Genomic DNA, 57,671 nt, shown 5'->3' on the forward strand with positions numbered 1-57,671 from the left:
ATTTTCAGAGTCAACGATGCAAAAAGACAAAAGGGATGGAAATCAACTCGATTCCCATCCCTTTTGTCTACAGTCTGAAACCGCTCCACAACAGAGAGGTTTTACACTTCCTATTTCCAAAAATCATCAAAAACCGTAATAGGAAGATGCCGCTTGTGTGCGGATCGAAGGTAGTGACGTTCAATTGTTTGGCGTGCATCGTCCGGTACCGGTTTTCCTTCTAGATAGTCGTCGATTTGTGTGTATGTAACACCGAGTGCGACTTCATCAGGTAATGCCGGTTTGTCTTCCTCTAAATCTGCAGTCGGTACTTTGTTATACAAATGCTCCGGGCAGCCAAGGAATCGGAGCATTTCCTTCCCTTGTCGTTTGTTCAAACGGGCTAAAGGCGTCACGTCCGCTGCCCCATCGCCAAACTTTGTAAAGAATCCTGTGATGGCTTCTGCCGCATGGTCAGTACCAATCACTACACAATGATGGAACGCAGCCATTGAAAACTGGACTTTCATACGTTCTCTAGCTTTTTCATTGCCTTTTTCAAAATCAGACAAGGAAATCCCTGCCGCTTCAAGTGCGCGGCGGCTAGCATCGACTGCTTCTTTAATATTCACGGTATACGTACTAGTAGGTTTTATGAAGCGCAATGCATCCTGACAATCATCTTCGTCAAATTGCGTGCCATACGGCAACCGGACTGCGACGAACTTATAGCGATCCGTACCAACTTCTGAATTCAATTCATCTACTGCCACCTGTGCGAGCTTTCCAGCAAGAGTCGAGTCTTGACCTCCGGAAATCCCAAGTACGTAGCCTTCTAAAAACGTGTTTTTCTTCAAATACGACTTTAGGAAATCCACTGAGACCCGTACTTCTTTTTGAGGATCGATTTCTGGTAACACACGTAATTCTTGAATAATTTGCTGTTGTAAGTTATTCATACCTGATCCCTCCTATTCATTTATGAAGTCGCTTACCATCTCCTGGACTTCTTGAATATTCCTCATTTTATTATCCCAACATTTCTGACTTAAATCGACAGGATACTCTTCCGGATTCAGGGATCGTTTGTATTCATCCCATAACAAATTCAAGTTGTCTTTGGCATATTGTTGAATTTCTTGAGTTGAAGGCACTTCATAAATCACTTGTCCATTGTCGATGACTTTTTCATGAAGGTCTCTGGCTTCAAAATTCGTTACAAACTTAGAGATGAATGTATGAACGGGATGGAACATTTTAATACGCTTTTCTGCATTAGGATCCTCATCATACATCGTGATGTAATCTCCCTCAGCTTTTCCATTTTCTTTATCAATAATCCGATATAACTTCTTTCGTCCAGGCGTTGTCACTTTTTCAGCATTGGATGATATCTTGATGGTATCCACCATCTCACCATTTTCGCCTTCGATCGCAACGAGCTTGTAGACAGCACCTAGCGCTGGTTGGTCATATGCGGTAATGAGTTTTGTTCCGATTCCCCAAATATCCACTTGTGCCCCTTGAGCTTTCAAGTTGAGAATCGTGTATTCATCCAAATCATTCGACACAACGATTTTCGCATCCTTAAATCCTGCCTCATCCAACATACGTCGCGCTTCTTTTGACAAAAATGCGATGTCTCCACTATCTAGACGAATGCCTATGAAGTTAATGGTATCTCCGAGTTCTTTCGCCACTTTAATAGCAGTCGGCACGCCAATTTTTAACGTGTTATACGTATCAACAAGGAAGACACAGTCACGATGACGTTTGGCGTATGAGTGAAACGCTTTGTATTCACTTTTGTAAGCTTGCACGAGGGAATGGGCATGCGTGCCGCTCGCCTGGATACCGAATAGCTTGCCAGCGCGCACATTACTGGTTGCTTCTACGCCTCCAATTACTGCAGCACGAGCTCCCCAAACAGCCGCATCCATTTCTTGTGCACGACGACTACCGAACTCCATCACCACTTCGTCTTTCACGACTTGCTTTATACGACTTGCCTTTGTAGCAATCAACGTTTGGTAATTGACGATATTTAAGAGTGCCGTCTCAATAAGCTGCGCCTCTGCTAAGGTTGTTTCAACTCGCAGAATTGGTTCGTTTCCAAATACGGTTTCTCCTTCTTTCATGGAATAGAGATTCCCCGTAAAACGGACGTCCTTTAAATAATCGAGAAAATCTTCTTTATAGTGCAATTCGTTTTTTAAATATGCGATATCACTATCAGTGAATTTCAGATCTCTTAAATAATTGAGTACACGCTCTAGTCCGGCAAAAATTGCATAACCGTTTCCAAACGGCAATTTTCTGAAATACAGCTCAAAAATCGCTTTTTTGTTATGGATGCCTTCAGCCCAGTACGTTTCCATCATATTGATTTGATATAAATCTGTATGTAATGCAAAGCTATCATCTGTATAGTTTGAGCTCACACTAATTCGCCTCTTCCAATAGGTTATGTAGACCACTTATAACGTTACTTACCCTTTCTCGTCTTCCTTATAACTCATTCAGTTGACCATTCGTTAAATACTTCTGGTCCAACAGCTCCTCCAATAACACGTCTTAGCAAAACAAATCCCGCCCTTTAAGGATGCCCACTGAACTATTTCCAAACTATATGTAAGTATATCAAATTCCCCAGAGAAAGAAATCATCTGGTCCCTATTGCTTTCAATAAGAAGGCATGGTACTATCAGAATAATCATTTTTCAAACAATTCAATAAACATTTCTTATCAAGAGAGACGGAGGGACTGGCCCTACGATGTCTCAGCAACCAGCCATTAAGGCCGAGGTGCTAATTCCAGGAGGTGCAGATGCATCTCGAGATGAGAGCTGACTTCATGCAGTATGCGCAGAAGGCCCTCTATTAGTCATAAGAGGGTCTTCTTTTTGTATAAAATAGCCGGTTTTCGGCACTAAAGAAAAGGCGGGAATGAGATGACAACACAAACACAAACGGATTTGTTAACTGCACTCACTACGTTAAAGGCAAAAGAATGGGTGGACCTCACTCATACATTCGGTCCAACATCTCCACACTTCTTCATGTTTGAAGATGCTGAGTTCAAAACGCTTTTTAACCACGATGACGGTTTCTTTGCACAGCAATTCAGCTTTGCAGGTCAATACGGAACCCATATCGATGCACCCATCCACTTTGTCCGGGACACTCGCTACTTAGAAGAACTCGAGTTAAAAGAGCTCGTCCTTCCATTAATCGTTGTCGACAAATCGAAAGATGCGGAAGCTGATCATGATTTTACTTGTTCGAAAAACGATTTATTAGACTTCGAAAAAGAACACGGGACGATCGAAGCAGGCTCATTCGTAGCACTCCGTACTGACTGGAGCAAACGCTGGCCAGATTCGCAAAGTTTCTGCAATAAAGATGCAGATGGAAATAACAGAATTCCAGGCTGGGGATTGGATGCGTTGAAATTCCTTTTTGAGGACCGGGGAGTAAAAGCCGTTGGACACGAAACATTTGACACCGATTCTGCTGCAGACTTCCGAAAAAATGGAGCGCTCCATGGAGAATACTACGTACTTGAACAAGATACGTACCAAGTCGAACTCTTGACGAATTTAGACAAACTCCCGACAAAAGGGGCTATCATCTTTAATATCGTTCCAAAACCTGAAAAGGCATCGGGATTCCCTGTGCGCTCTTTCGCAATTCTCCCCTAACAAAAAACAAGCATTCTGCAGTTTTACACAGAATGCTTGTTTTTATTATGCTTTTTTCGATGCATGCATTTCTGTCATGCGCTCGTAGAAGTCCACGAAGTTGTCAACTACAGAATCCAAGAAGGCAACTGTCGATTCGTCTGTTAACTCATCTTGATCATTCAACTTCTGGTGAATAGACCCAATGTACACTTCATTGTTTGGCAAAATCAGTGGAGAAAGACCTGGGTTGGACAAAATCTCGCGTAAATGGATTTGCGCTCGCACACTACCGAACACGCCCATTGATGAACCTACGATGAATGCAGGCTTATCACGTAATGTCGCTTCTCCTCCACGGGATAACCAGTCTAACGCATTTTTCATAGCGCCAGGGATGGAGAAGTTATATTCAGGAACTGCAAATAACACAGCATCCGAATCTTTTACATTCTCTTTAAATGCACGAACATTTGTAGGCGGTTCACTTTCATGATCGACCGAAAACATTTCCACATCATTAATCGAAACTAACGTAATGTCCAAACGATCAGCATAACGTTTTTTCATGAAGTTCACCAATCTTTTATTGTAGGAAGTCGAGCTTGTACTTCCGATAATCGCTTTTACTCGTATTGTCATCTTAAGTAACTCCTTCTGATAATGAATTTCAATTACCATGTAAGGATAGCATATACTCATTTAACTCTTAACTATTTTGCTCATAACACTTGGACCATACAAAAACTGTCCCTTTCAGACTCTTATGAGCTTAAAGGGACAGTTTAAATTTGTTATATTACAACTTAAATCGACGAACCGTCTCCTGCAAACCTTGTGCCATTTCGGCCAATGTTTCTGAAGCAGCTGCGATTTCTTCCATGGAAGCAGTTTGCTGTTCGGCTGTCGCTGCAATATTCTCCGTATGATTTGCTGAATCCATCGCAATGGTAGCGGTCTGTTCAATGACTGCTGCAATACGTCCAGACTCCATCCGGTTTCTCTCGGTACTATTCGTTACATCTTCAATTTGAGCAGAAATGCTAGTAATCGCTTCGGAAATTTGTTGGAAGGTCTGTCCTGTCTCTTGAACGAGATTCGCTCCTTCTTTCACTGCTTGATTTCCTTTTCCAATAGCTGTGACGGAATACCCGATGTCTTCCTGAATCGCCGCAATGAGTGTACCTACTTGAGTAGCGGCGTTCGAGGATTGCTCTGCGAGTTTTCGAACCTCATCAGCAACCACTGCAAATCCTCTTCCGTTCTCTCCGGCACGCGCAGCTTCAATTGCTGCATTTAGAGCAAGTAGATTCGTTTGTTCTGCGACATCCGTAATCATTCCAGCAATTTTTCCGATTTCTGCAGATTTACTACCAAGCTGGTTGACATAATTGAAAGCAGAATCTGTTTCATGCTGAATGGATTCCATATGATTCACGACACGTGTCACTGATCCGGATCCTTCATGGGCAAGTTGAACAGTGGATTGCACCGTCTTCCCTGCTTGCTCCATCTCTTTTGTGACATGCTCCATGTCTGAAGACAAGGTAGCGGCTGCTTGATTGGCTGTTTCAGTTTGTTCCAGTTGTCCGTCAACCCCGCTTGCTAACTCCTGGATAGCCTCTGAAACGTGTTCAACTGAACGACTCGTTTCCTCGCTGCTCGCGGACAACTCCTCTGAAGTCGCTGCCACTTGCATAGATGCATTCGAGACTTGTTCAATCATATCCTTAAGATTGTTCGACATCCGATTCACATACAATGCGAGTTCTCCGATCTCATCACGATTTCGGACCTGCCCAACTTCTCCTGACAGATCGCCGTCCGCCACTTGAGCAACATGATCTGTAATCCGTATAAGCGGTTTCGATAAATGACCTGAAAACCAAATGATGACAACAGCTCCCGCAAGAAGGGAAATTCCAAGAACCACTCCCAGAACCATTAACAAAGTTTTGGATTCACTATTGAAATCCATTAAATAGGAACCCGCGACAACGTTCCATCCCCATTGCGGGAACACTTGAGTATAGACAATTTTAGGCGCAACGGTATCTGTTCCTGGCACCGCGAAATCGAAAGTTAGAAACCCTCCGCCATTTTGCGCGGTTTTAATTGTTTCCATTGTAGTCATCATACCGTCTTTTGTCTTCGAGCCACTTAAGTCTTCTCCCTCTTTAACAGGGTGTGCAAGAGCGACTCCATCATCTCCTAAGACAAAGAAATAACCATGTTCGCCCATATCCACTTCTGATTCGATTGCACGTGTTCCATCTTCCTGAAGCGGACCGATCAGTTTGTCTTTAGCAATATCTTGAGCTTCTTTAAGCGATAAATTGCCTTTATCAACTTGTTCTTGTAACGATTCTAGTACATCGATCGCTAGCATTACATCATTTTTCAATCCTTGTGAGCCAATATCATTCAAACTGTTTTTGGCTAATGTGTAGCCACTTAACCCGATAACCAAACTTGGAATTACTAGTAAAATTGCTGAAATCAATATAAGTTTTGTACGGATTCTCATTTTCATGTTGATCCCCTCCATAGTTGATATCGGTTAAGATTGGCTGTTTGTGACTAATTTAATGTTTTTGCAACACTAAAATATATAGTACTAAAGGGTAAGTCACTCACTTCCTGATGTTTCCTGGATTAGTGAATTCAAACAATTTGTAGCAAGGTATTCTGACCACCTTAATTATTATATATCTGGCTATTTTAAAGTGGTCAATCCCCTGTATACTGAACATATCAAAAGGGGGAATAATTATGAATCTTTCATACGGTGGCGTCATCATGGATGTGATTAACGCTGAGCAAGCGAAAGTGGCAGAAGCTGCTGGGGCAGTGGCAATAATGGCATTGGAACGAGTCCCTTCGGATATCCGTGCAGAGGGTGGCGTAGCAAGAATGGCAGATCCACGGATTGTCGAAGAAGTTCAACGAGCGGTTTCGATTCCAGTCATGGCGAAGGCACGCATTGGACATATTTCCGAGGCGCGGATATTAGAATCACTTAATGTGGACTGCATCGATGAGAGCGAAGTGCTAACACCCGCTGATGAAGAATTCCATCTGTTAAAAAGTGAATTCCGGGTACCCTTCGTTTGCGGTGCGCGCAACTTAGGGGAAGCTGCTCGCCGTTTAGGCGAGGGGGCAAAGATGCTTCGTACGAAGGGTGAGCCAGGTACAGGTAATATAGTAGAAGCTGTGCGCCATCTTAGAATGATCAATGCTCAAGTAACGAAGGTTGTGCATATGAACAATGAAGAACTCATGACAGAAGCACGCGAACTTGGTGCTCCTTATGAACTGCTACAAGCCATTAAAAAAGCAGGAAGGCTACCTGTCCTTAACTACTCAGCAGGTGGCGTAGCAACACCCGCAGATGCAGCATTGATGATGGAATTAGGAGCTGACGGTGTATTCGTTGGGTCAGGCATTTTCAAGTCAGACAATCCCGAGGCATTCGCCCGCGCAATCGTACAAGCAACAGCAGACTATAAAAATTATGACTTGATTGCAAAGCTTTCGACGGGACTCGGTACCCCAATGAAAGGCTTGGAAATTTCAAAACTTGCCACTCACGAACTAATGGCAGCTCGGAGTTTGTAAGACTTTATATAGGTACACGCCCTATATCCAGTACGCATTTTTTAGTGGAATAATCCATTAAACAGCAGAATAGATGTACTGGTAAACTTTCCAAAATCATTTCATGTTAAAAACCCCATCGAATCCGAATGCCGGAGTCGGTGGGGTTTTATCAATTTAATAAGCGCGTGCAAACCAAACAGTATGCTTCGCTTCTTTACCACAGTTAATGCACGTATGCTTTTCAACTGGTGGATTGAATGGAATGTTACGTGTCGTGAACTTTGTTTCTTCCTTTACATGCTCTTCACACGCATCATCTCCACACCATCCAGCAAGAATCCAACCAGGGATTTCATTGTTTTCTTGAGATGTAGCAATATGAGTAGTGAGCTCAACCAAGGTTTCAATGTTCGTATGAGAGTTCTCATCACGGAACGTCCGCGCCTTTTCCAACAAGCGGCTTTGCATCGTTGTCAGTTGGTTTTCGATTTCTGATACCAAACCTTCTAATGCAAATGCGTCTTTACCTTCTACATCACGCATTTTCAACATTGCTTGTGCATTTTCTAAATCACGTGGTCCAAGTTCAACGCGAACTGGTACACCTTTTAGTTCCCACTCATTAAATTTATATCCTGGGGACTGATCCGAATCGTCCAAACGTACGCGGATTCCTTTAGACTTCAACTCCGCATAGATTTCATCAAGTTTTTCCATAATCGCAGGATTCTTTTTCCAAGGACCTACTGGGATTAGCACAACTTGTGTTGGTGCAACGCGTGGTGGTAACACAAGACCTTGCTCATCGCCGTGCACCATAATGACAGACCCGATCAGGCGAGTTGACGTCCCCCATGAAGTTGTATGAACGAATTCATGCTTATTTTCTTTTGTCAGGTATTTAATATCAAATGCTTCTGCGAACTTTGAACCAAGATAATGGGATGTTCCTGCTTGAACTGCTTTTCCATCCTTCATCATCGCTTCGATTGAAAACGTATCTACCGCTCCTGCAAATCGTTCGGAAGGAGTTTTTTGTCCATCGTATACTGGGATTGCTAGAAGCTCTTCAACGACTTCTTTGTAAATGTTCAACATTTGCATCGTTTCATGACGTGCTTCTTCTTCATTAGCATGAGCCGTGTGGCCTTCTTGCCATAGGAATTCAGATGTACGGATGAACGGCAATGTTTTCTTTTCCCAACGGAACACGTTCGCCCATTGGTTGATAAGGACTGGAAGATCACGATAGCTCTTGATCCAGTCGGAATATAGGTGACCAATCATCGTTTCTGATGTTGGACGAAGTGCAAGTTTTTCTTCAAGTGGCTCCCCAGCAGCTTCTGTTACCCATGGCAATTCAGGAGCGAAACCTTCGATATGATCCTTTTCTTTTTGGAAGAAGGATTCAGGAATTAACATCGGGAAATACGCATTGCGGTGCCCTGTTTCTTTGAATCGGCGGTTCATCTCATCCTGAATGTGCTCCCAAATTTCAAAGCCATCCGGTTTGAACGCGATACACCCACGTACTGGTGTATAATCCATCAAATCCGCTTTTTGAATCGTATCAATATACCACTTCGAAAAATCATTCTGTTGCGTGTTTGACATGTCAATTCCTCCTGTTCAATGATTGGTTGTGAAGTCTTTGTCCACAAAAAAACACAAAGACATCCTTGTAAAAGGACGTCTTTGTGTTTAGGACGCGGTACCACCTTAGTTCGACTAATAAGCGAAAATCGCACATTAGTCCTCTATCGTTTCGTAACGGGACGAACCGGTCGTGTTTACACGACATCTCGGTGGTAGGGTTCGAACAAGAAGAGGTGATAGAGCTTTCAGCAACGCGCTCTATTTTCTGTTTCACAATTCTTATCTACTTAGCCACTTCATCGATCATTATTTCCTATACTATACCAAACAATCGTTTCCTAAACAATGGTGAAAAGCATTCCGTCCCCCACCAGAGGAAAAAGAGATATACACCTAAATCGTCTTAAACAAAATCGATCCCCCCATACAGTTGGTGGGTTCACAAAATTGTATCCATTCTCCTAGTGAAAAGAGTGATCGTTTTCGAGTTTCATTACGTATGCTTACTAAGAGCCGGAGTCCTAGAATACAGGTCCTACGACTTATGGTATTCTATGAGAAAAGCTTTTATAAAGGAGACTCGGATGAAACATACAGACGACGGAACCTTATACGCTCTAGCGGCCGCCAAGGATCGATCAGCATTTGAACTCCTTTACGATCGATACGAGAAACTAATTTACTCCTTTGCTTACCGATTGACCCAAGATCGTGAAATTGCAGAGGAAGTTGTGCAAGATGTATTCGTTAAATTATGGAATGGTACGACTACCTATAAAGAGGATAAAGGCTCCTTTTCATCATGGTTGTTAACCGTCACTCGGAACAAAGCAATCGACGAAATCCGACGTTTAAAACGACATGATCACGAACCTATAATTGAAAAGGATTCCCTCATTGAACAACCTGGAAGCATAGAAAATACAGTTGAATGGGGCGAACAGAGGGAGGCTATACGGAATGCCGTTCTTGAACTCAAACAGGATCAGCAAGAAATTATCGAACTCTTTTACTTCAAAGGGCTTAGTCAACAAAAAATCGCAAATCAGTGTGAGCTACCACTCGGGACTGTAAAAGGTCGAATTCGATTAGCACTTAAACATTTAAAAGGGTTCATCGCCCAGGAAGGAGGATTCTCGAATGACTGAACAATGTGTGCATCTACTTGATTATTTCAATCGTTCTTTGACTGAGGAGGAAGCACTTGCCTTCGAACAACATCTCGAAGAATGCCCTTCCTGCAGCGCTGAACTTGAGGAACTCAATTTGTTAACCGAAGACCTTCCCTACTTGGCGGAAGAAATTGAAGTTCCATTAAATTTAAAAGCAAAAGTTTTCGCAGCAATTGAGGAGCAACCTTCTTCAGTTAATAATGATAGTAAACCGTTCAGCAACAATGTAGAAGAATTCCCTCAACAAAAAAAAGAAGTACAACCCAGAAAACGAAAAAGTAAACTGGTCCCTGTACTCGCAGCTGCACTCTTCGCTTCATTAATGACAAATGCTTATCTAGCTACCTTGGATGATTCTGCACCAACGGAAGTCGCAGAAAGTAATCTTCAACTAATCGGTAAGGCATTGTTGGATCCACAACCCGGAGCAGATAATGCGTCAGCCGTCGCAATGATGATTAAAGATAATAATGAAACGGTGTTGTTGGTCGATGCCAGTAACTTGCCGGAGTTGAAAGACAACGAATTGTACCAAGTTTGGGTAATTGATAAGGAAACACCTCAACCTGCGGGCTCTTTTAAGCCGACAGATAACGGAAACGGATCCGTTACACATATGATGGATCAGCTAAAAGGAGATTGGGACACTGTTGCAATTACGATTGAAACCGAGCCTGACCTCCCTTCTCCCAAAGGAGCTATTGTTCTCGCAGGCAATATTTAAACAACTAGAAACTAAGTAGGACCGCCGATTGTGGCGGTTCTTTTTTGTTGGATTATAAACTTCCGAAAGTTTTTCCGACAAAAAGTGATCCATTCTATTTTTCTCTCCGTTAGCTTATTACAAAACCGAAAAGGAGAGATTCATGATGAACTACAAAAAACTCGCAGCAATTCCACTGAGCGTATCACTTTTATTTCCAATGGGGGCAATCGCGAACGCAGCCGATCACTCAGGTCATGAAACAACCTCAATGGCAGTTTCCAACCCAGCTACAGATTTGAGAGCGACTCTGGATTCCATCCTTTCCGAGCACGCATACTTAGCAATCATTACAATGCAAAAAGGAATTGACGGTTCAAAAGACTTTGACGCAGCTGCAGCACAATTAGGAGAAAATACGGACGAATTATCCGCTGCAATCGGTTCCGTATATGGTGATGAAGCCGGCATGCAATTCAAAGAAATTTGGAGTAGCCACATCGGATTCTTCGTCGACTATGTGAAAGCTACTGCAGCAAATGATGAAGAAGGTAGGAAAGCCGCAGTAAAATCCTTGGACGGATACCGTGTACAAAATGCAGAGTTCCTTTCTAAAGCAACTGAAAACCGACTAAAAGCAAGCGATCTGGAAGAGGGTCTGAAAATGCACGTGGATCAGCTCATCTGGGCTTTTGATAACTACAATGCAGGAGAGTATGAGAAAACCTATGAAGGCATCACTGAATCAATGATGCACATGTTTGAACCAGGAAAAGGCATCTCTTGGGCAATTACAGATCAGCTTCCTGAGAAATTCGATAACCAATCAGTCGATACACCCGCTGCTGACTTACGCGAACAGTTGAATAACCAATTCTCCACACACGCAGCACTCGCAGTTCTAGCGATGCAAAAAGGAATTGACGGAGCCAAAGACTTTGATGTCTCTGCTGCTGAATTGAATGGCAATACGGAAGACTTAACGAAATCGATTGAGTCTGTTTACGGGGCAGAGGGTGCGAAACAGTTCAATGAAATTTGGAGCAGTCACATCGGCTACTTCGTGGATTACGTAAAAGCCACTGCAGCAAATGATGAAGAAGGAAGAAAAGCAGCAATGGTCAACTTGGATGATTATCGTGCAAAACAAGCAGCTATGTTAGAATCAGCAACCGAAGGACGTTTGAAAGCTGTTGACCTCGAAGAAGGCTTGAAAGTACACGTGGATCAGCTACTCGCTGCATTCAACAAGTACAATGATGGCGATTACGATGGAGCATATGATGACATTCACGAAGCATACAGTCACATGTTTGGTGTCGGTACAATGATGGCAGGAGCTATTGTTGACCAGTATCCCGACAAGTTTGCAGGTTCCATGCCTGCAGATATGCCGAAAACTGGACTTGGTGGTATGAGCCAAGAGTCCAATGATTCAACGGTTATGTGGATTTTGACTAGTTTGATACTTGCAATGGCTGCTGGAGCAGTTGTCATTCGCAAGACACGTTCAGACAACAACTAATTAGAAGGGGGGTGACTCCCCTTCTTTTTCTTTACAATAGAATTCATGGAGGTGTTCAATATGAAATTTCCTAAATTACTTACTGCAAGCCTTCTCGCGTTTGCGCTAGCAGGGTGTAGTAGTTCACAAAATTCTTCAACACAACCGGAAGCGGCACCGGAACCACATTCCTCCCCACAAATGAAAAAAGAAGCTTCTGTAGAGAAACCTTCATCAGAAGGACTTCTACTGGAATCAGAACAAAAAGGCATTATCCCTGTTACACTCGAAATCCCTGCAATCGGGGTGAAATCCGATATTGAAAATGTCGGAGAGTTAGAAAACGGTCAGATGGGAGTTCCTGAAGGTGTGGATAATGTTGGTTGGTTCGAACCAGGCACATTACCAGGAAATAGTGGGAGCTCAGTAATGGCGGGACATATCGACTCCCTTACTGGCCCTGCCGTTTTTTATAAACTCGACAAATTAAAAAAAGGGGATGAAGTAGTCGTTCGAGATGCAGATGGGAAATCATTAACGTTCATTGTTACAAAAACTGAAAAGTATCCCCGCAAAAATGCACCTATCGAAGAGATTTTCGGTTTCTCCTATGGTAGCCGTTTAAACCTAATTACATGTACAGGAGAATTTAACAGAAAAGCAAAAACGCATGAAGAACGTTTAGTCGTCTATACAGAACTTGAAGTTCAAGACGAGCAAGGTTGACTTCACTGAGTACGGGTATACTGCTAAAAAGGAGTGAGATCTATGAACTCGTCACAACAGAACAAGGCAATTTCTCCTATTGAAGCCGTTGATGTGATTGAACAAGTTGCTGGGACCCACAAGGGTTATCGAAGGGCCCACGCAAAAGGTATTGGATTCGATGCTATATTCACACCAAATGACAACGCGAAACCTTTTTCTCAAGCGTCATTTTTACAAGGAGAGGCTCAAAACGTCATCGTTCGTTTTTCTCATAGTTCTCCAATACCCGATACTTCCGAGCAATTGATCCCTATCAAAGGCATGGCGGTACAGTTTCCAATGCCCTCCGGTAAGCCGATCTCGCTCGTTATGGCCAATGCACCGGTGTTTCCAACTAAAACGCCAGAAGCATTTGTACGCCTTATTCAAGCAGTTGGTGGAAAGAATCTATCGTTAAAAGAAAAACTCGCCACACTTAGTAATGACACGGAATTCAAAACTATTCCTGCATTACTGAAGCAACTGAAGACTCCTGCGAGCTTTGCAACCACTCGCTTCTGGGCACTCCATGCCTATATTCTTGATACAGCTTCAGGTGAACATCAGGCTGTACGCTTTTCTTTCGTACCTGTAGCTAAGGAAGATAAGCTTCCCTTCACTACAAAAGATATGGAGTTGGAGCTACTGGAACGTATGGTGGTTTCCCCTGTAAGTTTCAGACTGATGATGACTCTTGCAGCACCAGAAGACCCTATAGATGACCCTTCCATTTCATGGCCAAACGATCGCCTTGTAATCGATGTTGGCAATTTAGTACTTACTGAAAAACGGATAGACCTTGCAGAGAAGCATTTATTCGACCCTACAAACGAAACTCTTGGATTCAGTTGCTCAGACGACCCAGTGCTCCATTACAGATCTAAGGTGTATGAAGAATCCTACCGCAGACGTTCATCTGAAATTTAGGAACCCTTCGACCAGACATCGATTAGCATACAATACCTCTCGTGCTTATTAGGTTTTGACATAGTTTAATAGGGGTAATTTAAAGTTAATTGAATTGGAATAAGGAGGGATTTCCTTGATTGCTTTAGAGAGTAAGATTGAAGGTAAGATGGTCATCTACGGAAATGCACTGAAGCTATTTAAAGAAGCAGGCATGGATATAGGTGGCGGCTGGAAATACGATCATGGTATGTTTGACACGATTTTGTATCAGCGAGAAGAAACAACAATTTATTTAAGGGTTCCTTTTACAGTTCTGCAAGGTGAACTCGATTCACCCAATACGATTATTCGATTCCAAACACCATTTGTCATTAAACACGTTATGAATATCGGTTTGGACGATGAAGATAGTCCATCTATGACCGTTGCTGGATTGGAACAATTCCAGGCTCCACAGGACCCAGATGCCCCTATCGATAGACAACATGAGTTCGCGATTGACGCGCAGACGAAGCTCGATGAGATTGCTGAAGACGTCATGTTTGCTTCTATTTAAGAACGAGCCTACATACATTATTACTTCCATATGAAAACTGCCTCTCTTGCTAAATTGGCAGTTTTTTCATGGAGTTAACGCTTGCTTTGAGTTAGTTCATGAAACCTCTCTAATGCTTCCTGTTCATCAAATGTACTGAACCAGACATAGTCTTCCATATCCAATATTCTAAAATGTTGGCTTATCAGATTTTGCTGGATTCTAAAGTCTCTTTTAGTTTCTACTTCTTTCCACCAAACTTTCCCTCCAAGTGTCTTACCTTTCGGACGATCCAATCCATTGTGGGCAATTGTACGGATGACTTCTAATGGTGCATCTCCCAAAAGCGATTGGATGATTTCACTATCGGAAAATAATGCAACGATCGCTACAACTACTGTCCAACTAGCAGTTGTACGATTTTTTTCTATTTGAACAAGCGTTTTCTTGGATATGCCTAAAATAGATGCCATGGTTTCTTGTGAATAGCCAGCTTCTGTTCGGATGAGGATGGCACGGTGCGAGATTTGTTCTATAAGTTGTTCTGGATTCATGGGAACTCCCCCTATATATAATAGTGTAATACTACACTTATCGCGACAACTTTACAAAACAACTGTTTATCTAGGCAACTTGTTTGTCCCATTTCCGTCTTGTTACCAACGAACGAATGAGAAAATTGGGTACTTGGAAATGGAGCGATTCAGATGAAAAAGGGGAAACGTCTATTGTTTGTGATGATTATTGGTTTTTTCATGATTTTCGCATGGTGGTTCGCAACTGGCCATGCGATGAAAGAAGCACAAAATAAGCGAGCTGATGGGAATTATTCGATTGCAGTCGTCCTCGGTGCAAAAGTAAATGGAACGACACCTTCACTTGCACTCAGATATCGGTTAGAGGCTGCTCTTTCATATGCAGAAAGCCATCCGAATGTAACGCTCGTTCTTTCCGGAGGAGAAGGGGCCGATGAAGGCATTAGCGAAGCACAAGCCATGGTGAATTATTTATCAGCACAGGGGTTTCCTGAAAACCGCATGATTGTTGAAGACCAATCCACTTCCACATATGAAAACCTAGTCAACACTAAGAAACTACTTCCTCAAGATGTGACAGGTATCACGATAATCACTAGTGATTACCACTTAGCACGTGCCGGGTATCTTGCTGAAAAAGTAGGATATGACTGGGATGCCATCCCCGCCAAAACGCCAAAAGTAGTGGAAGCCAAAGTTCGATTCCGTGAGCGGCTTGCCCTATTGAAAACTTGGATTGTTGGGAAATAAATAAGGGAATCACCTTCTGTAAGATCGTTACACTTTCTCCTCCAGTAGATACTTCCTCACATTTATTTTTGCAAACGAGTAACGCCACTATAATTAAAACTTTCGAAAAACATATTCTCCTCTGAATTTTACTATGATAGTCTTAGGAAGTGTCACTAGTAAAAAGGGGAGGTATGGGCAATGCGCGTACTTACAAGATGGTCAAATACCATCATGGAAAGATATTTACCAGATCCGTACATATTTGTAGCAATACTCACACTCGTTGTATTTGGATTAGGTCTTGGGTTAACAGATTCAGGACCACTCGATATGGTCGTCTATTGGGGAGACGGTTTCTGGGGGCTACTTTCATTTACGATGCAAATGGTAATTGTGCTCGTGGCTGGACATGTTTTAGCAAGCAGTCCGCTATTTAAAAAGGGATTGAGCAGCTTAGCGAGTCTGGCGAAGTCACCGGGTTCTGCAATCATTTTAGTTACAGTTGTTTCTTTAATTGCCTGCTGGATTAACTGGGGATTCGGCTTAGTCATAGGTGCCCTGTTTGCAAAAGAAATTGCAAAGAAAGTTAAGACAGTCGATTATCGTTTACTGATTGCTAGTGCTTACTCAGGTTTCATAGTCTGGCATGGCGGGCTTGGTGGTTCAATCCCACTTTCCATTGCAACAGCTGACCATCCATTTGCAGACGTAATGGGAGTTGTTCCAACATCTGAGACTATCTTTTCTACGTATAACCTCATCATTGTTGGAATTCTTTTTTTAACACTGCCCATTTTGAATCGGTTCATGATGCCGAAACCGGAAGAAACGGTTGCTGTTGACCCGGCACTCTTAGAAGACGAACTTATTGTAGATGAAGTAACTGAACAAACACCTGCTTCACGCTTGGAAAACAGCTGGATTCTCTCCATGGTCATTGGTGCTATGGGGCTTGTCTATTTAGTTCATCACTTCGCAGTGAATGGTTTCGACTTGAATTTGAATATCGTAAACTTGATATTCTTCATATTAGGAATCATCTTCCACGGCACACCTAAACTTTTCCTAGCAGCAGTTGCAAATGCTGTAAAAACAGCTGGCGGCATTATTATTCAGTTTCCATTCTATGCTGGGATTATGGGCATGATGGTCACTTCTGGATTAGCTGGAGTTATTTCTGAAGGATTCGTTAATATCTCGACTACAGCTACATTCCCACTATTCTCATTCTATGCAGCTGGAATCGTTAACTTCTTTGTCCCCTCTGGCGGCGGACAATGGGCTGTTCAGGCGCCAATTATGTTGGATGCGGCTCAGCAGTTAGGTGTCAGCTATTCTAAAACTGCAATGGCAATCGCTTGGGGAGACGCTTGGACGAATATGATTCAACCGTTTTGGGCACTTCCTGCACTGGCAATTGCAGGACTTCGTGCTAAAGACATTATGGGCTACTGTGTATTCGTTCTTGTGCTCAGTGGCATCGTTATTAGTGTCGGTCTATACTTCTTCTGATTAGTTTCTGACATGAACAAAAAAGAGGCACCACTTCGTTCATAATCGAACGAAATGGTGCCTCTTCCTTTAGTCATCCTTTTAAGGATGACCCCCAATGATTGGAGTAGAACTACTCCGAAGGGATTAGCATGGAGGTCAACATTTGCGAACAAAAAGCGAAGTGTTGAGTGTACATCTTTGTACTGTTCAACACTCTCTTTAAAAACAGATTATTTTAAAAATTGTTCTTCAAAATATTTCAGTTGGTAATCTAAAGTTAGAGAATCGTTAAACATAAACGCGTTTCCATCCACTTCAATTACATGACCACTCTTCACAGCTGGCATTTCTTTATATAGTTCTGTCTCTTGATAGGAATTATCTTGGTCATTATATTTACTTACCACCAAGTAGTCCCCAACATAGTCAGATAATACTTCAGAAGAAATCATGTAGTATCCTTCTTTACTTGTCATTTCCTTTACTTTTTCAGGCATTTTCATACCCATTGCTTGATAAAGAACCTCCGTGCCTCTTCCCCAACTATTGCCGAGAATACCTATATCTTTATCGTAACTTTCCATTACAGTCACCGTTGAATTTTCACCAACTATTGCTTTAATTTCATTTCCTACAGTAGTTGCACGTTTTTTAAAGTCATTAATCCAGTCTTGAGCTTCTTTTTCTTTGTTTACCAATTTACCAATTTCTAAATGCTGTGTTAAATAATCGACTTTATTATACGTATAGGTTACAGTTGGGGCAATTTTTTTCATTCTATCTAGGTTATTATTATCACTGCCTCCAATAATTAAATCTGGTTTTAATTCAATAATTTTTTCTAGATCCTCATCTGAAACAGTTGTAACGTCTTTTAACTGATCTTTAAATAACGGACTTCCCTTAGACCATTCGTCCACCCCTACGATATTGATGCCAAGTGCGATTAAGTCACCTGCATTACCAGTTAAAACAACTACTCTTTTCGGATGAGCGGGTACTTCAATAGGTCCGCTTTCAGATTGATATGTATTTGTTTCACTTTCATTCTCTTTATTTGCATCCCCTGCCGCCTGATTCTTTGTGCTATTGCCACAGGCACTAATAATAAGAACGCACATTAACATGAATGGTATTATTAATTTTTTCAATTTATGATTCTCCTTTATATTTGTTATCATCTCTATCATCTTCCACATGATAATGATAATCATTCCCATTTAAAATAATAGTCTCCTTTTAATTTCTTGTCAATAGCTTCTTAAACTAAATTCCCCATTTCTACGGGCGTTTGCTCACAATATCCTGGACAGAGAATATTTTGGAGAACTATCAATCGTTCTATACGCGTGAAAATTAGATACAAAAATAGCCTTGTCAAAAACAATTTAACAAGGCTACTTAAACTATCTTCTTTTACAATGCTAATTTGTTGAAGTAGAAAATGGGCTCAACGCCAAAATCTGTTCTTGCAAATTTTCTAGACATTCACCATGCAGGATTGTAGCGGAAAGCGTCCGCCTGAAGCGAAAATCCTATAGAGATTATCTTGCAGTCAAGCACATGTTTTTGTGGAGAATCAGAAAATATCGTTAAAAAACTTCTTGATTGATTTCTTGTTTCCACAACAGAATTTCATTAGCAACTTTTTCAGGACAGTCCCAATGAAGGTGGTGTTGAGTGTTTTCTATACCTATTACTTTTAAAACTTTAATGCCTTTTTTAATTTCCTGTACTCCCGTTTTCCGGGCTGAATCTGTTGGTTCAATTGTGGCATGAAGTAATAAAACAGGACACTGAATACGGTCAAAAGTGGTTGAACAAGGTTCTTTATAGAATGCCTTAATGATTGCTAAAATACTGAAAACATCCGCCTTAAATACATAGTTATCTTTAACCTTTTTAAAACTAGTAGCTATTAACGAATCAAGATTTGTATCCCATTGCTTTGTTGTGTAACTTTGGTATTCTTTGGCCACTTCGTCCCAAGAACCATATATACTGGATTCAACATATTGCTTCCAATCTATCAAGGCTTTTTCCTCTGTCAGTCCATCAACATGTTCAGGAAAAGCAAATCCACCATCTAATAAAATAACGCCATTTACCTTGGCCTGCGACACTTTTGCTACGTGTAGGCAAATGTCTGCCCCCCACGAATGTCCCAACATGTAAAAAGGTTTATTCGTGATCTTTTGTATTACGTGATAAATACTATTTGCTAAAGAGGAAAACAAATAGTCCTCCTCCAGTTTAAGTGAGTCAGTTTCACCATGTCCTGGGTTATCTATAAGAATAAGATGAAAATCATTTATTAGGTATTCAATAAGCCCAGAAAAACTATTTAAATCACCAGTCATTCCGTGCAGACACACAAGTGAAGGAAGGCTGTTATCACCAATTTCACATCCGTGAAAAGTATTGCCATCTACAGCTATTTGAAACTTCTTCAATTCTATTCCTCCCCCACAATTTCACCTTTTTTGTTGTATTCTTTAATTTGTTTACTTCCAGCTAATATCCCGTTTGTTGAAGGACAAGCAATATCATGGTACCACATTTGTCCATATAACAAATGTCCTCTCTTATCATTTAAGAAAGGACGATCCGAGAGTCATTTCGACTTGTTGGATCGTCCTTTTTTATATTAGCTATTCAGATATTCTTTCACTGCTTGTGATACCACTTTACCTTCAGCGCTACCTGCTGTTTCTTTCATCATCTGACCAACGACTTGGCCCATAGAACTTTCTTTGCTAATCCCAAGTTTGGCGATGAGTTCTTTTACTTCCTCTACAGAAAGTTGCTTTGGTAAATAGTGCTCAATAATCGTGATTTTTTCAGTTTCTGCTGCAACAATATCTTCACGATTCGCTTTTTGACCTTCTTCTAGAGACTGTTTGGTTTGTTTAAGCTCACGTTGAACCACTTTCAACTCTTCCTCTTCCGTCAATTCACGCTTAAGATCGAGCTCTTGGTTTTGAATACCTGCTCGTAGTAAATTAATAACACCTTTTTTAACGGTGTCCTTTTCTTTCATCGCTGTTTTCATATCAGCCATTAATGTCTTTTTCAGTTCTGACATTTCAATCCCTCATTTCAGAAATTACGTTCTCTCCTAGTATACAAAAAAACTCTCGATACCACACTCACCATGCCTTCACGGTTACATTCCGGGAAAAAGAGTGGAAACTTCACTATCAAAAACTGCACAAAGAAGCTCGGACCAGGAATAGTCCGAGCTTCTTTGTGCTATTATCGCGCAAGTCTCTTTTCAACATCATCCACAATCTCTTGAACCGAGTTTCCCTTGATACTAACAATAGGGAAATCATATTGGTCTACATTGACATCACTCAATGCACGTATTACACCGAAATCATAACCACTTACTTTTTCGTCTGATTCAAACATTTTCACTTCATGTCCTTTTTCCTCAAGTGCTTGTTTCACATCATCAAATGGTTTTTCAACTGCAATTTTAGCCATTATACGTTCCTCCTCTTAATAGTATTGTTCATATTTTGCTAATACTCGTATCATTCCCTTCAGGTGTCAAACTAAACTTGTCCATTCTAAAGAACTCCCTATCCATTCACCTATATCACTCTACTATGACCTATTGACGAGGTTCATGTTCAATCGCATCGGGTATTCTTCTTAAGACGATTCGATAAGGAAGTGAGCCATTCTTGTTTGGGATTTCAGATTTAATCGCTCTTGTTATTTCAGCTTTTATTATATTGCCTGTTGTAGTGTTCATACGTGAATTTGGGTATTTGTCTGTTACTCTGCTGTTCGGTGTGAAAAACCCTAGAATCACAGTCGGCTCTGGCCCGAGAATTTTCAAATTCTGGATTTTTGATATTCGTAAATACTACCATTTGTACAGTTGGTTTTCATTCGATGATATTAAACGAAAGAGCAACTTTTCGTATATTATGATCTACGCTGCGCCGATTCTAGCAAATGTTGTCGTTGCTCTAACGCTGAATACTTTAATAGCGAACGGATTCTTACAAGACCAACTCAGGTTTTGGAATCGATTCATATTTTATGTGTTTTTCTATGTATTGTTCGATGCTATTCCTATGCTGATTACAAATGGCAAACCGAATAATGGAATGATTATCTACGAGCTCATCCGGTATGGTAAACGAGTTGACTATAATAAGGATGAAATTATTCCCTCTACGAAACAAGTAGATGAAGAGTACGAAGAAGAAATGAAAAAGATTGAAAAAATGCACGAGGAAATTGAACACTTAAAAGCAGGTAACGACGAAAACCCCACTCCAGAACCACAAGTTGTTGGGAATGAGATTCAAGAAGATTTCAAAGAAACTGCAGAGGTCAAGGCTAAAGAAGAGTTAGCAAATGAACATGAAGAAATCGAGAAAAAGGAAGGAACCTGAATTAGCAGGCTCCTTCCTTTTTTATGGTCTCACCATAATATGTTCTCCGTTCACATCACGTTCTTCAATAAATTTAAAACCTAGCTTCTCATACAGTCGAACCGCACCCTGATTTTCAGGATAGACGCTTAGGAAAATAGGTTGCTCACCATATTCTTGTATCACGGTTTCGATAAGTTTTTTCATGAAATCTGTACCAAGGCCTCGTCCTTGAAACTGTTCATCAATGAGCAGTCGGTCAATCCACAACCTTCCTTGTGGACCTTCCCCTTTGAAAAAACCATACATAGCAAATCCAACAAGTTCCTCGTTGGCATAGAGCCCAACTGGTTTAAATTCCTGCCATTCCAAAGAATCTTCCAGACATTCGTAAGGTGTTTCTATATAATCTTTTTGTGACTGGGCAACTTTCAATCCGAGGATTTCCCGATAGTTCGTTGCCGTTACGTCATGAATTTCTAGATTCACGACTATTCAACCCTTTCTGTTGCACCGCATAAGGAAATTATGCTTATGTGCATTACATCTGACTGGACGTCACTTCTCAACGTTAGGTTTCATACGTTCGTCTTCTATCCGAATTAGCTCAAATTCATCAGCCGTTTCAAGCAACATACTTAGAATAATTTTGTTTTCTAGAATAGGCTCACTCAATAATGAGGCATGTAATTGTTCAATTAACGCTGAATAAGACGTACCTGTTGACCAGCATGCCTCAATTCGTTCTAGTATCTCTACCGATTCTAGAGAGATTTCTTCATTCATGCCGTGTACTTCTTTCCACATCAGTAGTTCGTAGAGCGTATTGCTCACCAGTCTTCTTGAAGCAAATAATTCATCCGTTACATCTGTACCTGCTGCTTGTAGGTTAACACGCGCCCGCTCCTCAACCATCGTGCTAATGATTAACAAGTTTTTCATACTATGGCTACCGACCGCGGCATTCCCATTAATAGCGTCCTTCGCTTCTTTAAGCATTTCACTCAATATGTCATTCGACATTTTACCCAAATGGACATTTGCATCTGATAGTTTATACGGGAATACGAAACGATTGATGAGTAATGCAATGCAGACACCCGCTAATACCATGAATAGACGTTCAACTGTTAAGAACTGAGTTTCCCCAGTAATGAGGACAACCGAACCAATCGCAGAGAACGTTACTAAGATTGTGCTGTAACGATAGACTTTTACATAACTCATCAAATATCCGGCAAACAACAACAACCCTGTTCGTACTGTTGTGTTCTGGAAGATGGAGAAAATAATCCATACGAGAATGCCTCCAACGATCGTCGCAAAAATACGGTCTCGCATCTTTTTGTGGGATTGTTCATAAAACGGAATGATGACCGACAACACGGTGAACATCATCCATCTACCTTCTGCTAAATTGAAGAAGTCCATTAAGAAACCTGTAATTGCAATACCTGTCGCCATACGAATTGCATATGACATTTTTAGCGACGATACATGGTTTGGTGCTGAATTCAGGGTGAATTTCTTGAACTTCAATGGAATCTCTTCAATTTTACGAGTGATTTTACGTTTTTCAGGTGCTAATTGTTGGAGCGCGAGAAGACTATCCGTCAGGTAGTCGATATTGTTTAACAGTCTCAATTGCATGGAGGACTGCGGAGGATTTGTGCGATAGCTATCCATCACTTCTTCAGACGCTTTACTTAGTTCAGCTGCATCAATATCTTTTGAATCCTCTTCCACTGCTTTGGTTAAAATCATTCGCACATCTTGAATAACTTGGCCCTCTGCATGTCGTGGTTCTAATGAATCTAGAAGCGTATCAATTTTTTCAAGTGCAGCTGTGATATTTAATCGAAGTCTTCCCTCTTCAGTAAGGTAGTAATCCTCTTCGCGTTGGTCATAGATCATGGAACGAAGTGAGCCAATCGATTTCCGAATTGCCGTATCCACTTCAATGGTAACTTCTCCTGCAATCTTCTTATCGATTTTCTCGAGTAGAGAGCTGCAGACACTTTTGACAATCGGATCCCCATTTTTAGAGATTCGCTTACGATTCGCAATCATTTGCAATGCCATAATTGAAATAGCACCAACTACAAGGCCTGCTAAGCGAAGTGGTAATTCATCACCTGTTACCGGGGTAGCTAGTAGAAATAAGTATTGAAGTGAAAATGGTAAGTACAATGGATTTTTCAAGTTAAAAATCAGGGTGTAGCTGATGATGAACATCATCACAAAGTGGATTGGTACAGCTGTCCACACCGAGAATCCAGCAGCAAATGCGGCAACACCCGTCAATAAGTTTAATCCTGCGAATTTAATCGTGTTCTGTACTGGGTGGATAGTCAGGTCACGTTCAAGTAGCATGAGCATCGCTGTAATTGTGGAAACTCCTATCAAGATATTGTTTTGTCCAAACAATGCTCCAAATAGTAAAATGTACGCCATCATTCCAACAAACAAAAGAGTATTCCCTATAATTTTCTTCTTTGTCATCGATTCTTTCATTCCTTTTCAAATCCGGTAATTAGGGATCATGTTGTTTTTTTACTTTAACATTAAAACACTTTTCTCGCTATCAGATGCACTTGATACAATTTAAACAACTTCAGGACTTAAGACTTTTTACTTTTGCAGTACGGAAGTATCATCTTCAGCTTTACTGAAACTCTATTGAAAAAGAACCGTATTATACACAGCATACCCAATTAGGAGGCACTCTACATATGAAGAAAACTGTTCTTTTGCTACTTATACTTCTTTTACTTTCAGCCTGTAGTCCAGATAGAGATACTTTGCAGAAAGAAAACGCCGCTGACGCAAATGCAGCTAAAGAAAAATCAGAACAATCACGTAATAACGAAGAAGAAACTATACCACCTTCTTCTAAAGAAACTGCGGATAGCGAGACATCTGATGAAGACCAAGATGAAGACGGAGATTTGTATGCCTTAGCGAAAATACAAACGGTTGAGATTCCATCTGTCTATGACAAGGAGGGGAATTTTCCTGATAATCTTACCCAAGAAGAATATGAAAAATTATCCAAAGAACAAGGAATCGTCCGCTATGCACTTGACGATCATCCGATCAGAGGCATTACGAGTCAAGGCGGTAAAGTAACTAATGTAACTAATTTAACGGATGCTTTGATCGACATTTCAGAAAGTCGTGCTTATCAATTACCAGATTCGACAGTCCCTGAAGCCTATCAATTATTTTTACAAACACGAGCTGACGAATTCGCTAATACTCCAGATTCCCAATATCGTACATGGGAGGAAGCGACCAACCTAGAGCGAGGCATCATGCAAATTGTTCTTCTGATTGCCCCTTCTCTAAATGATCTTGGATACCTCATTGAGAATGACGAATTTGAACACCCTGTGTTTCCAATCATTCAAGAGGATTTTTTCAACCTTGGTTCTCCGACTGTTTTAGTTCCAGGACCACAGACCGGAACAGATCTGGCACTATTTGAGGAAATGATGAAAATGAAATCGATGTGGGAAGAACTCGGAAAATTTGAACACCCTTCCGAAAACAAGGAAGCGTTTGAAGAAGTGTACAAAACACTTCGTAGTGAAACAAATAACTTAATCGTTCGTGTCAATTACGCACTTACTGAGTAATGAACCAAAAAAAATCCCGCTTTGCACGCATTGTGCAAAGCGGGATTTTTTTTAGGCTGCATCAGCAGCTGCTACACGTTTTTCGGTTCTCGTAACAAGGAATATACTTGCTTCATATAAACCAATCATTGGTATTAGAATAATGAGCTGACTGAAGAAATCAGGTGGAGTAATGAGTGCGGATACAACTCCGAGGACTACATATGACCACTTTCTAACTTTTTTCATAGAACCTGATGTAAGAATCCCAATCGCGGAAAGAAATAACGCCACAACAGGTAATTCAAACAGTAAGCCGATCGGCATCGTTGTCAGTAAGAGAAAACGTGCATACTCTTGTGCTGAAACCATCACGTCAAAGTTCTTCTCACCAAGTGCGACTAAGAAAGTGTAACTTAGCGGGTTCACGATGTAGTAACCAAATGCTAATCCCGCTACGAACAATATTAGAATCGCAGGTGAGTAAAGACTTAAGAAACGACTTTCTCTTTCATTTAACCCCGGTTTCACAAACTGCCACAAAAAGTGACATAGAAATGGAACTGAAAGTCCAAATGCGAGTGCAGCTGAAATGGTTGTATAAAACGAAATAACTTCCATCGGACTTAAAACAATTAGCTTGTGCTCCCTTGTAACATAAGGGAACCAAACATTAATGGTACTGAAGGCGGCAATGAAGAACAGTAAGAAAACAGCAATACTTTTGATCAGCTGTTTCCGTAATTCACTTAAGTGTTCAACGAGATTGGATTCTTCTCCTTCATCGTCCTCTTCAACTACTACTTTTTCTTTTGACTTTTTTGGTGGAATATTCGTTGGATAACCGTTCTCATCCGTATAAGGCGTCAGTTCTGGTGTCTTCAGAACTTCTTCGTCAGCAGCATCAGACTTAGCTTCTACGGAGTTTTCTGCTGCTTTTTTATTGTTTTCATCCAATGAACTTAAATTTTCATCATTGCGATCGCTATTAGGATCCATCTTTTCACCTACTTCTCTATATCAGAAGGTTTTTTAGCTTCAGCTTTTTCATCATCGTCCATGATGTCTTTTGCAGATTTTTTGAATTCCGCGAGTGTCTTTCCGACTGCTGAACCAACTTCAGGCAATTTACGAGGTCCGAATAAAATAAGTACAATCACAAGAATGATAATTAGCCCTGGTACTCCGATAGCTGCTAAATTCATGTCTTTTATCCCCTTTCCAATTTGAAAGACTACCGCCTAGTTGACGGTGCAAATGACTAGTTACAGCAAACCGCAGTTCAAGTGGTCGACCATTGCTGCTGATTTCTAACCACCATTGTTAGTAACGTGCCCTACTCCAAGGCAAAAGAGATAGTTGCTTCCTAATTGTCCCTTGTTAAGGAATAGGTACCTTGATTTGAAAAGAATTTTCTAGGCTCTTTGCACGTATGCAAGGAGTTTGTCATAGCGATGGATGCAGGTTATTTCACATCCTCAGTTATATCCCAATCCCATAACAAATAATCGAAGGCAAAATTTTTTTACTGTGAACTTGATCATACAGCTAACTGCTAGTCAGCAATATCTATAGTATATCCTGTTAGCTGTTTGCGAAAACACTATAGAAAACTAAAAATTCCATGTCGAACATTGTCGATAAGACACTTTATTTTAACAAAGCACAATAGAGCGGTCAATAATTACTTCGGATTAGGAAATAATTACTTTGAAATACCCACTCTGTTATTCTTGAATGTTTTTGAATGGTTTTGGAATGTTTTGATTGATATCAGAATACTCTAGGTTTATGATGGAGATAACAAGATTGGTTAAGGAGGGATTCCGATGTTAGAAACCGAACGTCATCATCTTATCTTGAAGATGTTACAACACAATCAAACTGTACGCCTACAAGACGTAGCGACTGAGACAGGTTCTTCAGAGTCAACTATCCGACGGGATTTAATAGAATTGGAGCGCCAAAAGAAACTGAAACGAATTCACGGTGGCGCAGCAAAGCTACAAGGAAAATTACAGGAATCTTCGATGTCTGAAAAAACATCTAAAAACCTTCAAACAAAACAACAAATCGGTCAAGCGGCCGCTGCACTAATTGAAGAAGGCGATACCGTCTATTTAGATGCCGGTTCTACCGTGTTTGAAATGATTCCCTTTCTTCCACCATCAATCATTGTGGTGACAAACGGAATCTCTCATACAGATGCCCTACTTACACGTGGATGCAAAACGATTCTCACGGGCGGCATTGCAAAACCTTCCACCAAAGCTTTAATTGGTAGAGGCGCTGTTCATAGTCTGCAACACTACCGGTTTGATAAGTGTTTTTTAGGTGTCAACGGCATTCATCCGGATTATGGATTTACCACACCTGATGAAGAAGAAGCACAAATAAAAGAACTGGCGATTCAATTATCAAGAGAAGCCTATATTTTGGCGGACCATTCCAAATTTCAAGAAGTTGCCTTTGCGCAGTTCGCAGACTTAACACAAGCAATCGTTGTAACAACAAGTGAGAGTTCCGAATCTTTACAAGCATTTCCAACTAATACGAAATTGAAGGTGATGGACGTATGATCTATACAGTGACATTGAATCCTTCACTGGATTACTTACTAACTCTCGATTCCCTTTCACTTGGTGCGTTAAATCGTTCAGCTTCAGATCACTTTTTAGCTGGTGGTAAAGGCATTAATGTCTCACAAGTATTGACGACGTTAGGTGTTCCTAGTAGCGCTCTTGGTTTCACTGGAGGGTTTACTGGACAGGAAATTGAGCGGTTACTCCAAAAAGCTGGCGTTTCTACAAATTTCATAGTTGTCGAGGGAGAGACACGGGTGAACGTGAAATTACGGGCTGCTGAAGAAACAGAAGTGAATGCTGCTGGACCTACTATTGACTCTCTCCGCTTTGAAAAATTGAAAGCCCAAGTCAAAAACTTAGGAATCCATGATGTACTCGTACTATCTGGAAGTATCCCTTCTTCGCTTCCTGAAGACACCTATGAACAATTTGCACGGTTATGCAGCAAGTCAGGTATTCGTTTTGTCGTCGACGCTGAAGGGGCTTCTTTGTTGAAGACCTTACCCTACCGTCCGTTTCTCATTAAACCGAATCATCATGAACTGGGTGAGATGGTTGGTGCTGAAGTAAACTCCTTACAAGATGCAGTAAAACATGCAAAAACACTTGTCCGCCTTGGTGCCGAACAAGTAATTGTGTCTCTTGCTGGCGATGGTGCGGTGTACGTAAGCGAGTCTATTTCACTCATCGCAAATGCACCTAAGGGCACAGTTCAAGGATCTGTTGGAGCTGGAGATTCGATGGTTGCAGGATTTCTCGCGGCACTTGAAAAAGATGAACCTATTGAACAAGCATTTAAACTGAGTATTGCTTCCGGTAGTGCCACGGCGTTTTCCGATTGTTTGTGTACACAACAACAAGTTGATGCGTTGCTACCTCAAGTCGTAGTGACACCATTAGAAGGAGGGAACGAACAATGAGAATTACCGAATTGTTGACAGCTGATACAATTTTACTTGGACTGCAAGGAACTGATAAGCCCTCAGTCATCGATGAACTGGTCAATGTGCTCGATCGGGCAGGCAAACTGAATGATCCACGCGCTTTCAAAGAAGCCATATTAAACCGAGAGTCTCAAAGCACTACTGGTATTGGTGATGGGGTCGCTATTCCCCATGCTAAAACAAGTGCTGTAAAAGTGCCCGCCATCGCATTTGGACGATCTGAGGTCGGCGCTGAGTACGAATCTCTGGATGGTCAACCTGCACATTTATTCTTCATGATTGCCGCTGAAGATGGCGCCAATCGAATGCATTTGAAAGCGCTAGCACGGTTATCGACGGTTCTTATGAATGAAGATGTGCGTAAACAGCTGCTCGCGGCTTCATCGAAGGAAGAGATTTTGTCCCTGATTGACGCACACGACCAGCCAGATGAAGAATCCTCTCCTGCTACACCACCACCCTCGGTGGATTCATCTAAACCGTATGTAGTCGCTGTAACTGCATGTCCGACAGGGATCGCGCATACGTATATGTCTGCGGATTCACTGAAAAACAAAGCTGCGGAACTTGGAATCCCATTCAAAGTTGAAACGAACGGATCGGGTGGCGCTCAAAACGTGTTAACTGCTGAGGATATTGAACGTGCGACGGCTGTCATTGTTGCGGCAGATACGAATGTCTCGATGGGACGTTTTGCTGGAAAACATGTCATTGAAGTTCCTGTTGCGGAAGGAATCCGGAAACCGAAGGAATTGCTAGACCGTGCAGTGAAACAAGATGCACCTGTTTATAAAGGTGGTTCAGATGGTGCTTCAGAAGCTGGCGATGAATCACCATCGTCTAAAGGAATTGGGTCTACGATTTACAAACATTTGATGAGTGGTGTGTCGAACATGCTTCCTTTTGTAATAGGTGGCGGAATTCTCATTGCACTCGGATTCTTGTTCGGACCGAATTCATCCAATCCAGATGATCCAACTTATAATTCGTTTGCAGCTGCCTTGAATCTCATTGGTGGCGGGAATGCATTTGCGTTAATGGTTCCTGTTCTAGCTGGATTCATCGCTCTCAGTATTGCAGATCGACCAGGATTTGCCCCAGGTATGGTCGGTGGATTAATGGCTGCTACAAGTGGAGCAGGGTTCCTGGGCGGAATTATTGCCGGATTCCTTGGAGGCTATTTAGTTGTCGGTTTGAAAAAATGGCTCTCATCGCTCCCCCCTTCTCTCGATGGGATCAAGACGATTTTACTGTATCCATTACTTGGAATCGCGGGTACAGGGCTCATTATGCATTATGTAGTGAATACGCCATTTAGTGCACTCAATACTGGTATTTCCAACTTACTGACTGGTCTTGGAACAGGTAACGCGGTCTTTCTCGGAATTGTCCTTGGTTTGATGATGGCAATCGACATGGGCGGACCTATTAACAAAGCGGCTTACTTGTTTGGTACAGGATTACTCGCAAGTGGCGTGTATGAACCGATGGCAGCGATCATGGCGGCTGGCATGGTTCCCCCTTTGGCCATTGCGATTTCAACAACTGTATTCAGAAACAAGTATTCTCTTCAACAGCGAGAAGCCGGTAAAGTGAATTACATTATGGGCTTGTCTTTCATTACAGAAGGAGCCATCCCATTTGCTGCAGCGGATCCACTCCGTGTCATTCCATCTGTGATGGCCGGTGCTGGTATTGCTGGTGGTCTGTCGATGGCTTTCAATATTGGATTGCGGGCTCCACACGGTGGACTTTTTGTTTTCCCACTCGTGGAAGGCAGTTGGATGCTATACTTGCTTGCAGTGATTATCGGTTCAATCGTGTCCGCTATTTTACTGGGACTTTTGAAGAAACCAGTTACGTCTTAAACTGAAAAAAGCCGACTTCGCGTGTTGCGGAGTCGGCTTTTTCTGTTAAACAGGACGTATTGTAATCTCGTTGACATTGACATAGTCCGGCTGAGTCACAGCATAGACAACTGCTTTCGCGATGTCTGCTGTTTGAAGTTTCTTGCGGTCGCCCCAATCGTATTGTTCACCTAATCGAGTGTCGACCATTCCAGGTGAGATGTTGGTGACGCGGACACCTGTTTTTGCGAGTTCTTTTTCGAGTCCCATAGAGATTGCACGTACTGCAAATTTAGTAGCGCTATAAACTGTACTTGTTTTCGTCACTTCTGTTGCAGAAACAGAGGCGATATTAATAAGATGGCCGGCACCTTTTTCAAGCATAGATGGCAGAACAGCATTGATGCCGAACAAAACGCCTTTTATGTTCACGTCAATCATTTGCTCCCATTCTTCCGTTTTACCGGAACGTACTTCCGCAGTAAGTACTTGCCCCGCATTGTTGACGTAAATATCGACGCCGCCAAATGCATCCTTCGCTTTAGTAGCGAGTGCTTCTACGTCTGATTGGCTAGATACGTCTGTCTTCACAACAAGCACTGAGCCGCCGTCATTTTGTAGTTGTTTTGCTAATTCATTTAATTTTTCTTCGTTGCGTGCGGCAAGAACAACGTTTGCTCCCTGTTCCGCAAGTTCCTTCGCAATACCTGAGCCAATCCCACTACTTGCCCCTGTAACAATTGCCGTTTTCCCTATCAATTGTTTCATCCAAAATCCCTCCTACTAGTCTTTGAAGTGAGTGTATCATACCCTACAGACACGAGCTTGATTGAGGATTTTTGGTGCTGTTCATCAAAAAAAGAACCGTTTCCTATTGGAGACGGTCCTTTTTGCTTCACAGTATATAATTCCCTACAATTCCTGCAACAACGCCTAGCACAACGACAGATACACTGACGAAGACAAGTACGCGTTTCGGGAATGACTTTGAAACGAGTAGTAATGATGGCAAACTGACTGCTGGCAATGTTAACAACAACGCCGCTGCTGGTCCACCACCCATACCATATGCCATGAATGTCTGGATGATAGGAATTTCTGCAGCTGTCGGAATGACGAACAACATACCGCCAATTGCAACAAGCACTAGTAAAAGAATTGAACTTCCAGTCGCTTCACCCAATTGCGGGAACAACCAGCCTTTCACTGCCCCCATCAACAAAACAGATAGGAAGTACGCCGGTAATATGAACAGAGTCATTTTCCCTAGGCTCTTAAGCCAGCGCATAAGGAACGAACCTTGTTCTTCTTCAGCCGCTTGTTGCAATAGTTTTTCCGTATCTACCGGGTTTACAGCAGGTGCGAAACGATTCGCTAGATAACTCACGCCAAACGTCAAAATAAGTCCAAACACTAACCGAAGCGCTGTGAATTTCCACGACAACACAAATGTCATGAACACAAGTGCCGCTGGATTTAAAGTTGGATTTCCTATCCAAAATGCAAGCGCTGCACCAACAGAAACATTCTTTTTGCGAAGTCCTACGGCTACGGGGGCTGCACAACACGTGCACATCATCCCCGGCACTGCAGCAAGTCCGCCAGCAGCTGTACTTGCAAACGAAGTTTTACCAAGTACACGGATGAGCCAATTCGCTGGAAGAAGTACTTGCAATAATGAGCCTAAGAGAATTCCGAGTACTGCAGCTTTCCATACAGCAGCAAAGTACGTTACTGCATAATCCCATGCCCCTGCAAAAGAAGCGGATTCTGCTTTACCAGGATCCGATCCTAAGATTGAATCCCCTATGGAATGTGTAGAAAAAGCAGTGATGCTTTTGTCCAAATATGGCATCCATTTGACGTAAGTAAGACCAATGATAGCAATTGCTAAAAAGGTTAAACTATATAGAAGAACTCTTTTAGAGTGACCTTGGTGATGTGCTTCTGTCTTATTCATAATATAACCTCCAGTAAAAAATGAACAACTGAATAATTATATCACTAATCGCAACCTCATGCTTTTAAAATTATTAATCGAAAACTCCAACATTACTGTTTCCAGAAAAAATATCTTGTACAACTAAATTTCTTCTGGTAGGATAAAAACAATTAAATTGCTCCTTTAACACGGTCCAGAGAGGCCGGAAAGGGTACCGGATTGTGAGACTGGCTTCTGCTGCGTCTCATGTGATTTGTCGTACTTTGCCCTTACTGTCCTCTTAGACGGTGAGGGCATTTTTTGTGCACATTTAACTACTGCGCACTCTTTTAATTAGCGTTCTGTGAGACGCAAAAAGAGGATGGCAATCGCTGTGAATAACGGTTCCATTCTTCTTACGTTGAGCAACACCCTACAATAGGAAGGCGGAACTTACGATGAATTATCAAAAGAAAACGGTGGTGGCTTCGGTCGCTGGTCTTACCCTGGAAGGCATGGATATTATGTTCATTTCCTTCGCAATGACGATGATTATTGCGGACTTTGGCATCGACTTTGCAACAGGCGGTATGATCTCGTCTGTCACGAATATCGGTATGCTAGTCGGAGGTGTGCTCTTCGGGATTTTGGCAGATAAATTTGGACGCGTTAAAGTGTTCACCTACAGTATTCTATTGTTCGCAATTGGCACAGCCCTCACTGGACTTGCTACGAACATTGAACAAATTTACATCTATCGCTTCATCGCTGGACTTGGTGCTGGCGGAGAGTACGGAATCGGTATGGCGCTCGTTGCTGAAGCATGGCCGAAAAACAAACAAGGCCGCGCATCTTCATATGTTAGTGTTGGGGCTCAATACGGTGTAATCTTAGCTGCTCTGCTAAGTGCGCTTATTTTACCAGCGTTCGGTTGGAGAGCATTGTTCTTCGTCGGAATCATCCCAGTCATCTTCGCATTCATCGTGCGTCGTAATTTAGACGAATCTCCTGAATGGCTCGAATCTCAGAAATTGAAAAAAGCCGAAAAGAAAAAAGAGAATGCAGGGAAACTTCGTTTGCTCGTTGCTTCTCCTCGGATTGCTTTCACCACCGTTACACTCGCAGTGATGGCGACTGTCCAAATCGCAGGTTACAACGGCTTGATGATTTGGCTGCCATCAATGTTGCAACAATCACAAGGACTATCCGTTTCAAGCTCTGCTCTCTGGACGATTAGTACAGCGGTCGGGATGATTGCAGGAATGCTCGTCTTCGGGCAAATTATGGACAGACTTGGTGCGAAAAAAGCATATGGCCTTTTCTTAATCGCATCGGCAATAGCTGTGTTCCTTTACAGCTATGCAACAGGTAGCGCTGGTGTATTGATCGGCGGAGCAATCGTTGGGTTCTTCTCTAACGGGATGTTCGCAGGATACGGTGCCTTGATTAGCAGTTTCTACCCGGTTGAAATCCGCAGTACCGCGACGAATACAATTTTCAACTTCGGGCGTGCTGTCGGTGGATTCTCACCAATACTAGTCGGGTACATCTTACAACACTATGATATGACTGCCGCGATGATTTATCTTGCAATCCTGTTCTGTGTCTCGTTCATCTTCATGTTGACACTGTCACATACACAGAAAGAAAATCCATCTAGTGTAAGCACACCTGCTGTTGACTTGATTTAATTCAAAAGTAAAAGCCGCCCCTCAATCGGGGCGGCTTTCTTCTATTATATAGAGATTACTTTGCGAGCGTCAGTAGCATCTCACGAATGGTCTTACAAGCAACAGCAGTCGAAGCACCTGACGGATCGTATTGTGGAGACAGCTCAACGACGTCCGCCGCAACGATGTTTTCAAGTGTTTGAAGGTGTCCAATCGCCGTAAGTAATTCTCGATACGTAATGCCACCAGGCTCAGGTGTACCGGTTCCAGGAAATGTCCCAGGATCTAACACATCCAAGTCGATCGTTACATATACAGGAACGTCTTTCAATGAGTTTACTACTTCAGGCAACGTCTCGAGTGTGAACTTTTCCAAGTGTGTATGCGTCTTTGCCCAGTCGAATTCACTCTTCAAGCCAGAGCGGATTCCGAACTGGAAAATCCGTCCGTCGCCAAGGAAGTCATGGCAGCGACGAATAACGGATGCATGCGAGAGCGGTTCTCCCATATAGTCTTCACGTAAATCAGTATGTGCATCAATATGGATTACGTGAAGATTTGAGAATGTGTCATAAGCGGCTCTGATAGATGGCAAGCTCACTAAATGCTCGCCACCGATCATGAGAAACTTCTTACCATCTCCTAATACTTTACCGCTGTATGTTCCGATTTCTTGAAGGGCACGCTCCGTATTCCCGAAAGGTAATTCCAAATCACCGCCGTCGAAAACGCAAGCATCTTCTAGGTTTTTATCCAAATAAGGGGAATATGTCTCTAAGCCATACGAATCCGGACGAATCGCTTGGCCGGCAAAACGAGTACCAGGTCTGAAACTTGTCGTCCCGTCAAATGGAGAACCGAATAATACGATTTTCGCTTCTTCGTACACTGTTTCACAACCGATGAATGCGTTCGTACTCAATGCATTATTCTTCATTATCAAGCGCCTCCACTACATAACTCGGTAATGCAAATGCTCCGTGATGAAGATCTGTATTGTAATACTTCGTCTTCAAACCGATTGAGTTCCACACGTCTGCATCTGCATCCTTTAATGGATCGAGCGACTTCGAAGCGAATCCGAATAGCCAGTGACCCGATGGATACGTCGGCATATGGTATTGATAGACCCGTGCTACAGGGAAAATTTCTTTAATCTTCGTACGTGCCTTCTTCATGTTCTCCGCATATTCGGAGAAATAAGGTGACTCGTGCTGGTTGATCAAAATCCCTTTGTCATTCAACACACGATAACATTCTTTGTAAAATGCTGTCGTGAATAACCCTTCTCCTACTGAAATCGGGTCCGTTGAGTCAACGAGTATCAAGTCAAACGAAGCGTCCGGCGCGTTTTGGACATAGGCAAGCCCGTCGCCAAAAGCGAGTTCCATGCGCGGGTCTTCTTCCACACCTGCTGCTGTAATTGGTAGGTACTGTTGGCACAAACGGAATACTTTCTCATCGATTTCAGCAAGTACGACTTTTTCCACTCCAGGGTAGCGCAATACTTCACGCGCAGTCCCCCCGTCTCCTCCACCGATCACGAGCACTTTCTTAATATCTGGATTCGTTGCGAATGCCGGGTGAACAATCATGTCATGATAGATGAATTCGTCTTTTTCATTGACCATCATCAACCCATCTAGTGTGAAAAACGTACCGAATTCCTTACCTTCATAAAAATCAATCTGCTGGAACGGTGACTTTTCACTGTGCAGGTGTTTTTCATACCCGATAGAAAACTTGCAGTCCTCGCTCCATTGTTCTGTATACCAACTCATGCGTTTACACCTGCCAATACAGGTTTCACAGTTACTTCTTCAATCTCTTTTTCTGCAAACTGACGAATCTTTTCGACCATGCCACGTGGCACTTCAAATGACTCCACCTTTTTCGCTTGCAGCTTTTCTGCCAAATAATCTGCCGCTTTCCATGGGCTAACAGAATCACCACATGTATAGACATCTACAGAAGCAAAACCGTATTCCGGCCACGTGTGAATCGTAAGGTGAGATTCCGCGATGATCACGGCACCCGATACTCCGTATGGATTAAAATGATGGAACACCGATTCAACGATGGTAGCTCCTGAATAATCTGCTGCCTCTTTCATGAACTGCTCAATCACTTTGTTGTTCTCTATAATTTCACTCGGGCACCCATAATATTCAATCAACACGTGGCGTCCTAGCGCCGATAATTCTAAACTCATCGTTAATATCCCCCTTTTACGACAGTCACGCTGCCTGTTTGTTTTGACCCTGATAACACACTTCCGAATGCTTGTTCATAGTAGGTATAGTGCTGGATTACTTCACATGTAATCCGTTCACCGGGAATGACTAATGGTATTCCTGGTGGATAAATCATCAATGTATCTGCACTAATACGACCAATCGCATCATCAATCGCAATCGTCTCTTGTTCTGCATAATACGCTTCTCGTGGTGTCATCACGAGTTCATTGACAGAATCCACAACCGTCCATGCAGAGTGGAGAACGTGCGATTTTGTGTAGGTTCGTTCTATATCCAGCAAAGCTGCTGTAAGACGTCCGATTGAGATTTCTGTATCCGCGGGTGTGATTACCGCCATGACGACGTACCCTTCCGCAAGCTCCATCTGTATGCCGTATCGTTGTTTTAATAGTGAATAAACTTCAAAACCAGTCAGCCCGAGACCATTCACCCGAATCACTAATTTCGTCCAGTCCTGTGACTGCAGAAAACGAGTGCTGACATTTTCATTTTTCAGTACTTCATAATGCGCACCTAATTCGATTGCTTCAATTGCCTCGTTTACAATTGGCTTCAGTCGTTGAAACGCCTCGGCTCCGTGTAGGACAAGTTCTCTGCGGGCTGCATCTAGTGAGCTCATAAGTAAGTAGTTAGCGCTTGTCGTTTGCAGCATGCCGGTTACTTTCCGCACTTTATCTGCAGAAATGCGATTGCCTTGAAGCAATAAAAGTGAGCTTTGCGTTAGCGAGCCGCCCGTTTTATGCATACTCGTTGTAACCAGATCTGCACCTGCTTGTATTGGATCAATCATTTTATCTAAAACTTTTAAATGTGCACCGTGTGCAGCATCGACTAATACAGTAACGCCTGCTTCATGAGCCAATTCACAAATTGACTCCAGATCAGTCATCGTTCCAAAATACGTCGGATACGTAACTAGCAATGCTTTGGTAGTTGGATGTTCACGTAATGCTTGTGCGACGTTTTCAACTGAAACGCCATGTGAAATCCCAAAATGATCATCCACTTCCGGTTGCATGAAGGCAGGAATGACACCACTTAAGATCATTCCGTCAATGACCGACTTATGGCAGTTTCTTGGCACAAGAAGTGTCTCCCCTGGTTTACATGTTGCTAGAATCATCGCGTGGATGCCAACAGTTGTGCCGTTGACTAGAAAAAATGCATGATCCGCACCAAAACTTTGTGCTGCTAACTCTTGTGCATCTTTAATGACCGATTTCGGATGGCTTAACAAGTCCAGCTCTGCCATTGAATTGACATCCATTTTAAGCGCCTGTGCTCCAATTGCATCTCGAAACGGAGTGTTCAATGCACCCATTTTGTGACCTGGTACATCAAACGACACTGTTTCAGAATTCGCAAATCGGACAAGCGCATCAAATAGCGGCGCATCCGTTTGGAGAAGTGTTCTTGTTGGAACTGTCGTCTCTTTGACGATGTTCATCAGCACCCGGCTCCGACTGTGTCATATACAGATTGCGTTAATGCATCGACTTTGTCTGTCCGCTCCCACGGCAAATCTAGTTCCGTACGTCCAAAATGTCCATATGCAGCCGTTGCTTGATAACGAGGAGTCCGTAAATCAAGCATGTCTATAATTCCTGCAGGCGTCAGATTGAATACTTCACGTACAGCACGAAGCAATTGTTCGTCTGCGGCATTCCCTGTCCCGAACGTATCGATAGCAATACTGATTGGTTCACTTACACCAATTGCATAAGACAGCTGAATTTCACACTTCTTCGCAAGCCCTGCTGCGACAATGTTTTTAGCTACATATCGAGCAGCATAAGCTGCAGAACGATCGACTTTTGTGCAGTCTTTACCAGAAAACGCACCGCCGCCATGACGAGCTGCGCCACCATACGTATCGACGATAATTTTTCGTCCTGTTAGTCCTGCATCTCCATGAGGACCACCTGTTACAAATCGGCCAGTTGGATTGATCAGTACACGAATCGGTTCAGGTAATTTGAATTCTTTCACCGTACTGAAGATAATTTCTTCTTTCACGAATGCTTCGAATGCTTCTTTGTCAAAATCTCCATCATGCTGGATTGACATTAAAATCGTATCGATTTTCGGAGTTTCTTTCGATGTATAGTCAATTGTTACTTGTGATTTCATATCCGGACGAGCCCATCGGAATTGTCCATTTTTACGGAGGATAGATGCTTTTTTCACAAGCGCGTGTGCGAGTTCCACCGGTAATGGCATGAATCCTGCTGTTTCATCTGTTGCAAATCCGAACATCAAGCCCTGGTCACCGGCACCGATTTCTTTCGTATCACTCGACGTATCCACGCCCATTGCGATATCCGGTGATTGCGTGTGTACAAGTACTTGAACGTTGCAAGTGTTGCCATCGATTCCTAATTCGTCGTTCGTATACCCAATGTCAATTAGCGTTTGACGAGCGATTTTTTCTATATCCAACGCCGCTCCTGTTGTGATCTCTCCACCAACAATTACAGTGTTTGTTGTCGTAAACACTTCACACGCAACCCTAGAAAATGGGTCCTGTGCAAGCGCTGCATCCAAAACTGCATCCGAAATTTGGTCAGCAATTTTGTCGGGATGCCCTTCTGAAACTGACTCTGAAGTAAATAAAATCTTTTCAACCAATTAAATCCGCTCCTTACAAAAAATGTGTTTTGGAGCACAAAAAAAGCTCTCCTACAACCTAAGGAAAGCTTCGATCTGCATCAGCTGCTTATCCTCTTATTGTTCACAGTTCCATCACGAAACTGCGCTCAGGTTGGGCGCCCTATCCAGAACAATACACTGAATGGGTTTGCCACCGCATCGTCGACCCCTCGTCTCCGCGGCTACTAATAAGAATGACTTTATTCATGCTGAAAACAATAGTAAAGGATTGTGTTTTTCATGTCAATATATTTTCAAAATTTAATTGAATGAAAATTAAAATGGTTAAATAGTGTTATAAATTTATATATGAAATATGGCCAATTAGGCTAGTTCTGGAATCATGATTCTATTATTGGTAGACTATAAATCAAGGAATTCAAATCATTCTGAAAGGTGGTCAAGATCTAGTGAAATTGATTTTTATGATTTCCGCATTCCCACTAACCATACTCATTGTAGGAATTGCAGGGATTATACTGTATAAGAAGACCCTTCGCCAAAAAAGTTGGTTCGATGGTCTTAAGTTAGAATTCGAATCTGTGAACTGTCCACATAGAAAAACAATTCCTTACGCAGATACATTCGGTATTTCGTTCAAAAGGAAAGAAACGAGAGTGAAGAAAGTTGTTCTGAACAAATCAGAAATACGTAAAAACGTTACTTACCGACTCTTCTGCGAATCCTGCCACAAAAAGCGCTCCTTCCATCTGATTGAATCACCCGAAGTGAGTGCCTATCAAAAGCACAAGATCCTCTATCTCTTAGGGACATTTGCGGCCATTTTTCTTGTATACGGTGTCATTATCGCTCCTGTTCTTACATTCGTTTCTAAATTGTTTAATCTTTAATGAAAAAAGTAAATCCCATTGCAGTTACGATACCAAAAATTAGTGACCATAACGCAATACTGACTGCCATCCAAATGATTGTCTTCCGTTTGGAAGCCCCAAAAAGAAGAGCAAAAAAGGCAGCGATGTGTGTGCCAATGAGAATTGGCCCGGCCAATGCGAGTCCGGCAACTCCGTATTTATCCATAATCTTTCTTCCTCTGAGTTGTCGTTTGGACTCCCCTTCTGTAGATTCTCCTTTTCGACTTCTATACCAGTGTTCAATTCGCTGGTATAGGATGATAAGTAGGAGTACAGTCAACATATTCCCTGCAAACGCTAAAAGAATCACCCAGAACGGGGACAATCCTCGGACAATCCCGACCGGAATGACGATTGCAATTTCAAGCGCGGGTACTGCTGCCCCTAAAAATACTAGTATGTACTCAATCATATTTTCTCCTTCCTAACTTACAAGACCTTGCTTTCTTCATTCAATTTTTTGTAGGGTTCCTCTACCTCCACACACTCATCCGCTCTGATTTGTCTTGGAAAATGGCTGACATTGCAGCAAGTCTCGCAACCAGCAATTCTTTCCGACCTTCAGGAGTTCGTGTGTAGGTCAAGCTTGCGTGATCCACATGATGATTCCATTCTTTCAAGAAAAACTCTGCATATTCTTTTTTACGACCAATTTCTTCAGGAACTGAATGGAAATCACGTCGTTGGATGAAAAGAAGTTTTGACTTACGTACTAACAAATACCTCGGATTCTCAATTGGGTCAAGTAGCTCTTGCATCGCCTTTAGGAAAATCGTCTGTTCGTGAATCGTCCCCTGATCCAAACTGCAAGACACAGATTCTCCTCCCTCTGTACGAATACGATTTTCTGTCAACGGAATAGAAAGTAATCCAGCATGAAACAGTGTCGTATAGACGGCAGTCGCAGCTTGAATCATACTTCGTTCAAGCGAACGATGTCGGATCATCGCTTTTCCTGACTTCCACAAATACGGAGACGCTAATACAATTCCAACTAGAAACGCGATCAGCAACCGTTCTTCCGATATATTAAAAGGGAATGGCCCCATTATTTCTCGAGCAGTCTCAAAAAATACCGCCGCTCCAACAATAACTAGCGATTTGACAGTCGCTGCGTAGACCAAAGGTTTCGGAACTCTCTTACGTTTTGTAACTAGTTCTTCTTTCCGTTCTCCACGTTCCGCATTTCCTACCGCCTGCTGCCATCTTCGTCGTAATGATGTCCGATTCATGGCTCGCTGAAGCGTCGTATGATTTTGTAACTCTACAATACTCCCGGAATCAGGGTTCTTCGCCAAATGGAGTCTCTCGATACCAGATGAAATGCGAGGAAGTTCAGCATCCAATCCTATTAACGAATGGAAACGTCTCTCAAGGGCAATCTTGTCTGGCCCCCCTGCCTCCATGACTGGTTGAATACACACTAAATGCCAGATAGCAGCAGTTTTATCTGGATTTCCTGTTTGGGTCCGTATGGCACGCCCCCTCATTTGATTGCTTAGCATATAACTTCCTACCGTCGATGCTATGACAAGTGAATTGATGGCAGGCGCATCCCACCCTTCACCAAGAAGCGCTGCTGTACCGATTAGCACTTGAATTTCACCTCTAGTAAACACTTCTGTCATTAGGGATGTTACTTTTTGTCGATTAGAACCTACGTCAATCTGTAAGTATTCTTCATCCTGCACTAATGGTACTGAAGAAAGTTCAACCCCACTGTTCAGAGCAAGATCAGCAAGTGTCGGCCATGCTGTGGCTGGAATAATGATGAGCGATCCCGTCAAGACACCTAGACGCGTGTCTGAACCAAATGTCCTCCGCAGTCTTTCAAAAATAGGTGCACCCCCTAGACGTACGAGCGGTTTTTCATCATCTACTGTTGTCGGTAGGTCCTCTTTATGGATGTAATCTGTCAAGATCACTTGTCGTAGAGATGATCCTAACTGCCCTGTTTCAAACGAAACAATCTCTTCGATACTTTTTAGTTTTGTCACGCTCTTTACAAGAGTTTGCTGGATGGTATGGCTCGAACGAAGAGAAACCGTTCGCCGTTCAATCGCACCAATTCTGGATAATTCCAGTCGGACCGGCTTCAAAACAGGATGATCACCATCATAATATGAATCCTTATACAGAAGACCATTCAATAATTCTTCAAGCCATACGAGTGAAAACTCGGGGATATTCTTTTCATCCCCTCCGATAATCTCGAGTCCCATCTGCCACCCTTCACTTCCTGCATTTCTTAAAAACAACAGCAAACTCGAGTAATATGCAGGACTGCCAAGCAATTCATCCATGCATTCTTCTGGCGTCTGAATCCATGGGTGTCCTTCCAACAACCCAAGGAACTCTTGATTGGATAAAAGATGTCCGACTAACGCATCCACCGATCGATGGAACTGTGCAATCATTCCTGCTTCTTCGGGCGAGGGGACAGATGAATAAACATAATCCTGATGCGGACTTAGATCCCCCTCACGAATGAGTTCCGGTACGTAGATTTCTTCATCAATCGGACCGCAAAGCTGTATGTAGTTGTTCCATTCTCTTTGCCCGACATCGTATGGTGGGGTTGCTGTGAGAGCGACGATGTTTGGTTCTTCTAGCCGATCCCTGAACGTAATCGCGCTTTGCCACCAGGACGTACGCAAGTGATGGGCTTCATCCAAAATAATTGTTTTGAAACCTACAGCATCGAATGCTGCAAAGAAGGCTTCAAGGTCTTCCCCTTTTAACACACTATGTAAAGTTTGGTATGTCGTCACCGTTACGGTAGACGGGTTTCGTAAATCTGTCGAAATCCAGTCAGGTTGTTGAGAAACCTGCAGAAATGACTCTACAAATCGTTCAATCCACTGATTCCGGATCGCAAGTGTTGGTGCAATAATGAGTGTTGGTTCATCTAACCTAAGCATCACTTCCAGGCCAAGAACCGTCTTTCCTGATCCTGGCGGTGCCACTAAGTGGAGATGTCTGTTTTTCAAATGGTAATCCAACTCCGCAAGAATTCGCGCCTGATAGGATCGCCAGGGGTGGCAAAACACGATGTCTTTGTTAAATACAGTCAATGCTATACCTCCTCCACTCATCAAACTTTCTATAGCTGCTATACGAAATCTCGCTACGAAAAGTTTCAGTAATAAACCGTCTATCGCATAAGGAAAACCAGCTCCCTTCAATAGAAGCTGGTCTCAACGTCTACCTATCCGATTAGAAGTGTAGCACCATATGTTTCTAGGACATAACGCGGAACGAAGAAACGAACCGTCACAAGCGGATCGACGACTTGACTCACCTGAACTTGCCCAACTGCACTCAACAACATTGTGACTTCTGCCAAATCGAGTTTTGTCCTTGCCACCAATAGGTCTGCAGTTTCTTCCACTGCGATTTTTACCGCTTCGTCCAATGTGTTAGCCGAGACAAGGAATGTAAATCCTTTTTCATTTTCAAGTAAGGGGTGATTGAGTGGTGTGTTTTTAATAACATCCAGCGTAACGACAGCACTTCCTGGCACTTCAATTCCAGAAACGCCAACTTCGCCATCTCCCATTGCTGCATGGAAATCTCCTAGCGCAAACAGCGCACCTTCTTCGAAAACCGGGAAGTACAATACGGCCCCTTCCCTGACCAACTTCGTGTCCATATTCCCGCCATGAGTACCGGGTGTTCCGCACGAAACCGGTTCTCCTTCCGGAGCAACACCAATAACGCCAATCATCGGGTTTAACGGAATTGACAGTCGCTCGTTGAATTTAGCAACTCCGTTTTCAATCGGAATGATTTTCGATTCTAGTTCCGTCAGCCGGTGCCCCATAACACCGAGATCTGGCCCTGTCGCCATAACACCTTGGTCGCCAATGTTCAGCTTTTGAATCGTCACTTTCAGCACATCTCCAGGCGCAGCCCCATTCACGAAAATGGGACCCGTTGCCGGATTAATGGCATCCCAGTCAATCCCACTTATTTTCGTATCTGCTGACTGAACTTGGTTTTTAAAGCAATCATACGTTTCAATTTCAATTGTTGTTCCTGAATCGATTTTCTTTACTGGTGGATGTGTTTTACTGAATGCATAGATGACATCCTGGCACGACAACGTTTCGGTCACTATTCATCATCCTTCCGTTAAGTTTCATCCATTCTAGCAAGACTTTTCAAAGATTGCGAATAATATCAGATGTACTTTTATAAAAAACAAGATAGGAGACTACCCTATCTTGCCAGTTATACTTGTGATTTAGATACAATAGGTTCAACTTCCACATCTACATTGCCTTTAATAGCTTTGGAAATCATGCAGTTTCTTTCTGCCTCTACTATTAGTACATTCAGCTTTTCAAAATCTGTGGCACTCGCTTCTTGCTTTAATGACACTGTCGGCTTATGAATAATTTTTTTATATGTGAAGACACCCATAGTCACATCGACAAATCCGATAGATTCCAGGGACATGTTTTCGAGCGGCAAATGAGCCCGCTCAATCATCGCTGCCAGTGTAATGATATAACACGTAGCCGCTGCACCTAGTAACATTTCATCGGGATTCGTCCCGACGTTTGGACCTTCCATCGCTGAAGGGATTGATATTTTAGTTTGAAGATTTCCTGCTTCAATGTACCCTTCACTATTACGGCCACCTGGCCAAACCGCTTTCAAATGAAATTCATGTTCTGCCATTTCTTTCACCTCTATTGGATTTTAATTATCAGTAAACTGAACATCATTTTAAATGCATTAACGTTGGATAACATTTTATCATCATATTCATACACGCTATTATCATCTACCCTTTATATTCTTGCATTAATCTCAAAAAAGCATTGTGGGGGGAAACTGACTCCACAATGCTTTAACGCTGTTATTATTTTATCGATGACTTCGCCATATCAGAAAGGTGTAAAGCATTTTTACTGATTTCTTGAACTGTAGCAGAAATTTCTTGAATCGATGCAGCCTGATTTGATGTAAACTCATCAATGAATTCAAACGATTTATTCAGATTGTTAATCGAGGTTGTAATGGATTTTGTTACGCTGTCAATTTGCCCCACATTTTCTTTTGAATTTGTGGCAAGCTTTCGAATTTCATCAGCAACGACAGAAAATCCTTTTCCATGTTCCCCGGCACGCGCTGATTCAATCGCTGCATTGAGACCAAGAAGGTTACTTTGATCTGAAATACCACGAACTACAGTAGAAATCTTACCAATTTCGTTCGCTCCAGAGATCACCTCGTCTACAATCAAAGAGGCCGCTCCTACCTGGTCAGCCAGCTTCGTGACTGAATTTGCGATTTCCTCCAGGGAAGCAGCAGTTTCTTCTACAATTGCTGATAAGCTATCTGCCACTTCAAATAAGCTATTTGACTTTTCAAGACTGGTACCAATCCCAATTCCGCCAACAACTTTCCCTTGGCTGTCGTGAACAGGAATAGCTCGTGCTATTAACGGAAAGCCAAAAATTTCTTTTGGTACCATTTCCAATTTATCTTTATCTTCTTTTTGTGCAGCTGTAATAATATCTCCTGGAGCTAGTGGATCTCCGGTTTTAACATTCAACGAAAATGTATCACCCGGAATATTGATGAGCAACTTCTCAGTATCATACACACCAACTGTAATATCATCTTGGATTAATCGATTCAAATAGGGTGCTACCTTCACGAAAGCTTCTAAAAGTTCTGCTGTCTTCTTTTCATCCACTACTGTCATTGGTCTCGCTCCTTAGTATGGAAAACTTCTCTGGCCATAATTTACAGATATCCATTTCATTGTCGTGAATTCATCCAAACTCCACTGCCCATTCAGGCGTCCAATGCCGGATTGGTTTTCACCACCGAATGCAACGATTGGCTCATCATTTATCGTCACGTCATTCACGTGTATCATGCCAGTGTGAATCTGTTTAGCCATCTCCACACCTATCTCCACAGATGCTGTATGAATTGCACCACTTAATCCGAATCGAGTATCGTTCGCTAAAGCAATTGCCTCTTCTTTTGTTTCGAACGGTATTACAGAGACAACTGGGCCAAACAATTCTTCAGTTGCTGCCGGCATAGTTGGTGTCACATTTCCTATAATAGTTGGCCCAATCACCGTTCCTAATATCTCTCCTCGAAGAGCCACTTCTGCGCCTTGATGAACACTGTCTACGATAATCTTTTCTAGACCAGCAACTTGGCGTTCGTTGATGACCGGCCCGATTACAGTATCTGGATCTTTAGGATCTCCAACTTTTAAACTTAAGACTTTATTGGTGAACTTCTTCATAAACGCATCATATATGCCACGTTGTACTAAAATTCGATTTGCAGACATGCAAATTTGTCCTGAATGGGTGAATCTGCTAAACGTCGCTGCTTGAACTGCGTAGTTAAGATCCGCATCTTCCATAACTATAAAAGCGCTGTTGCCACCCAATTCAAGAAGGGGTTTTTTGAAATGCTTGATAGCCACTTGTCCTATATGACTCCCTACCTTTGTAGAACCTGTAAATGAGATAATGCGAGGGATGGGATTTTCAATGAATGCATCTCCAATTTCGTTAATATCCGCGACAATTACATTAAGCAGTCCTTTAGGTATACCAGCTTCTTCAAATATTTTCGCAATCAGGGTTCCGCCACTAACAAGCGACTCTTCATGAGGCTTCAAAACAACCCCATTACCTGCTCCTAGTGCAGGTGCAACCGATTTCATCGATAAAAAGAATGGGAAATTAAAAGGACTAATAACGCCTACAACACCTGCCGGAATTCGATAAAGACGATTCTCTTTATTATCTTCAACTGAAGGAAGAATTTTCCCTTCCATTCGTAAAGGGAACGTCGCTGCTTCTCTAATCATATTTTTAACAAGACCAATTTCAAATGCAGCTTTTAACCGTGTCCCACCAAGTTCTTCAATAATCAGTTCAGTAATCGCTTCTTCTCTATCCACGATAATCGATACAGCTTTTTCAAGAATGTCTCGTTTCCTATATGGATTCACTGCTGCCCACTCTTTTTGAGCTTCAAATGATGCTTGATAAGCATCATCGATATCCTCTTTTGATGCGGTCTGAACTGAAGCCAGTTCTTCTTGGGTATATGGATTCTTGTTGGATAAGCGAATAGCCCCTTTTCCTTCTCTCCAAATCCCCGCAATGTATTGTGCACTTAATTCTTGTACTAATTTCATGACTTTCCTCCTTATATTTTTACTTCCCCCTATGTATATCGTCACAATTATGGAACTTATTAGCAACTATTTCATGTCCAAAAATTAAGTTTTTTCAGATCACTTACTATACTAAAAAAGGAAGGATGTCAGATCATGAAAAATATAATCATATATCGAATCATCGGTATTGTCTGAATGTCTATCATATTTTTTGTGCAAGTTACTTCGTTTCAACGCTGATTTCGAGGTCAGTTCACACATCCCGTCATTGAAAAATGGAGCAGTTCGTGACGCAACAGGAAATAATTCACACAAACATCTCTGGAGTTAGTCGGTCTGATGATTAAGCTCAGACAATTTCTTTCCGCACGCGCAGACATCATGTCCCCATACTTCCTAAATGAATTAGAAGGACTGACGGACCAAGTAACACCTGTTCCAACAGCAGATGCACTCGCAGTGCTCAATGAAGAAAGGCAAATCCCTCATATAAAACGTCTTAAAGAAATCAGAGACGTCCCGATTGCTTCCACTTCAATTAGAGAAGTCTATTAAGCACATTTGTCCTACGGTTCCCAAGTAGCTGTAAAAATTCAACGTTCTCATATCAAGCGGATCTTACATAAGGATTTCAACGCCATCAAGATTGTCATTTGACTCGATAAACGATTCACCAACTTTAACTAAGCAAATCTATTTCGATCTCAATACAATGAATTGACAGACGTCATCGGCGCAGGGTTGAATTTCCTTTAGAAGATGAAAAACGGTAGAAGTTTCCCAGATCATTTTCCTAATATGGATTGTGTACGGATCCCTGTCTATTTCGACGAATTCACAACACGGCACATACTCGTGATGGAATGGATTGACGGATTACGGATACTGCGTCTCAAGAGGAACAAGGATTTGGTCGAAAAGAATTACCGGTACGGCAGTTCCTGTTATTCTTAGAACAAGTGTTAGAAGGAGGGCAGTTCCATGCGGATCCGCATAGCGAGAACTTGATGGTTCAAGAAGACGGTACACTTGTACTTATCGATTTCGGGATGTTCTTTACCATCTCTCCAACGGAGGCCGATTCTATTTTTTTGATTGTCGGGGAAATCATTTTCAAGCAGTACAGTCGGGTATTGGAAGGCCATAGCATCTTGTTGAACAATGCGATCGCATAGTCCTAGCAAGTGCACTCGAACGCATTGTGAAAGCATATGAGTCCTATGTTCTAAATGGTTTTGTCGGTGTCCTTTATATTCTTAATTCAAATGTTGATTTACTTGGACTCAGGAAAGAGAGTCTTATGGAATAGGCAAAACACAAAAGAACCGGCTCCCCGAAGGCAACCGGCTTCAAAATTTCATCTCATGTAAATGATCCGTACAATTAAACAGCTCACACAAATTTTCATCCTCACCGATCTTAATAATCGTCAACGAAGTATTCCCAAGTGGCTCTTCATACATCGTTCCTGGCAACAACTCGGACAACAATCGTTTGATGAAACCTCCATGACTCACTGCAAGCACTCGTCCATCCGGATACCGTTGTTGCATCTCTTGGATGAAGGACATCCCGCGGGAAATCACGCTATCATGCGTCTCTCCTTGCAGATCGAGTTGCTTCCAATCAGGACCCCACTTTGCCAAACGGTCGGCTTCCGTCGTCCCTTCGATCAATCCGCCAGCCCGCTCACGCAAACGTTTATCTTCAATCACTTCGGTATGCGTCATCTGCTTACCGATTAGCTCTGCAGTTCGTTTTGCACGCTGCCAAGGGCTTGTATAAATCGCATCCCAATTATCTGCAGAAAATCGCTCCGCAGCCCGTTCCGCCATCATAATTCCTTCTTCATCCAACGGAATATCCGTACTCCCTTGAGCTCGTCCCTGTTTGTTCCAGGCAGTCACCCCATGGCGTACAAATCCAACTGTGGTCATTCAAATCGCCTCCTGTTCAAATGTTATATTGTGTATTACTTTATCACATACCCCGAAGTTTCCAAAACAATCTAACAATATCGTGATTTATTTGGCAGCGTGATTCATTGACTGTTCTACAATCACCTTACCCGCTTTAATTACGAAGTTCGCAATTGGCTGATCCTGAATCACGTCGCTCAATTTCTGCGAATCCAACACGACCAAATCCGCCTTTTTCCCTTCAGCAATCCCATATGTCTCTTCGATACCTAGACACTTTGCTGCATTGTACGTAATCATATCGAGAACCGTTCGCTGCTGTTCTGCGGAACCCATGAATTGCGTTTCCGCTAACAAATACCCGATCAATAACAAATTCGCATTGCCGAACGGTGTAAAGGCGTTCCGAATATTATTCGAAGCGAATGCTACATTCACCCCATGTTCTAGCATCTGAAGAACAGGCGCCATTCCGCGCCTTACATTTTTCCCATCATTGCGTCCATTCAAATACACATCCGTTGCAGGCAGTGGCATAATCGTGATTCCTGCACCTGCAATCTTTGTAAATAATGCAGATGCTTCTTCAGGCTCAAGCGATCCAAGACTCGTCACATGACCAAGCGTTACACGACCTTGCATCCCTCGCTCCATTGTCATATCACAAATTCGTTCAGTCAACATGTACCGAGGATCTTCCGTGTGATCTGCGAAATCCACGTGCAAGTCGAGCGGCAAATCATGCGTTTCCGCTAAGTCAAAGACCAATTCCAAATGACGAATGGAATCTTCCAGTGTCTTTTCATTGTAAGGACACCCTCCAACAACATCAGCACCCATCTGAATGCCCTTTTCCATCCGCTCAAGCGTCCCCTCAGATTTCAAGATCCCTTCTTGAGGAAAGACAACAATTTGCAAATCGATTTTGTCCTTATAGACCTCTTTTAACGCAAGCAACACTTCCACGCCAAGTAACTTCTCAATATGATCCACATCGGGATGGGCACGCATTACAGTTGTGCCTTTAGCAATCGCCCACTTCAGCACTTTCTCAGAACGTTTATACACATCCTCATACGTATATTGTGCTTTCAGTTCACCTGTATTTTTAATCGCCTCTTCAAGTGTTCCAGAAATATTAGGTTTCCTTTCCTCTAAAAACGCTTTATCAGGATGGATATGCCCTTCTATCAAACCCGGAAGAACTACCCTTCCTTCACAGTCTATTACACGGTCTGCAGCTTCAGATAACCTAGATCCAATTTTCCGGATGAACCCCTCTTCAATCAAAATGTCCTGCAGATCCTGATCATCCCGGATCCGTGCATTTCTAATAAACAACGTCTTCATCGAGCATTCCCTCCATTAGTTCTTCTCATCGTCCTCTTTCGGTTTACTCAACCGCTTTAAGATTTCTTCATCACGGATAATCGGCTGGATTTTGACATCATCCAAAGCATGTAAATTAATATGACAATAGCCGTTCGGATTCTTCACTAAGTAATCTTGATGGAACTCTTCAGCTTTATAGAAATTATCGAGTGGTGCCGCTTCTGTTACAATGTCTTTCTTGTAAAATTGTTCCTCGTCTTTGACAGCTTCTTTCACAATTTCTGCATCGGCTTCATTTGAATAATAAATACCCGAACGATATTGAACCCCTACATCATTTCCTTGCTTGTCAATGGAAGTCGGATCAATCACTTGAAACAGGTGGTCAATGAGTGTTTCCAGCGAAATACGGTCAGGGTCATATGTGACTTCTACAGTTTCTACAAAGTCTTGATCCCCTTTGATGACGTCTTCATAGCTTGGGTTTTCTCCTGTGCCGTTTGCATAGCCTGAAACCGTATCTTGTACCCCATATATTCTTGCAAAATACGCTTCCACTCCCCAGAAACACCCTCCAGCAAAGTAAATCTTGTGTAACTCACTATCTTCGTAATTCAGGTGTTCATTAATATTGGTCACATCATCATTCAACACGTATCCTTCTTCCGGTTCTGGCTCCGCACTCGGCCTACCCGCATTGGTACCGCAAGAAGCTAGAAGGAAACCCGTACAAATCAAAGACAACACTATCACTCCACGTTTCACCATAATGTCCCTCCTATTCCATTTTTTCTCTGGTATTCAAATCGAATATTCTTTCTATCAGTTTATCACACAACACAAAAAAGCTATCCAAATCGGATAGCTTTTCGCAAACCTATTAAGCTGTACCTAGAACGACACCGCATTTTTTCAAATACTGACGATAAGCAATACTGACTCTGTCCGACACCAGGGACAATTCCACTTGCAAATCGAGTGGCAATTCTTCAGGTTTTTGGTTTTGAACAATCGGCTTGTCCTGAGCGAATATCATATCTTGAAACTCTATGATTTCTTCATCTGTTTGCCCTGTATCGTAGTTGAACGACAAAATTCCATACGCCACTGAATGCGTTTCAGACATCGGACGAACCGTTAGCAAAATGGTCATCAGGGTATCATTCTCTGCATCTCGTTTTGTAAATCGTACCGTGAGTGGACGGACAATTTCATACGTATAGTACACGTATTTTGCAACGCCAGTTCCATCCGCATCAGGTTGGAAAATACGAATTTCATCTGAGTACATTCTTCCATCTACTTCATTCATTTTATACGGTTCAATTTCACGATGTGCCTCTTCACCTAGAAAACCTTGGTGAACGACAGCTAGATGACCTACATCCAAGAAGTTTTCAACAATTCTCGGTGGAAGGGCTTCTGCTTCCTGGGGACCCCAGATGACACTTCTCCATTCATCTGACTCCATCTCTGGATACTTAAAGAACTCAGGTTCATTTCCTGCAAGGTTCACCCAAATGAATCCATATTTTTCGACGCAAGAATAGGTAACCGCCTTAGCTTTCTTCGGAATCGATTTTCCTTCTGGTAACTGCGGGATTTTCACACAATCCCCTTCGTCTTCGTACTCCCAGCCATGATACGGGCATACAAGACAATCATTTTTCACTTCACCGAGTGAAAGCGCAGCCCCTCTATGTATACATAAATCCTTAAATGCATGAACCCCTTTACTATTTCGGAAAATCGCAAGTCGTTCTCCCATTAGAACAATTTGAATAGGTGCTTCTTGGACATCTTGAGATCGACAAGCAACGAGCCACTCTTCTTGTAACGCTATATCTTTCAACATGGATAGATCCCCTTCCATTCTCTTGGTTACCCCAAGTGTACGAAAGGAATTCAGTTTGGTCAACCCAAAATGCGAACCAACAGACAAAAAAATATAAAAATGTTCGTAATTTGACTGTACAAATCGAATTTCTTTCTTTATACTCCAATCTATACCTCAACAAAACGAACTAAGGAGTGTTCATGTTGTCCAAGAAACGCCCAGACGGTCTACTCATCGGTGTTGATGAGAAAGTTAGTTATCCGAAAGCAATTGCACTCGGATTACAGCACGTACTCGCAATGGATTTGTACATAGCGCCCATCATCGTAGCGGGCTTACTATCGTTAAGTACTGAAAATACTTCGTTCTTCGTTCAAATGTGTTTCCTTGCAACTGGACTTGCTACACTCATTCAAACTGGATTTGGCTTAAAACTTCCAGTTGTTCAAGGGCCTTCCTATGTACCAATTGGTGCAATTGCCGCAATTGGCGGTAAGCTCGGACTTGGTGCAATTGCAGGAAGTCTCATTCCTGGAGCCATCATGATTGCACTCCTTGGCTATCCTTTGAAAGTTTTCGCAAAAACCGTCCGTAAAATTGTCCCACCAATCGTTGGAGGAACAGTCATCATCATCGTCGGTATCGCGTTAATGCCTGTTGGTTTGAACAATATTTACTTTGCAGAAGGTACCATCGGTCAAAACGTAGCAATCGCTTCGATTTCAGCTGGTGTCCTTGTAACATGTATGGTTCTCGGTAAAAGATTGCCACGATTCGGATCATTCTTCCGACTCGTCTCAGTCATCCTCGCAATTGTTGCGGGTTCGATCGCTGCAAGTTTCTTTTATCCAATTGACTTCTCACCTGTAAAAGACGCTGCTTGGTTCTCTCTTCCGACATTACTGCCATTCGGAAAGCCTGTATTCGATATGGGAGCCATCCTCACGATGATGCTTGTGTACTTGATCATCCTACTTGAAACGACTGGAACGTGGTTTGTTGTATCGACCATTACTGAGGAAGAGCTGGATGAAAAGCGTTTGAACCGTGCATCGTTCGGTGAAGGACTAGGCTGTTTCGTCGGTTCTCTTTTCGGAAGTACACCACTCACTGGGTATTCATCAAACGCAGGACTCCTTGCCATTACGGGAGTTGGAAGCCGTATGGTCATCATGGCGAGCGGTTTCATCCTTGTTTTACTTGGGTTCATCCCCAAATTGTCTGCAATCATTATTTGCATCCCGGAATCCGTCATTAACGGGATTTTCGGTATTGTGTGTGTGGCGATTGTCACGAATGGTATGAAAATCATTCAACCGATTATTATCGACGACCGCAATATGATTGTCATCGGTGTTCCGATTTTACTAACGATTGCAGTTACAGTGCTTCCTAAAGAAGTGCTAGCGACCGTTCCAAACTGGGCAAATTACCTTCTCTCTTCAGGGATTTCAGTAGGTGCACTTGCGACAGTGATTCTGAACTTAGTTATTCCTGTGGATAAAAACTTAGGACAAAAACAAACGCAAACCGACCAGGTAAAAGAGACAAATTAGAAAATCCATGTGCAATCTTTCCATATCAAAAGACCGCTAATCAGCAACTCATTAGCGGTCTTTTCCGTGTATTTATGAGTGATTACTGTTTGTGTCAGGAGGAGCAACATGCTTCTAGACTTTTTTAGGGACGTTCAACTTTCCTCTTCTAATAAATTCCCAAAAGCCACAAATCAACAACAAGAGACCAAAAATAGTAATAAAGACAACTGGGGAAATTATTTTAAGAAAGCTAAACCCGATCATCATGAAGCCGACAATCAAATAGTGATGAACCGCGTGTAAATGGTATGTGTCCTGATCAGAATGCCAAGCACGGAAGTACCCTTGCAACACGCCAAGGACGACTTGCAATGGAAGCACAACATAGGGAAGGAATTCATACGAATTCTTGATACAGCCAATAAGTATGTACACACTTCCCATGCCAGCATAAATAATAAATAGATAAGAGTGATCCTTATTCTTTTTTGTCTGATAGATGCGGTAACCCCATGCGGCTGCAAAAGAAAACGACGCAAAAAACCATGCAAATAATGTAAACGTCAAAGATACTTGCTTCAGCCAAATTATATAATATGGGAAAATAACTACCTGCCCCACCGTAACAACAAGCGGTAGATACCGTGCAATTTTATGACTCATGCTGTGCTCCTTCACTTCACGTAATACTCATAAAACATATTTTGGAAAACGTTATTTGGATCTTTTCGTAATTTTTCCTCCTCGAATTCTTCCCATCCAGGGTAAGAACTCCTAAATTGTTCCTTCGTTTGATAGCGATAGTAAGGCAGGTAATAGGTTCCTCCGTGTTCGAGGGTTAAGTTGGTCCAACTCTGGATGAGTGATGTAGCGTTGGCAATCTCCTCTTCCTTTAGTCCATGCTGAATCAATACAACCAAACCTAACATATCCTCTTTGGCATAATTCAATGTCGTGAAGTCTTCTTTAGCCGCATAGCGAACTGTAATATTATGGACTTTAAAATCATCATTTCTGTCGTTTGCTGGGATCACCTGCTTTAAATCATTTATGTAGTCCTTATAGGCATGAACTGGAACAAAAAACTCTTGCAACACTTCTATCCGCCCTGGCTTCGTATATTCCATAAATGTGGATTCCGAGCGCATTACATTGTTCCGGGTAATTTCTTTTCCATCGAGAGAACCAATATATCGCTTTTGTGTTCCCCAAAACAAATCTTCCAAATCCCCGCCTTGGCGCCCTACATCAAGTGCTAGCTTACTTAGTTGAACACCTTGTTCTTTTTTGAGCACCGTTTTATGATCCTGTTTTTCTGTGTAATCGTAATTGACGACAACCATATCGTCTAAGAAGGTACTAGGCGCTACACTTACTCTGGCATAGTGCATCGCTGTATTTCGATGGTTCAATAACTCGTTAATATAGGACTCATACTGATCTGTTTTAAGATTTTCTGTATGAATGGTGTATACGTCATTTTCCGTTAATTCCAATGTCACGTCTAAAATCACATCGAACAATCCATACCCGCCAAATACGTACTTCATCCATTCATCTGGGTCATCCCGAGTTATGTTCTTGATCTCTCCTGAAGGGGTTAATAACGTCATTTCTTTTACGGTTTCCGCCATCGAACCAAAACGGATATCCCGCCCGTGCGCATTAACTGAAAGGGAACCGCCTATTGTAAAAATAGATTGGGATTGAGTTACTTTCAAGGCTAACCCATGAGGCTGTATGGCCTCTTGGACATCTTCCCACGAGGCTCCTGCTTCTACACGAATGGTCTTTTTCCGTTCATCAATTTCTAATATCTTGTTAAAAGTGCGCATATCCAGAACGACACCATCTTTGTAATAGGTATGGCCACCTTGCGAATGCTGTAATCCGGCAACCGAGATCTTCTGTCCATTCCGGTTTGCTTCTTTGACAATCCTTTGCATATCATCACGGTTTTCAGCCTTAACGACTCGTTCAACGTGTTGAGGAAGAAGCCCAGTATAATCTGTTTCTAAACTACCTTGAGAGAGTCCATATTTCCTTTTCTCTATCGGGATGTTCCATAAAACGACAACCACAAAAATAACAACTAGACTCCCCAGAAACCATGGTTTTTTAAGTAGTTCCGTCATGATTTGCATAATAACCCCTTTAATTATCGTATTGTAGATTTGAATAGTTTTGATTTCATTATACAATGCAGCAATAAAAAAGATTCTTATATTTAAATTTCTACTGCCCCAAAAAGGACACCTCTACAATAAAGTATCGGTGTCCTTCTTTGGTTTATTATGTTCTAACAAAAATCTCAGCATCTACACCCGCTCCCATCTGTTTAAGTACTCATTCTCACAAATCTTTGAACACAGCAGATGTCATATGCGAAAAACAGGATAGGATAAACCTTTAGACTGTCTATACATCTCCGATTTCTGATAAATTAATAACTCCATTATTTCTTTTCATTTGTTTGAGACTTCTGTTTTCTCCTACCTATTGATCCCTCGCTAGAGTTAACGAATATTTTCCAGGTGTCTCCGGTTTTCTTATCAAATAGGATTAAATTATTTTCAATGGTCATGATAATTTTGTATTTTTAATACTCTTATAAAGACGAGTTTACATTATTGAACTTCGATATTTCATGAAGATGCAAGCGTGAAATAGCGATGGAGTGAAATAAATGTCAGTTAGTAGTGTTTTAGTTGACCGAATATTGAAACACCGTACACAATACCGTCACATTTTAGAAGCATTTTAGAATCCAACCACAATACGACATACTTTTCATTCTGCGTTATATATGATGAACAAGTTGCTTCTATACTTACAAGAATATTGCTACATGATTTGAAGCGTAATCTATATTACGGGGGCGTAGAAATGTTTAAGGCGGGCAAAATGAACTTACTGTTGTTGAGAATTAAAGTAAAAAGAAAAGTAATGTATAAAAAAGCAGAACACTTAGGATTCACACATCCAAGCGTTGTCGAATGCAGTCATGAACTGGATATCTTATTGAACAGAGTGCAGGGAATTTGTTCATAACTATAGAATTTGAAACATCGGTATTAATAATGATATCCAAACAAAAAAAGACAGTTCCAGTTTCTTGGAACTGTTTTTCATATTCCCTCGAACTTTATGATTGTTTAAAGACCTCGATTCAACTCGATAGCCCAGGAAATGTTGCTCCTTTAAAATTCACAGATTCAGGAGTATCTTTCTTAGTCCCATAACTAAAATAGCTTTTAGAAAGCAAGGTTTTGGATAGGCACGATCCTCAAAATGTGCTTACTCCACAAGTTCCACTTTTTGGAATACCGATTTTATTGTAAAACACCCATTAGTCATCCATGAAGTACAAAAATCAGCGGTTCTCCACAGAGAATGAAAATCGGTCTCTATGTCGATATCATTTCATGGCTGGCGAAGAAAATTGTTCCACCTAAGTACCTCTGAGCCCATCGATTAGTCTAGCTCCGACGAAAACAGTGCACCACGGACTGCCCCTTTATTGTCAAACTTCATGGGATATTAATCCCTTTTCGAACTCAATCTCTCTAACTTTTCTTTATTAATGATAAAATATTTTCTTCCCCTTTTTTCCAATAGACCTTCTTCATGGAATTGGTTAAGTGTATATAATAAATGTCGGTAGCTTACCCCTACGTATTCTGCTGTTTCAGTATGCTTCTCTTGAAAGAATCCATCGTTTTCTATTTGAAGAATATATCTCGCCAATCGATTTTTGAATTCATAATCCTGCATAGCTGTGTAATGATCCGTTCTTTTTAGTAATTTGTCACCTAAATATCTTGATAAATTATATAGAAAAAGTTTGTCATTTAACAGGTGCTCTCTCGATGAAGCCAATGGAATAGCTAAGCAAGTGCACTCATTTATAGCAACAACATCTTTTAAGTT

The 57,671-nt window shown here is 42.0% G+C and carries 54 protein-coding genes, 1 pseudogene, 1 riboswitch and 1 other annotated feature (1 of these 57 running past the window's edge); of the genes and pseudogenes, 21 read left to right on the top strand and 34 right to left on the bottom strand.

The window, feature by feature from the left end:
• Positions 1-110: 110 nt before the first annotated feature.
• Both nadE and ACR65F_RS07465 read right to left on the bottom strand, forming a co-directional pair.
• On the bottom strand, positions 111-938 hold the full coding sequence (gene nadE / locus ACR65F_RS07460) for an NAD(+) synthase (RefSeq protein ID WP_039043878.1): 828 nt from the start codon (positions 936-938) through the stop codon (positions 111-113).
• Between the two features lie 12 nt (positions 939-950).
• Positions 951-2,420 (bottom strand): nicotinate phosphoribosyltransferase, encoded by a 1,470-nt coding sequence (locus tag ACR65F_RS07465; RefSeq protein ID WP_440503871.1) that lies wholly within the window; start codon positions 2,418-2,420, stop codon positions 951-953.
• A 299-nt stretch (positions 2,421-2,719) separates the two neighbouring features.
• A riboswitch (SAM riboswitch) is annotated at positions 2,720-2,825 on the top strand.
• A gap of 105 nt (positions 2,826-2,930) precedes the next feature.
• Here ACR65F_RS07465 and ACR65F_RS07470 point away from each other — a divergent pair.
• A complete protein-coding gene (locus ACR65F_RS07470; RefSeq protein ID WP_039043880.1) occupies positions 2,931-3,680 on the top strand; it encodes a cyclase family protein in 750 nt (249 codons plus the stop codon).
• Positions 3,681-3,725: 45 nt separating this feature from the next.
• Here ACR65F_RS07470 and ACR65F_RS07475 read toward each other — a convergent pair whose 3' ends face one another.
• The gene (locus tag ACR65F_RS07475; protein WP_052245968.1) at positions 3,726-4,301 is read right to left on the bottom strand and encodes an NADPH-dependent FMN reductase; all 576 of its coding nucleotides are present in this window, start codon (positions 4,299-4,301) and stop codon (positions 3,726-3,728) included.
• Positions 4,302-4,458: 157 nt separating this feature from the next.
• Positions 4,459-6,192, bottom strand: a complete 1,734-nt coding sequence (locus ACR65F_RS07480; protein WP_440503872.1) for a methyl-accepting chemotaxis protein — start codon at positions 6,190-6,192, stop codon at positions 4,459-4,461.
• Positions 6,193-6,431: 239 nt separating this feature from the next.
• On the opposite strand from ACR65F_RS07480, the gene pdxS reads away from it, so the two are divergent.
• Entirely contained in the window at positions 6,432-7,277 is an 846-nt protein-coding gene (gene pdxS / locus ACR65F_RS07485) for a pyridoxal 5'-phosphate synthase lyase subunit PdxS (RefSeq protein ID WP_440503873.1), read from the top strand.
• Positions 7,278-7,433: 156 nt separating this feature from the next.
• Here pdxS and proS read toward each other — a convergent pair whose 3' ends face one another.
• On the bottom strand, positions 7,434-8,873 hold the full coding sequence (gene proS, locus ACR65F_RS07490; RefSeq protein ID WP_440503874.1) for a proline--tRNA ligase: 1,440 nt from the start codon (positions 8,871-8,873) through the stop codon (positions 7,434-7,436).
• Positions 8,874-8,941: 68 nt separating this feature from the next.
• Positions 8,942-9,164, bottom strand: a binding site (T-box leader).
• Between the two features lie 275 nt (positions 9,165-9,439).
• Between proS and ACR65F_RS07495 the strand changes: the two genes are divergently transcribed.
• The 6 genes from ACR65F_RS07495 to ACR65F_RS07520 all read left to right on the top strand — a co-directional run bounded on the left by ACR65F_RS07495 (position 9,440) and on the right by ACR65F_RS07520 (position 14,446).
• The gene (locus ACR65F_RS07495) at positions 9,440-10,003 is read left to right on the top strand and encodes an RNA polymerase sigma factor (RefSeq protein ID WP_440503875.1); all 564 of its coding nucleotides are present in this window, start codon (positions 9,440-9,442) and stop codon (positions 10,001-10,003) included.
• Entirely contained in the window at positions 9,996-10,751 is a 756-nt protein-coding gene (locus ACR65F_RS07500) for an anti-sigma factor (RefSeq protein WP_440503877.1), read from the top strand. The genes ACR65F_RS07495 and ACR65F_RS07500 overlap by 8 nt, the downstream gene beginning before the upstream one ends.
• A gap of 142 nt (positions 10,752-10,893) precedes the next feature.
• Positions 10,894-12,255, top strand: a complete 1,362-nt coding sequence (locus ACR65F_RS07505; RefSeq protein WP_440503878.1) for a copper amine oxidase — start codon at positions 10,894-10,896, stop codon at positions 12,253-12,255.
• A gap of 60 nt (positions 12,256-12,315) precedes the next feature.
• Positions 12,316-12,960 (top strand): class F sortase, encoded by a 645-nt coding sequence (locus tag ACR65F_RS07510; RefSeq protein ID WP_039043886.1) that lies wholly within the window; start codon positions 12,316-12,318, stop codon positions 12,958-12,960.
• 42 nt (positions 12,961-13,002) lie between these two features.
• Entirely contained in the window at positions 13,003-13,908 is a 906-nt protein-coding gene (locus ACR65F_RS07515; protein WP_052245970.1) for a catalase, read from the top strand.
• 115 nt (positions 13,909-14,023) lie between these two features.
• Entirely contained in the window at positions 14,024-14,446 is a 423-nt protein-coding gene (locus ACR65F_RS07520) for a YugN family protein (protein WP_440503880.1), read from the top strand.
• 74 nt (positions 14,447-14,520) lie between these two features.
• Here the strand turns inward: ACR65F_RS07520 and ACR65F_RS07525 are convergent, their stop codons facing one another.
• Positions 14,521-14,979 (bottom strand): helix-turn-helix transcriptional regulator, encoded by a 459-nt coding sequence (locus tag ACR65F_RS07525; protein ID WP_440503881.1) that lies wholly within the window; start codon positions 14,977-14,979, stop codon positions 14,521-14,523.
• Between the two features lie 153 nt (positions 14,980-15,132).
• Here ACR65F_RS07525 and ACR65F_RS07530 point away from each other — a divergent pair, with 153 nt between their 5' ends.
• Together ACR65F_RS07530 and ACR65F_RS07535 are read left to right on the top strand one after the other, a co-directional pair.
• Complete coding sequence (locus ACR65F_RS07530) at positions 15,133-15,711, top strand: YdcF family protein (protein ID WP_440503882.1); 579 nt, start codon at positions 15,133-15,135, stop codon at positions 15,709-15,711.
• 180 nt (positions 15,712-15,891) lie between these two features.
• Entirely contained in the window at positions 15,892-17,205 is a 1,314-nt protein-coding gene (locus ACR65F_RS07535; protein WP_440503884.1) for a short-chain fatty acid transporter, read from the top strand.
• A 212-nt stretch (positions 17,206-17,417) separates the two neighbouring features.
• Here the strand turns inward: ACR65F_RS07535 and ACR65F_RS07540 are convergent, their stop codons facing one another.
• The 4 genes from ACR65F_RS07540 to ACR65F_RS07555 all read right to left on the bottom strand — a co-directional run bounded on the left by ACR65F_RS07540 (position 17,418) and on the right by ACR65F_RS07555 (position 20,676).
• Positions 17,418-18,338, bottom strand: coding sequence for an iron-hydroxamate ABC transporter substrate-binding protein (locus tag ACR65F_RS07540; protein WP_440503885.1), 921 nt, complete (start codon positions 18,336-18,338; stop codon positions 17,418-17,420).
• Between the two features lie 441 nt (positions 18,339-18,779).
• On the bottom strand, positions 18,780-19,640 hold the full coding sequence (locus tag ACR65F_RS07545) for an alpha/beta fold hydrolase (protein WP_440503887.1): 861 nt from the start codon (positions 19,638-19,640) through the stop codon (positions 18,780-18,782).
• Between the two features lie 194 nt (positions 19,641-19,834).
• Positions 19,835-20,272 carry a GatB/YqeY domain-containing protein gene (locus ACR65F_RS07550; RefSeq protein WP_039043891.1) on the bottom strand — a complete coding sequence of 146 codons (438 nt, stop codon included), beginning with the start codon at positions 20,270-20,272 and terminating at the stop codon, positions 19,835-19,837.
• A 170-nt stretch (positions 20,273-20,442) separates the two neighbouring features.
• On the bottom strand, positions 20,443-20,676 hold the full coding sequence (locus tag ACR65F_RS07555; protein ID WP_440503888.1) for a YkuS family protein: 234 nt from the start codon (positions 20,674-20,676) through the stop codon (positions 20,443-20,445).
• 203 nt (positions 20,677-20,879) lie between these two features.
• Here ACR65F_RS07555 and ACR65F_RS07560 point away from each other — a divergent pair, with 203 nt between their 5' ends.
• A complete protein-coding gene (locus tag ACR65F_RS07560) occupies positions 20,880-21,602 on the top strand; it encodes a zinc metalloprotease (RefSeq protein WP_039043893.1) in 723 nt (240 codons plus the stop codon).
• A gap of 21 nt (positions 21,603-21,623) precedes the next feature.
• Here ACR65F_RS07560 and ACR65F_RS07565 read toward each other — a convergent pair whose 3' ends face one another.
• A complete protein-coding gene (locus tag ACR65F_RS07565; protein ID WP_440503890.1) occupies positions 21,624-22,070 on the bottom strand; it encodes a GNAT family N-acetyltransferase in 447 nt (148 codons plus the stop codon).
• Positions 22,071-22,139: 69 nt separating this feature from the next.
• Entirely contained in the window at positions 22,140-24,083 is a 1,944-nt protein-coding gene (locus ACR65F_RS07570; RefSeq protein ID WP_440503891.1) for an FUSC family protein, read from the bottom strand.
• A gap of 230 nt (positions 24,084-24,313) precedes the next feature.
• Here ACR65F_RS07570 and ACR65F_RS07575 point away from each other — a divergent pair, with 230 nt between their 5' ends.
• Complete coding sequence (locus ACR65F_RS07575) at positions 24,314-25,219, top strand: hypothetical protein (RefSeq protein WP_440503893.1); 906 nt, start codon at positions 24,314-24,316, stop codon at positions 25,217-25,219.
• 51 nt (positions 25,220-25,270) lie between these two features.
• Here the strand turns inward: ACR65F_RS07575 and tatC are convergent, their stop codons facing one another.
• Together tatC and tatA are read right to left on the bottom strand one after the other, a co-directional pair.
• The gene (tatC, locus tag ACR65F_RS07580) at positions 25,271-26,197 is read right to left on the bottom strand and encodes a twin-arginine translocase subunit TatC (protein WP_440503894.1); all 927 of its coding nucleotides are present in this window, start codon (positions 26,195-26,197) and stop codon (positions 25,271-25,273) included.
• A gap of 8 nt (positions 26,198-26,205) precedes the next feature.
• Positions 26,206-26,403: a twin-arginine translocase TatA/TatE family subunit gene (gene tatA, locus ACR65F_RS07585; RefSeq protein WP_039042036.1), complete on the bottom strand. Its 198-nt coding sequence runs from the start codon at positions 26,401-26,403 to the stop codon at positions 26,206-26,208.
• Between the two features lie 624 nt (positions 26,404-27,027).
• On the opposite strand from tatA, the gene ACR65F_RS07590 reads away from it, so the two are divergent.
• Genes ACR65F_RS07590 through ACR65F_RS07600 form a run of 3 tightly spaced genes read left to right on the top strand, consistent with a single transcriptional unit; the run spans position 27,028 to position 30,595 of the window.
• Positions 27,028-27,777, top strand: a complete 750-nt coding sequence (locus ACR65F_RS07590; RefSeq protein ID WP_440503895.1) for a DeoR/GlpR family DNA-binding transcription regulator — start codon at positions 27,028-27,030, stop codon at positions 27,775-27,777.
• Entirely contained in the window at positions 27,774-28,703 is a 930-nt protein-coding gene (gene pfkB / locus ACR65F_RS07595) for a 1-phosphofructokinase (protein ID WP_440503896.1), read from the top strand. Before ACR65F_RS07590 ends, pfkB begins: the two co-directional genes overlap by 4 nt.
• On the top strand, positions 28,700-30,595 hold the full coding sequence (locus ACR65F_RS07600) for a PTS fructose transporter subunit IIABC (protein WP_440503898.1): 1,896 nt from the start codon (positions 28,700-28,702) through the stop codon (positions 30,593-30,595). Before pfkB ends, ACR65F_RS07600 begins: the two co-directional genes overlap by 4 nt.
• 45 nt (positions 30,596-30,640) lie before the next feature.
• Here the strand turns inward: ACR65F_RS07600 and ACR65F_RS07605 are convergent, their stop codons facing one another.
• Positions 30,641-31,342 (bottom strand): SDR family oxidoreductase, encoded by a 702-nt coding sequence (locus ACR65F_RS07605; protein ID WP_039042032.1) that lies wholly within the window; start codon positions 31,340-31,342, stop codon positions 30,641-30,643.
• A 127-nt stretch (positions 31,343-31,469) separates the two neighbouring features.
• Positions 31,470-32,534, bottom strand: coding sequence for a permease (locus ACR65F_RS07610; protein ID WP_039042031.1), 1,065 nt, complete (start codon positions 32,532-32,534; stop codon positions 31,470-31,472).
• Positions 32,535-32,953: 419 nt separating this feature from the next.
• Here ACR65F_RS07610 and ACR65F_RS07615 point away from each other — a divergent pair, with 419 nt between their 5' ends.
• The gene (locus ACR65F_RS07615; protein WP_440503900.1) at positions 32,954-34,186 is read left to right on the top strand and encodes an MFS transporter; all 1,233 of its coding nucleotides are present in this window, start codon (positions 32,954-32,956) and stop codon (positions 34,184-34,186) included.
• Positions 34,187-34,241: 55 nt separating this feature from the next.
• Here the strand turns inward: ACR65F_RS07615 and speB are convergent, their stop codons facing one another.
• From speB to metK, 5 genes are read right to left on the bottom strand one after another with little or no spacing between them, the layout of a single operon-like run.
• The gene (speB, locus tag ACR65F_RS07620; RefSeq protein ID WP_440504037.1) at positions 34,242-35,105 is read right to left on the bottom strand and encodes an agmatinase; all 864 of its coding nucleotides are present in this window, start codon (positions 35,103-35,105) and stop codon (positions 34,242-34,244) included.
• Positions 35,092-35,946, bottom strand: coding sequence for a polyamine aminopropyltransferase (speE, locus tag ACR65F_RS07625; protein ID WP_440503901.1), 855 nt, complete (start codon positions 35,944-35,946; stop codon positions 35,092-35,094). The genes speB and speE overlap by 14 nt, the downstream gene beginning before the upstream one ends.
• Positions 35,943-36,377, bottom strand: a complete 435-nt coding sequence (gene speD / locus ACR65F_RS07630) for an adenosylmethionine decarboxylase (protein ID WP_039042027.1) — start codon at positions 36,375-36,377, stop codon at positions 35,943-35,945. The genes speE and speD overlap by 4 nt, the downstream gene beginning before the upstream one ends.
• Before the next feature lie 2 nt (positions 36,378-36,379).
• The gene (locus ACR65F_RS07635) at positions 36,380-37,870 is read right to left on the bottom strand and encodes an aminotransferase class I/II-fold pyridoxal phosphate-dependent enzyme (protein ID WP_440503902.1); all 1,491 of its coding nucleotides are present in this window, start codon (positions 37,868-37,870) and stop codon (positions 36,380-36,382) included.
• Positions 37,870-39,051, bottom strand: a complete 1,182-nt coding sequence (gene metK, locus ACR65F_RS07640) for a methionine adenosyltransferase (RefSeq protein WP_039042025.1) — start codon at positions 39,049-39,051, stop codon at positions 37,870-37,872. Before metK ends, ACR65F_RS07635 begins: the two co-directional genes overlap by 1 nt.
• Before the next feature lie 431 nt (positions 39,052-39,482).
• Between metK and ACR65F_RS07645 the strand changes: the two genes are divergently transcribed.
• Positions 39,483-39,923: a hypothetical protein gene (locus ACR65F_RS07645; RefSeq protein ID WP_039042024.1), complete on the top strand. Its 441-nt coding sequence runs from the start codon at positions 39,483-39,485 to the stop codon at positions 39,921-39,923.
• Here the strand turns inward: ACR65F_RS07645 and ACR65F_RS07650 are convergent.
• The 6 genes from ACR65F_RS07650 to ACR65F_RS07675 form a co-directional block, all read right to left on the bottom strand.
• A complete protein-coding gene (locus ACR65F_RS07650) occupies positions 39,913-40,356 on the bottom strand; it encodes a small multi-drug export protein (RefSeq protein ID WP_125101287.1) in 444 nt (147 codons plus the stop codon). The genes ACR65F_RS07645 and ACR65F_RS07650 overlap by 11 nt on opposite strands.
• Positions 40,357-40,417: 61 nt before the next feature.
• Positions 40,418-43,018, bottom strand: coding sequence for a DEAD/DEAH box helicase family protein (locus ACR65F_RS07655; protein WP_440503905.1), 2,601 nt, complete (start codon positions 43,016-43,018; stop codon positions 40,418-40,420).
• A 134-nt stretch (positions 43,019-43,152) separates the two neighbouring features.
• A complete protein-coding gene (locus ACR65F_RS07660; protein ID WP_440503906.1) occupies positions 43,153-44,061 on the bottom strand; it encodes an acetamidase/formamidase family protein in 909 nt (302 codons plus the stop codon).
• A gap of 116 nt (positions 44,062-44,177) precedes the next feature.
• Positions 44,178-44,630 carry an OsmC family protein gene (locus ACR65F_RS07665; RefSeq protein ID WP_440503908.1) on the bottom strand — a complete coding sequence of 151 codons (453 nt, stop codon included), beginning with the start codon at positions 44,628-44,630 and terminating at the stop codon, positions 44,178-44,180.
• A gap of 184 nt (positions 44,631-44,814) precedes the next feature.
• Complete coding sequence (locus tag ACR65F_RS07670) at positions 44,815-45,663, bottom strand: methyl-accepting chemotaxis protein (protein ID WP_440503909.1); 849 nt, start codon at positions 45,661-45,663, stop codon at positions 44,815-44,817.
• Positions 45,664-45,675: 12 nt separating this feature from the next.
• On the bottom strand, positions 45,676-47,133 hold the full coding sequence (locus ACR65F_RS07675) for an aldehyde dehydrogenase family protein (RefSeq protein ID WP_440503911.1): 1,458 nt from the start codon (positions 47,131-47,133) through the stop codon (positions 45,676-45,678).
• A 321-nt stretch (positions 47,134-47,454) separates the two neighbouring features.
• Here ACR65F_RS07675 and ACR65F_RS07680 point away from each other — a divergent pair, with 321 nt between their 5' ends.
• Positions 47,455-47,670 (top strand): hypothetical protein, encoded by a 216-nt coding sequence (locus ACR65F_RS07680; protein ID WP_052245743.1) that lies wholly within the window; start codon positions 47,455-47,457, stop codon positions 47,668-47,670.
• A gap of 243 nt (positions 47,671-47,913) precedes the next feature.
• A pseudogene (locus ACR65F_RS07685) lies at positions 47,914-48,290 on the top strand (AarF/UbiB family protein).
• A 174-nt stretch (positions 48,291-48,464) separates the two neighbouring features.
• Here the strand turns inward: ACR65F_RS07685 and ACR65F_RS07690 are convergent.
• From ACR65F_RS07690 to ACR65F_RS07705, 4 genes are all read right to left on the bottom strand, one after another.
• Positions 48,465-49,052 carry a histidine phosphatase family protein gene (locus tag ACR65F_RS07690; RefSeq protein WP_440503913.1) on the bottom strand — a complete coding sequence of 196 codons (588 nt, stop codon included), beginning with the start codon at positions 49,050-49,052 and terminating at the stop codon, positions 48,465-48,467.
• 87 nt (positions 49,053-49,139) lie between these two features.
• Complete coding sequence (locus tag ACR65F_RS07695; RefSeq protein ID WP_039042016.1) at positions 49,140-50,384, bottom strand: amidohydrolase family protein; 1,245 nt, start codon at positions 50,382-50,384, stop codon at positions 49,140-49,142.
• Between the two features lie 15 nt (positions 50,385-50,399).
• On the bottom strand, positions 50,400-51,134 hold the full coding sequence (gene msrA / locus ACR65F_RS07700) for a peptide-methionine (S)-S-oxide reductase MsrA (protein WP_052245742.1): 735 nt from the start codon (positions 51,132-51,134) through the stop codon (positions 50,400-50,402).
• A gap of 112 nt (positions 51,135-51,246) precedes the next feature.
• Positions 51,247-52,221, bottom strand: coding sequence for a Rieske 2Fe-2S domain-containing protein (locus ACR65F_RS07705; RefSeq protein ID WP_039042015.1), 975 nt, complete (start codon positions 52,219-52,221; stop codon positions 51,247-51,249).
• Between the two features lie 182 nt (positions 52,222-52,403).
• Between ACR65F_RS07705 and ACR65F_RS07710 the strand changes: the two genes are divergently transcribed.
• Positions 52,404-53,759, top strand: a complete 1,356-nt coding sequence (locus ACR65F_RS07710; RefSeq protein WP_039042014.1) for a uracil-xanthine permease family protein — start codon at positions 52,404-52,406, stop codon at positions 53,757-53,759.
• A 114-nt stretch (positions 53,760-53,873) separates the two neighbouring features.
• Here ACR65F_RS07710 and ACR65F_RS07715 read toward each other — a convergent pair whose 3' ends face one another.
• Both ACR65F_RS07715 and ACR65F_RS07720 read right to left on the bottom strand, forming a co-directional pair.
• The gene (locus tag ACR65F_RS07715) at positions 53,874-54,404 is read right to left on the bottom strand and encodes a hypothetical protein (protein WP_440503914.1); all 531 of its coding nucleotides are present in this window, start codon (positions 54,402-54,404) and stop codon (positions 53,874-53,876) included.
• 11 nt (positions 54,405-54,415) lie between these two features.
• A complete protein-coding gene (locus ACR65F_RS07720) occupies positions 54,416-55,885 on the bottom strand; it encodes an FAD-binding oxidoreductase (protein WP_440503916.1) in 1,470 nt (489 codons plus the stop codon).
• Between the two features lie 760 nt (positions 55,886-56,645).
• Here ACR65F_RS07720 and ACR65F_RS07725 point away from each other — a divergent pair.
• Positions 56,646-56,792 carry an aspartyl-phosphate phosphatase Spo0E family protein gene (locus ACR65F_RS07725; protein ID WP_082003288.1) on the top strand — a complete coding sequence of 49 codons (147 nt, stop codon included), beginning with the start codon at positions 56,646-56,648 and terminating at the stop codon, positions 56,790-56,792.
• Positions 56,793-57,281: 489 nt separating this feature from the next.
• Here the strand turns inward: ACR65F_RS07725 and yeiL are convergent, their stop codons facing one another.
• Positions 57,282-57,671, bottom strand: partial view of a transcriptional regulator YeiL gene (gene yeiL / locus ACR65F_RS07730; RefSeq protein WP_440503917.1) — the 3' portion only. Its footprint extends 282 nt past the window's final position; only the last 390 of its 672 coding nucleotides appear in the window; its start codon lies beyond the right edge, outside the window; the stop codon is at positions 57,282-57,284.

It is taken from the genome of Sporosarcina sp. SAFN-010, assembly GCF_059415065.1.

Excerpts from the sequence above, each read along its gene's own strand:
- nadE (WP_039043878.1), bottom strand. The coding sequence starts at position 938 with ATGAATAACTTACAACAGCAAATTATTCAAGAATTACGTGTGTTACCA.
- ACR65F_RS07470 (WP_039043880.1), top strand. The coding sequence starts at position 2,931 with ATGACAACACAAACACAAACGGATTTGTTAACTGCACTCACTACGTTA.
- ACR65F_RS07475 (WP_052245968.1), bottom strand. The coding sequence starts at position 4,301 with ATGACAATACGAGTAAAAGCGATTATCGGAAGTACAAGCTCGACTTCC.
- ACR65F_RS07480 (WP_440503872.1), bottom strand. The coding sequence starts at position 6,192 with ATGAAAATGAGAATCCGTACAAAACTTATATTGATTTCAGCAATTTTA.
- pdxS (WP_440503873.1), top strand. The coding sequence starts at position 6,432 with ATGAATCTTTCATACGGTGGCGTCATCATGGATGTGATTAACGCTGAG.
- proS (WP_440503874.1), bottom strand. The coding sequence starts at position 8,873 with ATGTCAAACACGCAACAGAATGATTTTTCGAAGTGGTATATTGATACG.
- ACR65F_RS07495 (WP_440503875.1), top strand. The coding sequence starts at position 9,440 with ATGAAACATACAGACGACGGAACCTTATACGCTCTAGCGGCCGCCAAG.
- ACR65F_RS07500 (WP_440503877.1), top strand. The coding sequence starts at position 9,996 with ATGACTGAACAATGTGTGCATCTACTTGATTATTTCAATCGTTCTTTG.
- ACR65F_RS07505 (WP_440503878.1), top strand. The coding sequence starts at position 10,894 with ATGATGAACTACAAAAAACTCGCAGCAATTCCACTGAGCGTATCACTT.
- ACR65F_RS07510 (WP_039043886.1), top strand. The coding sequence starts at position 12,316 with ATGAAATTTCCTAAATTACTTACTGCAAGCCTTCTCGCGTTTGCGCTA.
- ACR65F_RS07515 (WP_052245970.1), top strand. The coding sequence starts at position 13,003 with ATGAACTCGTCACAACAGAACAAGGCAATTTCTCCTATTGAAGCCGTT.
- ACR65F_RS07525 (WP_440503881.1), bottom strand. The coding sequence starts at position 14,979 with ATGAATCCAGAACAACTTATAGAACAAATCTCGCACCGTGCCATCCTC.
- ACR65F_RS07530 (WP_440503882.1), top strand. The coding sequence starts at position 15,133 with ATGAAAAAGGGGAAACGTCTATTGTTTGTGATGATTATTGGTTTTTTC.
- ACR65F_RS07535 (WP_440503884.1), top strand. The coding sequence starts at position 15,892 with ATGCGCGTACTTACAAGATGGTCAAATACCATCATGGAAAGATATTTA.
- ACR65F_RS07550 (WP_039043891.1), bottom strand. The coding sequence starts at position 20,272 with ATGTCAGAACTGAAAAAGACATTAATGGCTGATATGAAAACAGCGATG.
- ACR65F_RS07555 (WP_440503888.1), bottom strand. The coding sequence starts at position 20,676 with ATGGCTAAAATTGCAGTTGAAAAACCATTTGATGATGTGAAACAAGCA.
- ACR65F_RS07570 (WP_440503891.1), bottom strand. The coding sequence starts at position 24,083 with ATGACAAAGAAGAAAATTATAGGGAATACTCTTTTGTTTGTTGGAATG.
- ACR65F_RS07575 (WP_440503893.1), top strand. The coding sequence starts at position 24,314 with ATGAAGAAAACTGTTCTTTTGCTACTTATACTTCTTTTACTTTCAGCC.
- tatC (WP_440503894.1), bottom strand. The coding sequence starts at position 26,197 with ATGGATCCTAATAGCGATCGCAATGATGAAAATTTAAGTTCATTGGAT.
- tatA (WP_039042036.1), bottom strand. The coding sequence starts at position 26,403 with ATGAATTTAGCAGCTATCGGAGTACCAGGGCTAATTATCATTCTTGTG.
- ACR65F_RS07590 (WP_440503895.1), top strand. The coding sequence starts at position 27,028 with ATGTTAGAAACCGAACGTCATCATCTTATCTTGAAGATGTTACAACAC.
- pfkB (WP_440503896.1), top strand. The coding sequence starts at position 27,774 with ATGATCTATACAGTGACATTGAATCCTTCACTGGATTACTTACTAACT.
- ACR65F_RS07600 (WP_440503898.1), top strand. The coding sequence starts at position 28,700 with ATGAGAATTACCGAATTGTTGACAGCTGATACAATTTTACTTGGACTG.
- ACR65F_RS07605 (WP_039042032.1), bottom strand. The coding sequence starts at position 31,342 with ATGAAACAATTGATAGGGAAAACGGCAATTGTTACAGGGGCAAGTAGT.
- ACR65F_RS07610 (WP_039042031.1), bottom strand. The coding sequence starts at position 32,534 with ATGAATAAGACAGAAGCACATCACCAAGGTCACTCTAAAAGAGTTCTT.
- ACR65F_RS07615 (WP_440503900.1), top strand. The coding sequence starts at position 32,954 with ATGAATTATCAAAAGAAAACGGTGGTGGCTTCGGTCGCTGGTCTTACC.
- speE (WP_440503901.1), bottom strand. The coding sequence starts at position 35,946 with ATGAGTTGGTATACAGAACAATGGAGCGAGGACTGCAAGTTTTCTATC.
- speD (WP_039042027.1), bottom strand. The coding sequence starts at position 36,377 with ATGAGTTTAGAATTATCGGCGCTAGGACGCCACGTGTTGATTGAATAT.
- ACR65F_RS07635 (WP_440503902.1), bottom strand. The coding sequence starts at position 37,870 with ATGAACATCGTCAAAGAGACGACAGTTCCAACAAGAACACTTCTCCAA.
- ACR65F_RS07650 (WP_125101287.1), bottom strand. The coding sequence starts at position 40,356 with ATGATTGAGTACATACTAGTATTTTTAGGGGCAGCAGTACCCGCGCTT.
- ACR65F_RS07665 (WP_440503908.1), bottom strand. The coding sequence starts at position 44,630 with ATGGCAGAACATGAATTTCATTTGAAAGCGGTTTGGCCAGGTGGCCGT.
- ACR65F_RS07670 (WP_440503909.1), bottom strand. The coding sequence starts at position 45,663 with ATGACAGTAGTGGATGAAAAGAAGACAGCAGAACTTTTAGAAGCTTTC.
- ACR65F_RS07675 (WP_440503911.1), bottom strand. The coding sequence starts at position 47,133 with ATGAAATTAGTACAAGAATTAAGTGCACAATACATTGCGGGGATTTGG.
- ACR65F_RS07680 (WP_052245743.1), top strand. The coding sequence starts at position 47,455 with ATGATTAAGCTCAGACAATTTCTTTCCGCACGCGCAGACATCATGTCC.
- ACR65F_RS07690 (WP_440503913.1), bottom strand. The coding sequence starts at position 49,052 with ATGACCACAGTTGGATTTGTACGCCATGGGGTGACTGCCTGGAACAAA.
- ACR65F_RS07695 (WP_039042016.1), bottom strand. The coding sequence starts at position 50,384 with ATGAAGACGTTGTTTATTAGAAATGCACGGATCCGGGATGATCAGGAT.
- msrA (WP_052245742.1), bottom strand. The coding sequence starts at position 51,134 with ATGGTGAAACGTGGAGTGATAGTGTTGTCTTTGATTTGTACGGGTTTC.
- ACR65F_RS07705 (WP_039042015.1), bottom strand. The coding sequence starts at position 52,221 with ATGTTGAAAGATATAGCGTTACAAGAAGAGTGGCTCGTTGCTTGTCGA.
- ACR65F_RS07710 (WP_039042014.1), top strand. The coding sequence starts at position 52,404 with ATGTTGTCCAAGAAACGCCCAGACGGTCTACTCATCGGTGTTGATGAG.
- ACR65F_RS07715 (WP_440503914.1), bottom strand. The coding sequence starts at position 54,404 with ATGAGTCATAAAATTGCACGGTATCTACCGCTTGTTGTTACGGTGGGG.
- ACR65F_RS07720 (WP_440503916.1), bottom strand. The coding sequence starts at position 55,885 with ATGCAAATCATGACGGAACTACTTAAAAAACCATGGTTTCTGGGGAGT.
- ACR65F_RS07725 (WP_082003288.1), top strand. The coding sequence starts at position 56,646 with ATGAACTTACTGTTGTTGAGAATTAAAGTAAAAAGAAAAGTAATGTAT.